Annotated in this window: 49 protein-coding genes (1 of these 49 running past the window's edge); 22 read left to right on the top strand and 27 right to left on the bottom strand. The window is 63.6% G+C overall.

The window, feature by feature from the left end:
- From ACRECS_RS08515 to ACRECS_RS08495, 5 genes are all read left to right on the top strand, one after another.
- On the top strand, positions 1-2,128 hold the 3' portion of the coding sequence (locus ACRECS_RS08515; protein WP_431582528.1) for an Rne/Rng family ribonuclease. It extends 599 nt beyond the left edge of the window; only the last 2,128 of its 2,727 coding nucleotides appear in the window; its start codon lies off the left edge, out of view; it ends in the stop codon at positions 2,126-2,128.
- Positions 2,129-2,303: 175 nt separating this feature from the next.
- Complete coding sequence (locus ACRECS_RS08510; RefSeq protein WP_431582626.1) at positions 2,304-3,656, top strand: M48 family metalloprotease; 1,353 nt, start codon at positions 2,304-2,306, stop codon at positions 3,654-3,656.
- Between the two features lie 31 nt (positions 3,657-3,687).
- Positions 3,688-4,434 carry a DsbA family protein gene (locus ACRECS_RS08505; protein WP_431582527.1) on the top strand — a complete coding sequence of 249 codons (747 nt, stop codon included), beginning with the start codon at positions 3,688-3,690 and terminating at the stop codon, positions 4,432-4,434.
- A 116-nt stretch (positions 4,435-4,550) separates the two neighbouring features.
- Positions 4,551-5,495: an ABC transporter ATP-binding protein gene (locus tag ACRECS_RS08500; RefSeq protein ID WP_431582526.1), complete on the top strand. Its 945-nt coding sequence runs from the start codon at positions 4,551-4,553 to the stop codon at positions 5,493-5,495.
- Positions 5,492-6,268: an ABC transporter permease gene (locus ACRECS_RS08495; protein WP_431582525.1), complete on the top strand. Its 777-nt coding sequence runs from the start codon at positions 5,492-5,494 to the stop codon at positions 6,266-6,268. The genes ACRECS_RS08500 and ACRECS_RS08495 overlap by 4 nt, the downstream gene beginning before the upstream one ends.
- A gap of 27 nt (positions 6,269-6,295) precedes the next feature.
- On the opposite strand, the gene ACRECS_RS08490 is transcribed toward ACRECS_RS08495, so the two are convergent.
- A complete protein-coding gene (locus ACRECS_RS08490; protein WP_431582524.1) occupies positions 6,296-8,164 on the bottom strand; it encodes a CocE/NonD family hydrolase in 1,869 nt (622 codons plus the stop codon).
- A 430-nt stretch (positions 8,165-8,594) separates the two neighbouring features.
- Here ACRECS_RS08490 and ACRECS_RS08485 point away from each other — a divergent pair, with 430 nt between their 5' ends.
- Positions 8,595-10,901: a beta strand repeat-containing protein gene (locus ACRECS_RS08485; RefSeq protein ID WP_431582523.1), complete on the top strand. Its 2,307-nt coding sequence runs from the start codon at positions 8,595-8,597 to the stop codon at positions 10,899-10,901.
- 8 nt (positions 10,902-10,909) lie between these two features.
- On the opposite strand, the gene glpX is transcribed toward ACRECS_RS08485, so the two are convergent.
- The 5 genes from glpX to ACRECS_RS08460 form a co-directional block, all read right to left on the bottom strand.
- Positions 10,910-11,881: a class II fructose-bisphosphatase gene (glpX, locus tag ACRECS_RS08480; RefSeq protein WP_431582522.1), complete on the bottom strand. Its 972-nt coding sequence runs from the start codon at positions 11,879-11,881 to the stop codon at positions 10,910-10,912.
- 83 nt (positions 11,882-11,964) lie between these two features.
- Positions 11,965-12,747 carry a glutaminyl-peptide cyclotransferase gene (locus ACRECS_RS08475; protein ID WP_431582625.1) on the bottom strand — a complete coding sequence of 261 codons (783 nt, stop codon included), beginning with the start codon at positions 12,745-12,747 and terminating at the stop codon, positions 11,965-11,967.
- Positions 12,747-13,211, bottom strand: a complete 465-nt coding sequence (locus ACRECS_RS08470) for a nuclear transport factor 2 family protein (RefSeq protein ID WP_431582521.1) — start codon at positions 13,209-13,211, stop codon at positions 12,747-12,749. Before ACRECS_RS08470 ends, ACRECS_RS08475 begins: the two co-directional genes overlap by 1 nt.
- A 10-nt stretch (positions 13,212-13,221) precedes the next feature.
- Entirely contained in the window at positions 13,222-14,049 is an 828-nt protein-coding gene (dapD, locus tag ACRECS_RS08465; RefSeq protein ID WP_431582520.1) for a 2,3,4,5-tetrahydropyridine-2,6-dicarboxylate N-succinyltransferase, read from the bottom strand.
- Positions 14,046-14,711: a pyrimidine 5'-nucleotidase gene (locus tag ACRECS_RS08460; protein WP_431582519.1), complete on the bottom strand. Its 666-nt coding sequence runs from the start codon at positions 14,709-14,711 to the stop codon at positions 14,046-14,048. Before ACRECS_RS08460 ends, dapD begins: the two co-directional genes overlap by 4 nt.
- A gap of 344 nt (positions 14,712-15,055) precedes the next feature.
- Between ACRECS_RS08460 and ACRECS_RS08455 the strand changes: the two genes are divergently transcribed.
- The 3 genes from ACRECS_RS08455 to ACRECS_RS08445 all read left to right on the top strand — a co-directional run bounded on the left by ACRECS_RS08455 (position 15,056) and on the right by ACRECS_RS08445 (position 17,103).
- Positions 15,056-16,054: an LLM class flavin-dependent oxidoreductase gene (locus ACRECS_RS08455; protein WP_431582518.1), complete on the top strand. Its 999-nt coding sequence runs from the start codon at positions 15,056-15,058 to the stop codon at positions 16,052-16,054.
- A 26-nt stretch (positions 16,055-16,080) separates the two neighbouring features.
- A complete protein-coding gene (locus tag ACRECS_RS08450; RefSeq protein WP_431582517.1) occupies positions 16,081-16,230 on the top strand; it encodes a hypothetical protein in 150 nt (49 codons plus the stop codon).
- Positions 16,231-16,461: 231 nt separating this feature from the next.
- Positions 16,462-17,103, top strand: coding sequence for a DUF5701 family protein (locus tag ACRECS_RS08445; protein ID WP_431582516.1), 642 nt, complete (start codon positions 16,462-16,464; stop codon positions 17,101-17,103).
- On the opposite strand, the gene ACRECS_RS08440 is transcribed toward ACRECS_RS08445, so the two are convergent.
- The 3 genes from ACRECS_RS08440 to ACRECS_RS08430 all read right to left on the bottom strand — a co-directional run bounded on the left by ACRECS_RS08440 (position 17,100) and on the right by ACRECS_RS08430 (position 19,647).
- Positions 17,100-18,407 (bottom strand): ATP-binding protein, encoded by a 1,308-nt coding sequence (locus ACRECS_RS08440; protein WP_431582624.1) that lies wholly within the window; start codon positions 18,405-18,407, stop codon positions 17,100-17,102. The genes ACRECS_RS08445 and ACRECS_RS08440 overlap by 4 nt on opposite strands.
- A 234-nt stretch (positions 18,408-18,641) precedes the next feature.
- A complete protein-coding gene (locus tag ACRECS_RS08435; protein WP_034157370.1) occupies positions 18,642-19,307 on the bottom strand; it encodes a response regulator transcription factor in 666 nt (221 codons plus the stop codon).
- A gap of 31 nt (positions 19,308-19,338) precedes the next feature.
- Entirely contained in the window at positions 19,339-19,647 is a 309-nt protein-coding gene (locus ACRECS_RS08430) for a PepSY domain-containing protein (RefSeq protein ID WP_431582515.1), read from the bottom strand.
- 97 nt (positions 19,648-19,744) lie between these two features.
- Here ACRECS_RS08430 and ACRECS_RS08425 point away from each other — a divergent pair, with 97 nt between their 5' ends.
- Positions 19,745-21,526, top strand: a complete 1,782-nt coding sequence (locus tag ACRECS_RS08425) for an ABC-F family ATP-binding cassette domain-containing protein (protein ID WP_431582514.1) — start codon at positions 19,745-19,747, stop codon at positions 21,524-21,526.
- 119 nt (positions 21,527-21,645) lie between these two features.
- On the opposite strand, the gene ACRECS_RS08420 is transcribed toward ACRECS_RS08425, so the two are convergent.
- The 6 genes from ACRECS_RS08420 to ACRECS_RS08395 form a co-directional block, all read right to left on the bottom strand.
- The gene (locus ACRECS_RS08420; RefSeq protein WP_431582513.1) at positions 21,646-22,662 is read right to left on the bottom strand and encodes a sensor histidine kinase; all 1,017 of its coding nucleotides are present in this window, start codon (positions 22,660-22,662) and stop codon (positions 21,646-21,648) included.
- 66 nt (positions 22,663-22,728) lie between these two features.
- Positions 22,729-23,556 (bottom strand): ATP-binding protein, encoded by an 828-nt coding sequence (locus ACRECS_RS08415; protein WP_431582512.1) that lies wholly within the window; start codon positions 23,554-23,556, stop codon positions 22,729-22,731.
- 103 nt (positions 23,557-23,659) lie between these two features.
- On the bottom strand, positions 23,660-25,723 hold the full coding sequence (locus ACRECS_RS08410; RefSeq protein ID WP_431582511.1) for a tetratricopeptide repeat protein: 2,064 nt from the start codon (positions 25,721-25,723) through the stop codon (positions 23,660-23,662).
- Positions 25,716-27,077: a PEP-CTERM-box response regulator transcription factor gene (prsR, locus tag ACRECS_RS08405; RefSeq protein WP_431582510.1), complete on the bottom strand. Its 1,362-nt coding sequence runs from the start codon at positions 27,075-27,077 to the stop codon at positions 25,716-25,718. Before prsR ends, ACRECS_RS08410 begins: the two co-directional genes overlap by 8 nt.
- Positions 27,074-29,134 (bottom strand): XrtA/PEP-CTERM system histidine kinase PrsK, encoded by a 2,061-nt coding sequence (gene prsK, locus ACRECS_RS08400; protein WP_431582509.1) that lies wholly within the window; start codon positions 29,132-29,134, stop codon positions 27,074-27,076. The genes prsR and prsK overlap by 4 nt, the downstream gene beginning before the upstream one ends.
- A 13-nt stretch (positions 29,135-29,147) precedes the next feature.
- Entirely contained in the window at positions 29,148-30,536 is a 1,389-nt protein-coding gene (locus tag ACRECS_RS08395) for a TIGR03013 family XrtA/PEP-CTERM system glycosyltransferase (protein ID WP_431582508.1), read from the bottom strand.
- Between the two features lie 252 nt (positions 30,537-30,788).
- Here ACRECS_RS08395 and ACRECS_RS08390 point away from each other — a divergent pair, with 252 nt between their 5' ends.
- Both ACRECS_RS08390 and ACRECS_RS08385 read left to right on the top strand, forming a co-directional pair.
- Positions 30,789-31,787 carry a mannose-1-phosphate guanylyltransferase gene (locus tag ACRECS_RS08390; RefSeq protein ID WP_431582623.1) on the top strand — a complete coding sequence of 333 codons (999 nt, stop codon included), beginning with the start codon at positions 30,789-30,791 and terminating at the stop codon, positions 31,785-31,787.
- 66 nt (positions 31,788-31,853) lie between these two features.
- Positions 31,854-32,810, top strand: a complete 957-nt coding sequence (locus tag ACRECS_RS08385) for a bifunctional helix-turn-helix transcriptional regulator/GNAT family N-acetyltransferase (protein ID WP_431582507.1) — start codon at positions 31,854-31,856, stop codon at positions 32,808-32,810.
- Here ACRECS_RS08385 and ACRECS_RS08380 read toward each other — a convergent pair.
- Entirely contained in the window at positions 32,807-32,935 is a 129-nt protein-coding gene (locus ACRECS_RS08380) for a hypothetical protein (RefSeq protein ID WP_431582506.1), read from the bottom strand. The two genes, ACRECS_RS08385 and ACRECS_RS08380, sit on opposite strands and share 4 nt — an antisense overlap.
- 148 nt (positions 32,936-33,083) lie before the next feature.
- Here ACRECS_RS08380 and ACRECS_RS08375 point away from each other — a divergent pair, with 148 nt between their 5' ends.
- The 6 genes from ACRECS_RS08375 (at position 33,084) to ACRECS_RS08350 (ending at position 37,671) form a co-directional block, all read left to right on the top strand.
- A complete protein-coding gene (locus ACRECS_RS08375) occupies positions 33,084-33,449 on the top strand; it encodes a hypothetical protein (protein ID WP_431582505.1) in 366 nt (121 codons plus the stop codon).
- A gap of 35 nt (positions 33,450-33,484) precedes the next feature.
- Positions 33,485-33,853: a hypothetical protein gene (locus tag ACRECS_RS08370; protein WP_431582504.1), complete on the top strand. Its 369-nt coding sequence runs from the start codon at positions 33,485-33,487 to the stop codon at positions 33,851-33,853.
- Positions 33,854-33,932: 79 nt separating this feature from the next.
- Complete coding sequence (locus ACRECS_RS08365) at positions 33,933-34,298, top strand: cupin domain-containing protein (RefSeq protein WP_431582503.1); 366 nt, start codon at positions 33,933-33,935, stop codon at positions 34,296-34,298.
- The gene (locus ACRECS_RS08360; RefSeq protein ID WP_431582502.1) at positions 34,298-34,798 is read left to right on the top strand and encodes a hypothetical protein; all 501 of its coding nucleotides are present in this window, start codon (positions 34,298-34,300) and stop codon (positions 34,796-34,798) included. The genes ACRECS_RS08365 and ACRECS_RS08360 overlap by 1 nt, the downstream gene beginning before the upstream one ends.
- Before the next feature lie 622 nt (positions 34,799-35,420).
- Entirely contained in the window at positions 35,421-37,070 is a 1,650-nt protein-coding gene (locus tag ACRECS_RS08355; protein WP_431582501.1) for a SulP family inorganic anion transporter, read from the top strand.
- Entirely contained in the window at positions 37,054-37,671 is a 618-nt protein-coding gene (locus ACRECS_RS08350) for a ParB-like protein (RefSeq protein ID WP_431582500.1), read from the top strand. Before ACRECS_RS08355 ends, ACRECS_RS08350 begins: the two co-directional genes overlap by 17 nt.
- A 6-nt stretch (positions 37,672-37,677) precedes the next feature.
- Here the strand turns inward: ACRECS_RS08350 and ACRECS_RS08345 are convergent, their stop codons facing one another.
- The 6 genes from ACRECS_RS08345 to groES all read right to left on the bottom strand — a co-directional run bounded on the left by ACRECS_RS08345 (position 37,678) and on the right by groES (position 49,552).
- Entirely contained in the window at positions 37,678-38,211 is a 534-nt protein-coding gene (locus tag ACRECS_RS08345; RefSeq protein ID WP_431582499.1) for a hypothetical protein, read from the bottom strand.
- 11 nt (positions 38,212-38,222) lie between these two features.
- Complete coding sequence (pepF, locus tag ACRECS_RS08340; RefSeq protein WP_431582498.1) at positions 38,223-40,115, bottom strand: oligoendopeptidase F; 1,893 nt, start codon at positions 40,113-40,115, stop codon at positions 38,223-38,225.
- 243 nt (positions 40,116-40,358) lie between these two features.
- Complete coding sequence (locus tag ACRECS_RS08335; RefSeq protein WP_431582497.1) at positions 40,359-41,996, bottom strand: DUF6311 domain-containing protein; 1,638 nt, start codon at positions 41,994-41,996, stop codon at positions 40,359-40,361.
- Between the two features lie 84 nt (positions 41,997-42,080).
- The gene (locus ACRECS_RS08330; RefSeq protein ID WP_431582496.1) at positions 42,081-47,129 is read right to left on the bottom strand and encodes a hypothetical protein; all 5,049 of its coding nucleotides are present in this window, start codon (positions 47,127-47,129) and stop codon (positions 42,081-42,083) included.
- A gap of 436 nt (positions 47,130-47,565) precedes the next feature.
- Positions 47,566-49,212: a chaperonin GroEL gene (gene groL / locus ACRECS_RS08325; protein ID WP_187762375.1), complete on the bottom strand. Its 1,647-nt coding sequence runs from the start codon at positions 49,210-49,212 to the stop codon at positions 47,566-47,568.
- Between the two features lie 52 nt (positions 49,213-49,264).
- Positions 49,265-49,552, bottom strand: coding sequence for a co-chaperone GroES (gene groES, locus ACRECS_RS08320; protein WP_183109307.1), 288 nt, complete (start codon positions 49,550-49,552; stop codon positions 49,265-49,267).
- A 185-nt stretch (positions 49,553-49,737) separates the two neighbouring features.
- Between groES and ACRECS_RS08315 the strand changes: the two genes are divergently transcribed.
- A complete protein-coding gene (locus tag ACRECS_RS08315) occupies positions 49,738-50,067 on the top strand; it encodes a hypothetical protein (protein WP_431582495.1) in 330 nt (109 codons plus the stop codon).
- A 60-nt stretch (positions 50,068-50,127) separates the two neighbouring features.
- Positions 50,128-50,562, top strand: coding sequence for a nuclear transport factor 2 family protein (locus ACRECS_RS08310; protein ID WP_431582494.1), 435 nt, complete (start codon positions 50,128-50,130; stop codon positions 50,560-50,562).
- Between the two features lie 9 nt (positions 50,563-50,571).
- On the opposite strand, the gene ACRECS_RS08305 is transcribed toward ACRECS_RS08310, so the two are convergent.
- Positions 50,572-51,981: an MATE family efflux transporter gene (locus tag ACRECS_RS08305; protein WP_431582493.1), complete on the bottom strand. Its 1,410-nt coding sequence runs from the start codon at positions 51,979-51,981 to the stop codon at positions 50,572-50,574.
- Positions 51,982-52,014: 33 nt separating this feature from the next.
- Entirely contained in the window at positions 52,015-52,593 is a 579-nt protein-coding gene (locus ACRECS_RS08300) for a hypothetical protein (RefSeq protein ID WP_431582492.1), read from the bottom strand.
- Positions 52,594-52,789: 196 nt separating this feature from the next.
- Here ACRECS_RS08300 and sppA point away from each other — a divergent pair, with 196 nt between their 5' ends.
- Both sppA and ACRECS_RS08290 read left to right on the top strand, forming a co-directional pair.
- The gene (gene sppA, locus ACRECS_RS08295) at positions 52,790-54,667 is read left to right on the top strand and encodes a signal peptide peptidase SppA (RefSeq protein ID WP_431582491.1); all 1,878 of its coding nucleotides are present in this window, start codon (positions 52,790-52,792) and stop codon (positions 54,665-54,667) included.
- Positions 54,664-55,224 (top strand): N-acetyltransferase family protein, encoded by a 561-nt coding sequence (locus tag ACRECS_RS08290; RefSeq protein ID WP_431582490.1) that lies wholly within the window; start codon positions 54,664-54,666, stop codon positions 55,222-55,224. Before sppA ends, ACRECS_RS08290 begins: the two co-directional genes overlap by 4 nt.
- Before the next feature lie 48 nt (positions 55,225-55,272).
- Here the strand turns inward: ACRECS_RS08290 and ACRECS_RS08285 are convergent, their stop codons facing one another.
- The 3 genes from ACRECS_RS08285 to ACRECS_RS08275 all read right to left on the bottom strand — a co-directional run bounded on the left by ACRECS_RS08285 (position 55,273) and on the right by ACRECS_RS08275 (position 57,336).
- On the bottom strand, positions 55,273-55,773 hold the full coding sequence (locus ACRECS_RS08285) for a DUF2314 domain-containing protein (RefSeq protein WP_431582489.1): 501 nt from the start codon (positions 55,771-55,773) through the stop codon (positions 55,273-55,275).
- 287 nt (positions 55,774-56,060) lie between these two features.
- Positions 56,061-56,690 (bottom strand): acetyltransferase, encoded by a 630-nt coding sequence (locus ACRECS_RS08280; protein WP_431582488.1) that lies wholly within the window; start codon positions 56,688-56,690, stop codon positions 56,061-56,063.
- A gap of 13 nt (positions 56,691-56,703) precedes the next feature.
- Complete coding sequence (locus ACRECS_RS08275; protein WP_431582622.1) at positions 56,704-57,336, bottom strand: trimeric intracellular cation channel family protein; 633 nt, start codon at positions 57,334-57,336, stop codon at positions 56,704-56,706.
- Between the last annotated feature and the right edge of the window lie 335 nt (positions 57,337-57,671).

The following is a 57,671-nucleotide window of genomic DNA, read 5'->3' as shown; positions in this document are numbered from 1 at the left end:
CCAGGTCGTCAAGGAAGAGCGCGGCAACAAGGGTGCGGCGCTGACCACCTATTTGTCGCTGGCCGGCCGCTACTGCGTGCTGATGCCCAACACGTCGCACGGCGGCGGGATCAGCCGCAAGATTTCGAATGCGGGCGACCGCAAGCGTTTGAAGTCGATCATGGCCGACATGAAGCTGCCGCCGTCGATGGGCTGCATCGTCCGCACCGCCGGGCTGCAGCGCACCAAGGTCGAGATCAAGCGCGACTTCGATTATCTCGCCCGGCTGTGGGACGGCATTCGCGAAACCACTTTATCCTCGTCGGCTCCCGCGCTGGTCTATGGCGACAGCGACCTGATCAAGCGCGCGATCCGCGACATCTATAATCGCGAGATCGATGAGGTGATCGTCGAGGGCGAGGATGGGTATCGCCACGCCAAGGACTTCATGAAGCTGCTGATGCCGAGCCATGCGCGCAAGGTGAAGCATTATTCCGACCCGGTGCCGCTGTTCCAGCGCGCGCATGTCGAGGATCAGCTCGGCGCGATGTACCATCCGGTGGTGCAGCTGAAGTCGGGCGGCTATCTGGTGATCAATCCGACCGAAGCCTTGGTCTCGATCGACATCAACTCCGGCCGGTCGACGCGCGAGCATTCGATCGAACAGACCGCAACCGCGACCAATCTCGAAGCGACGCAGGAAATCGCCCGCCAGCTGCGTCTGCGCGACATGGCCGGACTGGTCGTGATCGACTTTATCGACATGGACAATGGCTCGAACGTCCGCAAGGTCGAGAAGGCGATGAAGGAGGCGCTGAAGAACGATCGCGCCCGCATCCAGGTCGGCCGCATCTCCAGCTTCGGCCTGATGGAAATGAGCCGTCAGCGCTTGCGCACCGGCGTGCTCGAAGCGTCCACCCGTCAGTGCCCGCATTGCGAGGGCACCGGCCTGGTCCGCACCGCCTCGTCGGCCGGCCTGTCGGCGCTGCGCCTGATCGAGGACGAGGCGGCACGCGGCCGCGGGTCCGAAGTCACGCTGCGCGCCAGCATGGAAGCGGCCTTCTACCTGCTTAACCGCAAGCGCGCGGAACTGGCCGAGATCGAGGATCGCTACGGCGTGAAGATCGAAGTCGCGCCCGATGGCGAGCAGGAAGGCGCGCGCATGTCGGTCGAGGTCTCCGGACCGCCGCCGGCGCATGCGCCGCGCTTCGACGCGCCGATCGAAGAGTTCGACGAGGACATCCCCGAGGATATCGAGGACGAGATCGACGAGGTCGAGGAAGACGAAGTCGAAGAGCCGCGCAAAGCGCGCGAACCGCGTGACCGCGGCGAACGTCCTGAACGGTCGGGCGATGATGAAGGTGGCTCACGCCGTCGCCGTCGCCGTCGCGGACGCCGCGGCCGCAACCGTGTCGAGGGCGATGGCACGCCCGAGGGCGATGCCGCCGCAGCACAGGCCAATGCACAGGCTGACGCCGAAGACGCGCTCGATGATGCGGAAGCCGGCGAAGGCGAAGCAACCGTCGATGCAGGCGGCGAGCAGGCAGCCGGTGACGGCGAAGGCCGTCGTCGTCGCGGCCGCCGCGGCCGTCGGGGCGGTCGCCGCAACGAAGGCGAGCGGACCAACGAGGCCGGCGAAGCGATCGCCGCTGACGAGGCCGTGGCCGAAGCACCGGCAGAAGAGCCGGTGATCGAGGCCGAGCCCGTGGCGGAGGCGCCCAAAAAGGGTCGCCGCCGTCCCAAGGCACGCGATGCGGCCGAAGCTCCCGTCGTGGTTGCCGAGGCACCCGTGGAGGCGCCGGTGGTCGAGGCTGAAGCCGAAGCACCGGCCAAGCCCAAGCGGGCGCGCAAGGCCAAAGCCAAGGCTAACGAGGCCCAGGTCGAAACCCCTGCACCAGCTCCCGAACCGGTGATCGAGGAGGCTGCACCCAAGGCAAAGCGCCGCGCACCGCGCAAGAAAGCGGGCGCTGCAGCCGAGGCGGCCCAGCCCGATGAATCCGACATGCGGGCCGTCACCGCTGGCAACGGACTCGATGGTACCGCCCCTGCCGATGCAGCGGCGGGTCCGGGTGATGCGGCCAATGACGCCGATCCGGGCGAGGCCGGCTCGCCGCGCCGCGGCTGGTGGCAGCGCACCTTCGGGGCATAAGCCGGGATAGCTCTTCCCTGTCGAGGGACGAGCAAAGGTTAGCGGCGGCGAGGGTTGAATGCCTTCGCCGCCATTGCCTTTTCCGGCGCGTGTTTCACCCGCTATTCGCCGGCCCCGCGCCACAGCCGGCCCTTCCCCCGTTGCCAGAGCGGGAAGAAGTGTCGATATGTCGGGCATGAAGCGGATTCTCGCTGGTCTGACGGCCGCTCTACTCCTCTGGGCACAGCCCGCCGCCGCGCAGTCGATCCTGCGCGATGCGGAAACCGAGACGATGTTCAACGACATGTCGCGGCCGCTGATCCTTGCCGCCGGGCTCAGCCCGCGCAATGTGCGCATCGTCCTGATCAACGATGATTCGATCAACGCGTTCGTCGCCGGCGGGCAGACCGTCTATGTTCATTCGGGCCTGCTTCAGGCGGCCGACAATGCCAATCAGGTTCAGGGCGTCATCGCGCACGAACTCGGCCATATCGCCGATGGCCATGTCGTGCTGCAGGATGCCGGGACCAAGCCCGCCATGGGCATCTCGATCGTCAGCATGGTGCTGGGCCTCGCCGCGATCGCCGCCGGTGCGGGCGATGCCGGGATCGGCATCCTGCAGGCCGGCCAGCAGGCGGCGATGGGCAAGTTCCTGGCCTTTACCCGCATCCAGGAATCGAGCGCGGACGCTGCGGGCGCGCGCTATCTCAATGCCTCGGGGATCACCGGCAAGGGCATGATCAGCTTCTTCAAGAAGCTGCAGAATCAGGAATATGCCTATGGGGTCAAGAATATCGATCCCTATGCGCAGAGCCATCCGCTGAGCGGCGCGCGTATCGCCAACCTGACGCACGACCTGCAATCGGCGCCGTCCTGGAATACCAAGCTGGATCCGGTGCTCGAAGAGCGGTTCAAGCGCGTCAGGGCCAAGCTTCTCGGCTTCGTCGCCGATCCCAAGACGACCCTGAACACCTTCCCCGAAACGGATCAGAGCGTCTATGCCCATTATGCCCGCGCCTATGCCTGGCATAAGTCCGGCTATCCCGAAAAGGCGGATGCCGAGGCTGCGGCGCTGATCAAGGCCGATCCGCACGACCCCTATTTTCTCGAAATCAAGGGCCAGATTTTGCTCGAGGCGGGCAAGCCGGTCGACTCGCTCGCACCGCTCCGTGAAGCGACTCAGCGGTCGGACAATTCGCCGCTGATCGCGACGACGTTCGGCCATGCGCTGATCGCGACCGAGAACAAGGCGAATTATCCCGAAGCGGTGACGGTGTTGCGCGGCGCGATCGCGCGCGACGACCAGAATCCGTTCGCCTGGTTCCAGCTCGGCACGGTTTACGAATTGACCGGCGACCAGCCTCGCGCGCTGCTGGCCAATGCCGAGACCGCGAGCATGCGCGGCGATTCGCCGACCGCGGCCTATAGTGCGCGCGGCGCGATGGCGGGGTTGCCCGCCAACAGTATCGACTGGATCCGCGCGCAGGACATTGCGATGACCGCGCAGAACGACATCGAAGAGAATCCGAAGAAATTCAAGCGCCGATGACCGGCAGCGGACCAGAGAAGTACCAGCATCAATGATCGATCGACTGTCCAGGAATCCATTGGCACTGGCCGGCGCCGTGCTGCTCGCCGCCCTGGTCGGCGCGGCCGCGATGTGGGGCCTGCAACGCGCCGCACCGGGGACGCTCGACGCCCTCGATACGGCTCGCGTCGAAGCCGTGGTACGCGACTATGTGCTCGACCATCCCGAGCTCATTCCCGAGGCAATGGACCGGCTGCGTGACCGCCAGATGTCCAAACTGATCGAGGCGAACCACAAGGCGATCCTCGAACCGTTCGGCGGGGCCTGGATCGGCAATCCCAAGGGCGATGTCACGCTGGTCGAATATTACGACTATAATTGCGGCTATTGCCGCGCCAGCCTGCCGGCGATCGCCGAGCTGGTCGCGCGCGATCCCAAGGTGAAAATCGTGTTCCGCGAATTTCCCATCCTGAGCGAAGAGAGCATCGTTGCTGCGAAACTGAGCCTCGCCGCCGCCGAACAGGGCAAGTTCAAAGCGTTTCACGACGCGCTCTATGCCGGCGGACAGCTCACCGCGCAGAGCATGGCCGCGGCGGCCAAACAGGCCGGCCTGGACATGACCAAGGCCGCAGCGATGACCTCGCGCGCCGAAGCCGAGATCGCGGCGAACCGCAGCACCGCGCAGCAATTGGGACTGACCGGCACGCCAAGCTGGGTGATCGGCGACAAGGTCGTCTCGACCGCCCTGACGCTCGAAGAACTGCAAAAAGCTGTGCAGGAAGCACGCGAAAAAAGCTGACGGAGAACACCCGGCATAGCGGATTTTTCCGGCACGGCGCTCGAAACAAAAAGACCCGCGCGATTGAAGCGTGGCCATGGCGGCCCTACCTAAGGCCGATCCTTAAAGGGGGCCAAGTGGACACCATTCTCTCCGTCAGCGGCGTATCTAAGACCTATGGGTCGGGTACCACCGCACTGCATTCGGTCGACCTCGACATTGCCAAGGGCGAAATCTTCGCGTTGCTCGGGCCTAACGGCGCGGGCAAGACCACCCTGATCAGTATTATCTGCGGCATCGTCACGCCCTCGACCGGCACCGTCACGGTGATGGGGCATGACGCGATCAACGAGTTCCGCGCCGCACGCCGGCTGGTCGGGCTGGTGCCGCAGGAATTGTCGGTCGACATGTTCGAAACCGTGCTGGCGACGGTCAAGTTCAGCCGCCGCCTGTTCGGCCGGTCAGGCCATGACGCCTATATCGAAGAGGTGCTGCGCGACCTGTCGTTATGGGACAAGCGCAACGCCAGGATCATGGAATTGTCCGGCGGCATGAAGCGCCGCGTGTTGATCGCCAAGGCACTGAGCCACGAACCCGATATCCTGTTCCTCGACGAACCGACCGCCGGCGTCGACGTGTCGCTGCGCCGCGACATGTGGAAACTGATCCACCGGCTGCGCGACAAGGGCACGACGATCATTCTCACCACCCATTACATCGAAGAGGCCGAGGAAATGGCCGACCGGGTCGGGGTGATCGACAAGGGCAAGTTGATCCTGGTCGAGCGCAAGACCGAGTTGATGAAGCGGCTGGGCAAGCGCCAGATGCTGATCTCGCTGCAGGAACCGATGACGACTGTCCCGCCCGAGCTGGAGGAATGGCATCTCGAGCTGGAGGATGACGGCAAGAAGCTGCTCTATATATTCGACGCGACCAGCGAGCGGACCGGCATTCCGTCGCTGCTGCGCAAGCTTGCCGAGCTCGGCATCGGCTTCAAGGATCTGGAGACGAGCAAATCGTCGCTTGAGGATATTTTCGTCGATCTGGTGGCTCAGGGCAAAGCTGAGAGGGTCGCGGCATGAACGGGCATAGTTTCAACGCGCATGGCGTGTGGGCGATCTATCGCTTCGAAATGGCGCGCGCGCTGCGCACCCTGTGGCAGAGCCTGGTCACGCCGGTCATCACAACCTCGCTTTACTTCGTCGTGTTCGGCGGCGCGATCGGCAGTCGCATGCAGACGGTCGATGGCGTGGGCTATGGCAGCTTCATCGTACCCGGCCTGATCATGATGTCGCTGCTGACGCAGAGCATCTCCAATGCCTCGATCGGCATCTACTTCCCGAAATTTACCGGCACGATCTACGAACTGCTCTCGGCGCCGGTATCGGCGATGGAGATGGTGCTCGGCTATGTCGGCGCGGCGACCACCAAGTCGGTGATCCTCGGGTTGATCATTCTGATCACCGCGATGCTGTTCGTACCACTGCCGATCGCGCATCCGTTTGCGATGCTGGCGTTCCTGGTGCTGACCAGCGTGACGTTCAGCCTGTTCGGCTTCATCATCGGTGTGTGGGCCAAGGGCTTCGAGCAGCTGAACTTCGTTCCCGCACTGCTGATCACGCCGCTGACCTTCCTGGGCGGCGCATTCTATTCGATCAGCATGCTGCCGCAGCCCTGGCAGACGGTCAGCCTGTTCAACCCGGTCGTCTATCTGGTCAGCGGATTCCGCTGGAGTTTCTTCGACAAGGGCGATGTCAGCGTCGGCATCAGTCTCGGCGTGACCGCGCTGTTCATGGTTCTGTGCCTCAGCGTGATCGGGTGGATCTTCAAGACCGGCTACCGGCTGAAGTCGTAGCGCACTCCTCCCCGGCACGGGGAGGAACTATTTCACGACCGGCAACACCACCTTCGACCCCGTACAAACGCTTTGCGTTGCCTTGACGAAATCGCCCGGTTTGGCCCGCGCGATATTGGGCACGAAGCTCTGCGGGTTGCGGTCGATCACCGGGAACCAGCTTGACTGAATTTGCACCATCAACCGGTGTCCTTTCAGGAAGACATGGTCATGGTCGCGTAGCGGCACGTCCCAGGCAATGACCTTGCCCGGCACCAGCGGCTTCGGATCGGCACCACTGGCGAGGAACCGGCCACGCCGGACCTCCATTGCGATCGGCAATTGATAGCCGCCCAGTTGTTGCGTGTAGGCGCCGAGCGGGGCGCTGTTGTCGAACGGCGCATAATCGTCGGGCAGCACGTCGATCAGCTTGACCACGAAATCGCTGTCGGTGCCGGTGGTCGCGGCCATCAGCTGCGCCACGATGTTGCCGGTGACGGTAAGGTTCTCGGTCAACGGCGCGCTGACATAACTCAGCACATCGGGGCGATGATCGACGAACCGCTGATCCTCCGCTTCCCACCAGCGCCATTCGGGGCGCGGATAGGTTTTCGAGATCGGACGCGGACGGAAGGGCACAGGGTTGGCCGGATCGGAGAGGTAATCGCGGCATGCTTCCCCGGCAGCAGGCGCGGTGAAGGACAGCGAGCCGTCGGCGTGGAGATAAAGGTCGGTCGCCTTGGCTTCGGCCGGCGGCCAGCTCTTATACTCTTTCCAGGCGTTCGATCCCGACTGGAAGCTCTTCATCTCGAAGTTCGGCCGCGGCCCCTTGCCGTGCAGCCAATAGGCGAAGAACGGTGCCTGGATCGTGTCGCGGAAATCCTTGCCGCTGTCGCCGCCAAGCGGCACGCGGCCGATCATCGACGTGTTGCCCTGCCACCCGCCATGCGCCCAGGGCCCGGCAACCATCTGGCTCAAATGGTTGGGGTCATTCTGTTTCTGCCGTGCATAGATCTGCCATGATCCCCAGGGGTCCTCCTGGTCCCAATAGCCCGCGACATTGAGTGTCGGCACGACCGTCTTGCCGAGCGTATCGGTCCAGCGCTGGCTGGTGTAAAAGCTGTCGTGATTGGGATGGTCGAGCAACGCCGTGAACATCGGCGAGCGGCCCTTGAACTGCGCCGTGTCGATACCCTCGGCAGTGCCCATGCGCAGGAACCAGTCATAGGTATCGAGCGTGTCATAGTCCGGCCCGACATCATTGGTCTTGCTCAGTTGCAGCGAGCCGACCCAGTCGGTCGCATAGCTCAGCCGCAGCGCGCCATTGCGGTGCAGGTCGTCATTCTGCCAGTAATCGATCCAGGCCGCTTGCGGCGAAACCGCCTTCAGCGCGGGATGCGGCTTGGCCAGCGCGACGGCGGCGGCGAAGCCGGGATAGGATACGCCCCACATCCCGACCTTGCCGTTATTGCCTTCCACCCTCTTCACCAACCATTCGATCGAATCGTACGCGTCAGTCGCCTCGTCGACCGCCTTATAGTCCTTCGGATGCACGGCGGTGGAGAGGGTGAAGACGCCGCCGGATTTGAAGCGGCCGCGCATCGACTGGAAAACGAAGATATAGCCGTCCTGTGACAGCGTCTTGAAGTTGCCTGGAATGGTCGGGGGCGCGGCATCCGGAACGCCGTAAGGCGTGCGCTGGAACAGGATCGGCAGGGGGCCTTTGGCATCGCGCGGGCGCAGGATCACGGTCTGCAGCTTCACGCCGTCGCGCATCACGATCATCACCTCTTCGAAGATGAAGGGTGACTGGGTGGCGGCAGCAGCCGGCGCGGCCTGGGGCCGGGCGATGGAAAGCGGCGCGGCGATCGCGGCCAATGCCGCAGCGGGGAAAAGAAAGCCGCGAATTCGCATCATCGTCACCCTTGATATGAGAGCGTCATTATAAGGACAGAGCAGCAAACTGGCGATTTTTCAATGATCCAGGCTCAGGTCCTGCGCGAGGCCGTTGCGCTGCTGGGCTGTAGCAATGCCGTTGCGGAAATATAAAAGACGAGCCGGGACTAGTCGGCACAGGATGAGTATCCGATCCCGTGTCTTGGTTGAATCGCCGCCGGCGACAGGGTGGGGCACGAGCCGAATAAGATATGTTACACCGAAATGTCGCATATCTTTCCACCACCGCCTCGGCGAGGCGAGGAATGAAGTGCATTCTGTAACAAATACTTAATCTTGTCATAACCATCCACAGGCCGGCCTCCTCATCATGGCATAGGCTGCACAATGGAGATTGCCTTGACGGTGATCTCTTCTATGCTCGCCAGCGACATTTCAGGGGGAGTCGGACATGGTGACTTTTGTGGGCGGTGCTGGCCGCGATGTTTATTATGGTGGCAATGACGACGACATCATCACCGGCAATGGTGGCAGCGACTACCTTTTAGGCGGCGCGGGGTCGGATAGTCTCGACGGCGGTGACGGCAGCGACATTCTTTACGGCGGCAATGGCGACGACGTCATATTGGGCGGCGCAGGCATCGACACACTCGACGGCGGAATCGGAGCCGACAACATGGCGGGCGGCGCCGACGGCGATTTCTATTACGTCGATAATGCCGGTGATAGCGTATCCGAAGACGCCAATGCCGGTCGAGATCTCGTCTACTCAAGCATCAGTTACATGCTAACCGCCAATGTCGAGGACCTGACGCTCACCGGTATCGCGAACCTGAGCGGTGCAGGCAATGACGCGGACAATGTCATCACGGGCAATGGCGGCGCCAATAGTCTCACCGGCGGTCTCGGCAACGACCAGATTTTGGGCGGAGCCGGTTCGGACATTCTCGACGGCGGCGACGGCAATGACAGCCTGTTTTCGAATCTCGTCGACCAAGCGTTTTATGGGTTATCGGATACTGGAAACGAGGTCGATACGCTGAGCGGTGGCGACGGATCGGACAGAATCTCCGCCGGCTATGGCGACAATATCGATGGCGGCGGCGGAGAAGATATTCTCTCGATCAGCTTCGCGGGCGCGACGGTGGGTGTGACGTTCGATTTCAGCACGCTGGCAAGCGGCGGTTCGTTGGTCATCGGCGGTGGACTTATCACCGGGATCGAGCAGGTCATCGACATCAATGGATCGAACTTCGCCGATAACATCACGATCAGTACTGGCGCCAATAGTGCTAATCCAGGCGGCTTCATCGATGCTTCGGGTGGCGGCGGCAACGATGTCATCACTGGCGGGATCGGTAACCAATATCTTTCCGGTGATGCGGGATCGGACACCCTCTATGGCGGTGACGGCAATGATATTCTTTTTGGAAACCTTAAAGCCCGCATCGATAATGGCAGCGACGTCGACACGCTGAACGGCGGCGCGGGATCGGACCGTTTCTATGCAGGCTATGGCGACAATATCGATGGCGGTACCGGCAATGATTTCCTGAATCTCAACTTCAAGGGCGCGACGGCCGGCGTTACGGTCGATTTCAGTCCGCTGGGCAGTGGCAGTTCGGTGGTCGTCGGCGGTGGTATCATAACTGGAATCGAGACGATTGACACCGTCGAAGGAACGAATTTCGCCGATAACATCACAACCGGCAATTCATACGCGTTTTCAGAGATATGGGTCTCGGGTGAAGGCGGCGACGATATAGTCACACTCGGGTTCTACGCCGGACGCGCCTTTGGCGGTGTCGGCAATGACACGCTTTCGGGTAGCACTGTAGGAGCGGACAGTCTTTACGGCGATGCCGGCGACGACATTATTTTCGGCAAGGGCGGCAATGACAGTATTTCTGGCGGCGACGGCAACGATACGATCGATGGCGGAACCGGAGCGGATACCATGGCAGGCGGCGCTGGTGACGATATCTATATCGTCGATTTTTTCGACGACATCGTAACCGAAGTCGCCAATGAGGGCCGGGATCTCGTCCTGTCGAGCTACAACTACATGCTGACCGCCAATGTCGAGAACCTGACGCTCACTGGTACGGCGACGGTCGGCGTCGGTAATGACGCAAACAACGTCATCACCGGCAATAGCGGCGCCAATACACTCAATGGCGGGCTGGGCGCGGATATCCTTATCGGCGGGCTGGGCGCCGACCGGCTCGATGGCGGCGGCGGCATCGACACGGTGAGTTACGCGGACAGTCTGGGCGCGATATCGATCAATCTGCAGACCGGTGTGGGCACCGGCAATGCAGCGCAGGGCGATATCGTCACGACCGTCGAGAACATGATCGGATCGGCGTTCGACGACACCCTGATCGGCGATGGCAACGCAAACCGGTTGAATGGGACGCGTGGCGCCGACACGATGAGCGGTGCGGCCGGCGCCGATGTTTTCGTGTTCGACACGATCCTCGACAGTGCGGACACCATTACCGACTTCGTCCAGGGCACCGACCGGATCGAGCTCGATCAATCGATCTTCATGGCACTCGGGCTCGGCACGCTCGACACCAGCGCATTCACCACCGGTGCCGCAACCACCGCCGACCAGCATATCCTGTACGATGCGGCGACCGGAAATCTGTCCTATGATGCCGACGGGTCAGGCGCCGGTTCCGCGATCCTGTTCGCCACGTTGCAGAACCTGCCGACCACCATCACCGCCGCGGACTTCGTCGTCGTGCCGTAAGGCCGGTATCAGCCGAGGCGGTGCTCGCCCTTTACCCAGCGCACCGTGCCGGAGCTGGCGCGCATCACCACGCTTTCAGTGGTCATCTTGCCGGCCTTGCGCTTGACCCCGGCGAGCAGGGATCCGTCGGTCACGCCGGTCGCGGCGAAGATGCAGTCGCCCCTGGCCAGCTCGGTCAGGTCATATTGCTTGTCGAGATCGGTCACGCCCCATTTATGGGCACGTGCGCGCTCATCGTCGTTGCGGAAGAGCAGCCGGCCCTTGAATTGCCCGCCGACGCAGCGCAGCGCGGCCGCCGCGAGCACACCCTCCGGCGCGCCGCCCGATCCCATATAGATGTCGATCGTCGTGTCGGGATTGGTCGTCGCGATCACGCCGGCGACATCGCCGTCACCGATCAGCATGATGCCGACGCCAAGAGCGCGCAATTCGGCGATCAGCTTCTCATGGCGCGGCCGGTCAAGCACACAAGCGATGATCTGCGACGGCGCGACGCCCTTGGCGGCGGCGAGCGCAGTGACATTCTCGGTCGGCGACTTGTCTAGGTCGATCAGGCGCTCGGGATAGCCCGGGCCAATCGCGATCTTTTCCATATAGACGTCGGGCGCATTGAGCAGCCCGCCCTGCTCGGCGATCGCCAGCACAGCGAGCGAGTTCGGACCAGCGGTGGCGCAGATCGTGGTGCCTTCGAGCGGATCGAGCGCAATGTCGATCTTCGGCCCCTTGCCGATCGCCGAGCCAACCTTTTCGCCGATGAACAGCATCGGCGCCTCATCGCGCTCGCCCTCACCGATCACCACCGTGCCGTCCATGTACAGTTCGTTCAGCGCTTCGCGCATCGCCTCGACCGCCGCGGCATCGGCGGCCTTCTCGTCGCCGCGGCCGACCAGGGTCGAGGCAGCGATGGCGGCGGCCTCGGTCACGCGGACCATTTCGAGCACGAGGACGCGGTCAAGGACCTTGCTGGCAGTAGTGGTCATGGAAACCCTCTCAAAGATCTTGACGGCGCGGATAGGCGGCGTGTGTTGCAATGTCGAGACTGGCCCGGTCTCGAACGTCGACCCTAGCGTCGGCGAACAGGCTTTGGGCGTGCGCCCTTGGGTGGCGCGATCTCGAACAGATAGGGCCATTCCTTGCCGGTCACGAACAGGCGACGGCGGGCAGCATCCCAGGCAATGCCGTTGGCGACCTGGTTATCGCCCCAGACATTGGCGCGGGCATGCAGTGCGGACAGGTCGACCCAGCCGATCACATGGCCGCTCTTCGGATCGATCCGGGCGATGCGGTCAGTGAGCCAGACATTGGCGAGGATCTCGCCATCGACATATTCCAACTCGTTGAGCCGCTCGATCGGCAAGCCGTTCGCGGTAACGCGGAGCGTGCGGCGCGGTTGGAAAGTCCGCGGGTCGAGGAAGCGCAAGGTCGCGGTGCCGTCGGACATGATCAGGCTCGTGCCATCGGCGGTCAGCGCCCAGCCCTCGCCCGGATAGCGGAAGCTGCCAAGCTTCTTGAAGCCGTTGATCGACCAGCGGAAACCAATGCCGTTTTTCCAGGTCAGGCTGACAATCTGGCCACGCCACGGCGCAATCCCTTCGCCGAACAAGGGCGGATCCACCGCGACGCTTGCCCGTACCTTGCCGCTGTCGAGATCGACCTTGCGGATACCCGATCGCCCGACCTCACCGGTGCTCTCGTAGAGCGCGCCGTCGAGATAGAAGAGTCCCTCGGTATAGGCGCGCGGATCATGCGGATAGGCGCGTATCAGTGCTGCCGGATCGACCGGCACCTGCTGCGCCATGACAGGGCCGGACACGAGCAGCGCCGCGGCGAGAAGCAGCCGGCGCATCATGCGGCAGGCACCGTATCGCGAACCCAGACATTGCCGCGCTGATGCGTGACGATCAATGTCATGGCATCGACCTTCCACCCTTCGGGCGTGCAGACGAGATGGTGACGATATGTGCCCCAGACCTCCCATAACGGCTCGCCATTGCCCTCCATCCGGTTCCACGCATAGTCAGCCGACTCCACATCCGCGGTATCGCCGGTGAGTAGCACCTGATGATTGGTGCGCATATGGAAGCTGGCCTTGGCCGTGGTCAGGTTGGTCGCCCAAGCCTGGATCAGCGCGTCGCTGGCGATTTCAGCGGCGGGCTGGCCCGACAGCGAGCTGAAATCGGCGGCCAGCCGGTCGGCAAAATGGGATCGCGCCGCGGCCCAGTCCTTTCCATCCACCGCCCGGTCGATCGCATCGACGACGCGGATGATCTCGGCGATGGTCTGATTATCGGGAGCCTGACTGTCGGGCATGATCTTTTCCTCAGTCGCGCAGCAACTCGTTGATGCTGGTCTTGGACCGGGTCTGCGCATCGACACGCTTGACGATCACGGCGCAATACAGGCCGGGCTTGCCGTCGCCACCCCCAGTCGAGCCCGGCACGACGACCGAATAGGGCGGCACTTCGCCGCGAAACACTTCGCCGGTCGCGCGGTCGATGATCTTGGTCGACGCGCCGAGATAGACGCCCATCGACAGTACCGCGCCCTCGCCCACCCGCACGCCCTCGGCGACTTCGGCGCGCGCGCCGACGAATGCGCCGTCGCCGATGATCACTGGATCGGCCTGAAGCGGCTCGAGCACGCCGCCGATGCCGGCGCCGCCCGACAGATGCACGCCCTTGCCGATCTGCGCACAGCTGCCGACCGTCGCCCAGGCATCGATCATCGACCCTTCGCCGACATAGGCACCGATATTGACGAAACTCGGCATCAGGATCGCGCCCTTGGCGATGAACGCACCGCGCCGGGCAACCGCGCCGGGCACCACGCGAATGCCGGCGGCGCGGAACTCTGCCTCACCCCAGCCGGCGAATTTCGAGGGCACCTTGTCGAACGCAGGCGCGCCGGCCGATCCGCCGTCGATCAGCACATTGTCGTTGAGCCGGAACGAGAGCAGCACGGCTTTCTTGAGCCATTGATTGACGCGCCAGCCGCCCGCGCCGTCGGGCTCGGCAACGCGCGCCGCGCCGGAATCGAGCAGCGCCAGCGCATCATCGACGCTCTTGCGCACCGCACCGACCGTGGTGAAGCCGAGGGTGTCGCGGTCGTCCCAGGCGGATTCGATCACGGATTGCAGATGGTCGGTCATTGCGCCTCCAGAACGGCTTGCAGCCAGTGCGTGATGTCATGGGTGGTGAAGTCGATATAGCTGCGATCGCTGTCGACCGCCTGTTCCGAGCCGTTATCGACCCACACCGTGGTCATGCCGATCGCCTTGGCCGGGGCAAGGTTGCGCGCCATATCCTCGACGAACAACGCGGTATGCGGATCGAGATCGAACGCTGCGCAGAGCCCGGCATAGGCCGATTCCTGCGGCTTGGGGGCGAGGTTCATGGCATGGATATCGTGGATCGCCTCGAACGTCTCGCCCAGCCCGAGCCGACCCAGCACCCTCGCCGCATAAGGCGTGTCGGCATTGGTGAAGACCAGCTTGCGCCCGGGCAGTTTCGCGATCGCGGCAGCGAGCGGCGCATTCTCCTCCAGCACATCCATCTCGATATCATGGACGAAATCGAGAAATTCGTGCGGATCGACGCCGTGCTCGGCCATCATCCCGGCCAGCGTGGTGCCGTGCCCAAGGAAATAGCCCTTCTGGATACGGTGCGCCTCTTGCCTGTCGACGCCGAGCCGCTGCGCGATATAGGCGCCCATCTTCACATCGATCTGGTCGAACAGCTTCGCGCTCGCCGGATAGAGCGTGTTGTCGAGATCGAAGATCCAGGTGCGGATATGGGAAAGGCGTGGGTCCATAGGGGCGAGGCTCTAGGCCGGGGGTGCGGATCGGGCAAGGCGGTGTGCCCTTAAGTCCGGCAAGCGATGACATGCCCGGTTCCGTGTCCCGGTTGAATAACCGCAACGCCGTCGGGAGATATCGGACACCAGAAGTGTCCCATATCTCCTGTCGCTCACTCTCAGCCGGAAGAGAATAATATCATTATATATCAATATGATAATGCACATTCATTGCTTCCCCGGCCTTCGCCGGGGACGCAATGAAGAAATACACGCCTGAAGGAGACAATCGCCAAACAAGTTCGGCACGACGAAGATTTTCTAATCTGGCGAACCCTCGCCCCCCTCCCCATCTCCTGAGCATGACAGCCTATTCCCTGCTCGATCTCGTTCCCGTCGTCGAAGGCGGCAGCGTGTCCCAGTCGCTCGCCAATGCCGCCGATCTGGCCAGGCATGTCGAGGCGCTGGGGTTCAGCCGCTACTGGACCGCGGAGCATCACGGCATGACCGGCATCGCCAGCGCCGCGACCTCGATCGTCATCGCGCATGTCGCCGCCGCGACCAGCACGATCCGGGTCGGTGCGGGCGGCATCATGCTGCCCAACCACGCACCGCTGGTCATTGCCGAGCAATTCGGGACGCTCGACGCCCTGTTCCCGGGCCGGATCGACCTGGGGCTGGGGCGCGCGCCCGGATCGGACCAGAAAGTGGCACGCGCGATGCGTCGCACGCTGGAAAGCGACGCCAACGCCTTTCCGCAGGACGTGCTCGAACTGCAAAGCTATTTCGCGGATGACGGGCAGACCGGAATCAGCGCCACACCCGGCGCCGGCGCCGATATCAGGCTGTGGATCCTGGGATCGAGCCTGTTCGGCGCGCAACTGGCCGCCGCACTTGGCCTGCCCTATGCCTTCGCCTCGCATTTCGCGCCGGACGCGCTCGATGGGGCGCTGGCGATCTATCGCCGCGATTTCCGCCCCTCGGCGGTGCTGGCAAAGCCCTATGTGATGGCCGGGTTCAACGTCTTCGCCGCCGATACCGATGACGAGGCCGAACTGCTCGCCAGTTCGCAGCAACAGGCGTTCGTCGCATTGCGCACCGGCAACCCCGGCAGAATGAAGCCGCCGGTCGCGAATTATCGCCAGTCGCTGGGCGCGCAGGGTGCGGCGATCCTCGATCATGCACTGCGCTGCTCAGCGGTCGGCGCGCCGGCCAAGGTCGCCCGCGACATCGCCGCGTTCGTCGCGCACACCGGCGTGGACGAGATCATGGTGGCAAGCTCAATCTATGATCATGACGCCCGCAAGCACAGTCTTGAGATCACCGCGTACGTCATGCGAGAGTTGGCCGTGGCGGCGTAACGGCCGTCAGCCAACGGGGGAAACGCATGCCCGACTTCACCTTACTGATGCACGACGACAGCGTACGCGAACCGTCCGCCGGCATATGGGATCGCTATTTCGCCAGCCTGCGGCAGCGCGGCGGCTTTTCCGGCGGGCGCGGTCGCCAGCCATCTCGTCGGCTATATCCGTATTGAAGCCACCGACCTTGCCGATGCGAAAAGCCGGGTTGCCGGCAATCCGGTCTATGAATGCGGCGGCACGGTCGAGATCAGATCGCTGCCGCGCGGCGAGGATTAGCCGGCGGCGCCCGGAACTGGCCCCGGAACAGACTGGCCCGGAACAGACTGGCCCGGAACAGACTGGCAACGTGAAACTGGAAGCCCGCGACGCCATATCGCGCTTCCATGATGACGGAGCGCCGCCCTATGACACCAGCAGACCTGATGCAGGAATTCGATCGCCAGACCGCTGTGCTGATCGACAGGGGCTATCCGCAGCATAGTGGTCTGGACGATGCGGCTTTCCGCGCACTGCTGACGCCGCTGGCTGAAAAGGTCGTGACGTTTCAAGTGAGCGCCGGCGACATGGAGATCGGGACGCTGCCGTTCGCCATTGCCGTCAAGAGCGACCTGGTCGCGACCGATGTGCAGATGGCGGCCGTCAGCAAGGATGGCCGACAGGGGATTTCAAAGCTTTATCCGCGCTCGGCAAGTGATTTCCATGTCACCGCTGACACCGTTCTGCCGCATGGCCTCGCCTATCTGATCGTCGATATCGATCGCGGGCAGCAGAACAGGAACCTGCCGCCGAACGAAGCGCTCATCCTGATCAAGCGCGAAGCCAGGCTGGCGCTGACGATCGAAGAAGGCATCGCGATCGCCACGCAATGTCCCGACTTTCTCAGGAAGAATAATTGCTACTCGCTGCTGGTGTCGCGCCATGCGGGCGACCAGCGCGTACCGGCGATATGGATCAATGCCGCCAAACAGCCGAACCTTGGCTGGTGCTGGGACGGCAATCCTCACACCTGGCTGGGTTCGGCCTCTTGCGCGAGTCGGACCGACTAGTTCGCGGCGGGCAACCGCAACCGCACCAGCAGTCCGCCCAGATCCTCGCTTTCTTCAAGGCTGACGGTACCTTCGTAAATCTCCGCCACGTCGCGCACGATCGCCATGCCGAGGCCAGTGCCGGGCTTGCCCGAATCGAGCCGCACGCCGCGATCGAAGATGCGCGTGCGCTGTTCTTCGGGAATGCCCATGCCGTCATCCTCGATCAGGAATTCGACGAAGCCCGAATGCTGGCCGACCGTCACGAACACGCTGCCGCCGCCATATTTCGCGGCATTCTCGATCAGATTGCCGAGCATCTCATCGAGATCCTGCCGCTCGACATGGACCTGCAACGTCTTCGGCCCGGCGATGTCGATACGGACATGACGATAGAGCCGCGCGACGGCGCGCTCGACCGATTCCAGGCTCGGCCAGACATCGGCGCGGCTGTGCGCCGATCCGCGACGGCCGACGGCGCGGGCGCGGGCGAGGTGATGATCGACCTGGCGCCGCATCGTCCGCGCCTCACGCACCACAGTCTCGCCGAGATCGTCGGCCTGGGCGGTGGCGGCGTTCATGATCACGGTCAGCGGGGTTTTCAGCGCGTGCGCCAGATTGCCGGCATGGCGGCGCGCTTCCTCGGCCTGGCGTTCGTTATGCGCGATCAGGCCGTTTAATTCCTCGACCATCGGCGCGACCTCGATCGGCATCGCACGTTCGACCTGGCGCGACTTGCCGGCGCGCATACGGGCGATTTCCTCGCGCACCTTGCGCAGCGGCCACAGGCCGTAAAACGTCTGCAACGCGGCCATGATGATCAGGCCGAGCCCAAGCAACACGAAACTGCGCACCAGGGTCCGCCGCAGTGCATTGATCTGCGCATCGAGCCCTTCGCGGGTCTGCGCGACCTGGAAGCGCCAGCGCAGCGGCGACCCCGGCAGTTTCACATCGCGTTCGAGGATGCGCAGCTTTTCCGCGTTGAACTGGACGCTGTCATAGCTGTGGATGCCGAGATCGGTGTGCTGCGATCCGAACGACAGGCGCCGGTCCCACAGCGAGCGCGACGGAAAATCCTCACGCCCCTTGGTGCTGACCTGCCAGTACAGGCCCGAATAGGGCTCCAGGAAGCGCTGGTCGGCGGGTTCGCGGTTGAACACGACCTCACCGTCCGGGCCGATCTCGGCCGAGACGATCAGCGCGGTCAGGACATATTCGAGCTGATCGTCGAAATTGCGCGTGATCGCCGATGACAGCACCCGGTCGAGCGCAAAGCCGCCGCCGGTCAGCAGCAGCAGGATCCATGCCGCAGCGATCAGGATCATCCGCCGGCTGAGCGACCCCGTCGTGCGGACATAACCCCGGCCGATCGGCGCATCCGGGTCGGCCGGGTCGCGGGCCGTATCGGGAGCCGTACCGGGTACCGCGACCTCATCTCCGTTCGCCCTGAGCTTATCGAAGGGCTGCTCTTCCTGTTCCACGGTCAGAAGGGAGAAGAACGGTGCTTCGACAGCCCCGGACCTGATCCGGGGACGAACGGTACAGAGGCGGCGTCAGAATCAAGCATCGGGGTCTTCAAGGCTGTAGCCCAGGCCGCGGATCGTGGTGATCACATCCTGGCCAAGCTTCTTGCGGATGCGCGTCACGAACACTTCGATGGTGTTCGAATCGCGGTCGAAATCCTGATCATAGATATGCTCGATCAGTTCGGTGCGGCTGACCACCTTGCCCTTGTGATGGAGCAGATAGCTGAGCAGCTTATACTCCTGGGCGGTCAGCTTGACCGGTTCGCCGGCCAGCGTAACCTTGCCCGAGCGCGTGTCGAGCCGGACATCGCCCGCGGTCAGTTCCGACGAAGCATTGCCCGAAGCGCGGCGAATCAGCGCGCGCAGCCGGGCGATCAGCTCTTCCGACTGGAACGGCTTGGCGACATAATCATCGGCGCCAGCGTCGAGCCCGGCGACCTTGTCCGACCAGCTGTCGCGCGCGGTGAGCACCAGCACCGGTGCGGTGCGGCCTTCCTTGCGCCAGCGGTCGAGCACGGTCAGCCCGTCAATCTCGGGCAGGCCGAGATCGAGCACGATCGCATCGTAATTCTCGGTCGAGCCCATGAAATGACCCTCTTCGCCATCGGTGGCGAGGTCGATCGCATAGCCAGCACCTTCCAGCGTGTTCTTCAATTGCTGGCCGAGATTGGGTTCGTCTTCGACGATCAGGACGCGCATTCTTGTTCCCTTCCAGCCACGATCGGGCGGCTCAATTGCCGGTACGGCCGATGATCTGGCCAGAACGGCCATCGACCTCGACCCAGATGACATTTCCATCGCGCAGGAATTTGAGCGTGTAAATGCCACTGATCGAATCGAGTTCGACACCGAGATACTGCGCACCCCGCATTTGCGGCACGACGCGGCGCTCAATCTCGTGAAGCGGCAGCAATCGGCCCTTTTTGAGCTGATCGAACGCTTCGACCTGATCGCCCCGGCGCTGGTCGGGCGCAGGGTCGGCAACGGCCGGTCCGGCCACGGCGAGGAGGCAGACTAAAGAGGATAACAACATCTTCATGTGCGTCGCATAGCGGGGCGGGCTTGAACAGCCTGTGAATGCTTCGGTCAGACAAGCGCAACTTGCCGTCTCGCGATCCGCCTCGTAACGGACCGCCATGGCAGCCCCAATCCTCGCATTTGAAAATCTCGGCATCATCCAGGGATCGGGGTGGCTGTTCCGCGGCCTCGACATCCATATCCAGCCGCGCGACCGGCTTGCGCTGATCGGGCGCAACGGTGCGGGCAAGACGACTCTGCTCAAGCTGATCGCCGATGCGGTCGATGCGGATGAGGGCCGGCGGACGATTCAACCAGGCACGCGCGTCGTGCTGCTTGAGCAGGAACCCGACCTGCGCCAGCATGCGACGCTGCTCGACTATGTGCTGCACGGCGACGATGCGCCGCTGCCATATGAGGCCGACGCGATCGCCGATCAGCTCGGCATCGACCTGTCGCGCGAGGCGGCCAGCGCATCGGGCGGCGAGCGGCGCCGCGCGGCGATCGTGCGCGCACTGGCGATGGACCCGGACGTGCTGCTGCTCGACGAGCCGACCAACCATCTCGATATCGCGGCGATCGACTGGCTCGAGGACTGGCTCGGCCGGTTCCGCGGCGCGTTCATCGCGATCAGCCATGATCGCACCTTCCTGACCCGATTGACCAAGCAAACATTGTGGCTCGACCGCGGATCGATCCGCCGCGCCGAAATCGGCTTTGGCGGGTTCGAGGCATGGACCGAGCAAGTCTATGCCGACGAGGCGCGCAATGCCGAACGGCTCGACGCGAAGCTGAAGCTGGAGGAGCATTGGCTGCTGCGCGGCGTCACCGGGCGGCGCAAGCGCAACCAGGGCCGACTGACCAAGCTGCTCGAAATGCGCGAGACGCGCGCGGCGATGATGGGGCCGCCGGGCACCGCCAACCTGTCGATCGGCAGCGACGATGCGCGCACCAAGATGGTGATCGACGTCAAGGGCGTGTCGAAATCGTTCGGAGACCGGCCGATCATCAAGGACCTGACGCTGCGCATCATGCGTGGCGACCGGATCGGCATCGTCGGTGCAAACGGCGCGGGCAAGACCACGCTGCTTAAGCTGCTGACCGGCGAGCTCGCACCCGATTCCGGTCATATTCGCCTCGCCAAGACGCTCGACCGCATTGTCATCGACCAGCAGCGCAGCCTGATGGCACCGGAGAAGACGGTGCGCGAAGTGCTCGCCGACGGCGGCGACTGGATCGAGGTGCAGGGCATCAAGAAGCATATCATCGGCTATCTGAAGGAGTTCCTGTTCGAGCCCGGGCTGGTCGATGCGCAGGTCGGCACGCTGTCGGGCGGCGAACGATCGCGCTTGTTGCTGGCACGCGAATTCGCCCGGCCGTCCAATCTGCTGGTGCTCGACGAACCGACCAACGATCTCGATCTCGAAACGCTCGACCTGCTGCAGGAAGTGATCGGCGATTATGACGGCACCGTCCTGATCGTCAGCCATGACCGCGATTTTCTAGACCGTACCGTGACGATCACGCTCGGCCTCGACGGATCGGGCACGGTCGATGTCGTCGCCGGCGGTTATGAGGATTGGGAAAAGCGCCGCCGGCTGAAGGTCAGCGGCGGCAAGCGGCCCAATCCGCGCAAGGTGGAGCCGACGGCGCCAGCAGCACCGAAGGTGAAGCTGAGCTACAAGGATCAGCGCGATTATGACCTGCTGCCCAAGCGGATCGAAGAAATCGAAGCCGCGATCAAACGCGACGAGGCGCTGCTCGCCGACCCGGCGCTCTATTCCCGCGATTTCGCCAAATTCGAGCGGCTGACCAAGGCGATCGAGGCAGCGCGCGATGAAAAGGACGCGGCCGAAATGCGCTGGCTGGAGCTCGCCGAACAGATCGAGGCGCTAAGCTAGAGTCTTTTCGGTTAGACGGTGCCAGCCCGCTCCCCCTCCCGGCCACCCATTCAGGATATGCTGTGGGTGGCCGGGAGGGGGAGCGGGCTGGCACCGTATCGACGTAAGTCGGAAAGACACTAAGCCGTCAGCTCCAGCGTCACGCGGGTACCCGTGCGATCACTGTCGGTCGTGATCGTCCCGCCCGCCTGACGCGCGAAGGCTTCGATCAGCCGGCTGCCCAGGCCATGATCCGGACCGGGAGCAACGGGCTTTTTGGGCAGGCCGACGCCATCGTCGGTCACCGTGACGGTCCATCCGCCGCCGGTGCGGTTGTAGAACAGGACGCTGATGCTGCCGATATCACGGCCGGGAAAGGCATGCTTAGCGGCGTTGGTAACCAGTTCATTGATGACCAGCCCGATCGACACGGCGCGGTCCCGCGGCACCGATGCCTGGTCGGTGTCGCAAGCGAGGGTGATGCCACCGCGCAGGAACAAGGCCTCGGACAATGCCGCGCACAGATCGGGCAGATATTCCTGCATCTCGACCATGCCGGGCTGTTCGCTGCCGCGATAGAGATGGCGGTGGGCGCGGGCGATGCTGTCGATGCGCATCTGCGCGACGCCCAGCGCCTCCGCCGTCGCCGGATCGACCGCACGACGCTTCTGCATGTCGAGCAGTCCGGCGACGATCGCGAAATTATTCTTCATACGGTGGTCGAATTCGGCGAGGAACAGGTCGCGATCGGCGATCTCCCGGTCACGTTCGCGCGTCGCACGGTAAGCGGAGCGGCGGAACAGCTCGGCCAGGGCGATGGTGATGAGCGCGGTGACCACCACGACGCCGATCTGGAGCGCCCCGGCCGAATCGGCGAAGCGGAACGAGTCGTGAATCGGGAAGAGATAATACCAGATATAGAGGATCATCACCGTCGCGGCGACAATGCCGGCCAGCGCGCGTGCGAACAATGTCGCGAGCATGATCGCGGGATAGATCAGTGCGAATGGCGCCGCCCCGCCCGCGACGATGTCGAAACCGATGCGCAGCAGCCGCGCCGCACCCGAGGTGACCAGCCCGACAACGACCTGAGTCACCCAGATCGGAATGGTGGGCGAGAGTCGATCGCACAGGTCGAGTTCGCCGATACGGGCCATTCGGTGAGACAGCCGTGGTACGACGATCAAGTCAAGCCGCGTTTGGCGAAACCTGATCCACTTCTGCTATAATCGCAGCGACCTGCCGTGCCGCCCGGCGAGATCGACGATGTAGTGCCACGCCACGCGGCCCGACCGACTGCCGCGCCGCGTCGCCCAGCCGACCGCCTCGACCGGGTCGAAGGGCAGGCCGTGCGTATCGGCATAGCCCTTGACGATGGCGAGATAGCCTTCCTGATCGACGACATGGAAGCCGAGGCTCAAACCGAAACGATCGGCCAGCGCGAGATTGTCGTCGACTGCGTCGCGCGGGTTGATCGCGCTCTCCTGCTCGGCGATGTCGCGCGGCACGAGGTGGCGGCGGTTTGACGTTACCAGCAGCCGCGCATTGGCGGGACGCGCCTCCGCACCACCCTCGAGCATCGAGCGTAGCGCACGCGCATCGCTGGCCGCGTTGAAGCCGAGATCGTCGATGAACAGGACGAACGCGCGGGGCACAGCGGCGATCACCGCGAACAGCGTTGCCAGCGTGTCGAGCTGCGTGGTGACGACCTCGATCAGCGCGAGCGCCCTGCCCTCGGCCTGCAATGCGGCGACGCTGCTCTTGACCAGCGCCGACTTGCCAGTGCCGCGCGCACCCCAGAGCAGCACGTCATGCGCCGCATGACCCTGAGCAAGGCGATCGAGATTGGCGACCAGCGTCGCCTTTTGCGCGTCGATGCCGTGAAGATCGCCGAGCGGCAGTGCCGCGAAATCACGCGCGGCGGCGAGCGCGGCGCCGCGCCACAGATAGGCCGGGTGCGCCAGCGGATCGGCGGGCACCGGTGCCGGCGGTGCAATGCGGTCAAGGGCAGCGGCGATAAGGTCGAGGGGCGTTTGCTGATCGTCGGCCATATCATCTTCCGTTCGGGCTGAGCCTGTCGAAGCCCCGCTCTTCCTGCACACCGCGTTAGAAGAAAGAACGGCCCTTCGACAAGCTCAGGGCGAACGGCTGAGATTAAACCAGCGTTTTCAGCAGCGCGGCCGCGGCCTCGCGATCCGTGAAGGTCGGGTCGCTCAGCGCAGCGTCGATCTGCACCCGGGCATCGGCACCGCGCCCGAGATCGGCATAGGCCTGGCCGAGGTGCCAGCGCAGCATTGCATGTTCGGGGGCGATCGAAACCGCCTTTTCGAGCAATTGCACCGCCCCCTTGTTGTCGCCACTCTGATACAGCGCCCAGCCATAGGCATCCGTCGTCGCCGGGTTGAGCGGCGAGAGGCTATAGGCCGCCTTGGCATAGGCCATGCCCGTCGCGTCATCGCCGTCACCGATATAGGCATAAGCGAGTTCGGCCAGCAGCGCGGCGTCGCCATTACCGACGCGCTGGCGCAGGCTTTCCAGCGTCTCGATCGCGGCGTCGAACTCGCCCGCGGCGATCTGCCAATGCGCGGCGAGCCGCTGGCCGGCGATATTCTGCGGATTCTGCGACAGGAACAGCGCAAGGGCATTGGACGCCTCGCCGCGGTGGCCGGCATGGTCAAGCGCGTCGACCATGCGCAGCATGGTCGGCTCATCGAACCGGATATCGGCGGCACGACGATACGCAGCGATCGCCTCGTCATAGCGCTTCATCACCATCAGCATGTCGCCGGTCGCGAGCCAGGCAGCAGGCGCGCCAGGCGCCGTGCGTGTCAATGCCTGTGCCTGAGTGAGCGCGGCGCCATAATCGCCGGCATCGGCCAGCCCGCGCAGAAAGACCACGCGCCGCACCGGATCGTCGGGATTGTCGTTGGCGAGGCTGCCGAGCACCGCGACGCTGTCATCGGCGCCGAACGGCATCGATGCGTCGCGCGCCGGAAAGGCTGCGCGGTCAAGGAATTTGGCCGCCCAGTCGCGCTCCCCGGTGCGTTCGAACGCACGCGCGACAAGGGTCAGCGTATAACTGTCGGCGTCGCTGCGTGCCGCGACCGGGCGCAATATATCGAGCGCGCCCTGCGCATCGCCCGAACGCAACAGCGCCGCGCCGAGCAGGCGGCGCGCAGTGATGTTCATGGGCTGGCGGCCGACCAGTTCGCGCCATTTGTTGATCGCCTGCTCATAGCCGCCGGCCTCATAGTCGAGCGTGCCGCCGAGCAGCAGCGCGCCGGGCAGATCATTCACGTCGTCGCCGATACGCTGAATCAGCGTGCGGGCGAGATCGTAATTGCCTGCCCGCGCAGCCAGCACGGCCTGGAGATAATAGGCCTGGGCACTGCCCGGGCGCGCGGCGAGCGCGCGGCGGGTGGCGTCAAGCATGTCATTGTAACGCCCCACATCGCCGAGCGTGGAGGCATATTCGATCAGCGCGGGATGATAATAGGCATCGCGGGCCAGCGCGGCCTCGAACCAAGGCAGTGCAGCGACCAGGCCATATTGGCCGCGGACCAGCTCGCCGCGCAGGGTCAGCGCCTCGATATTGGCCGGGTCGAGTTCGGTCGCCTTGACCGCCGCCTCGATCGCGCCGCCGACATCGCCGCTGTCGAACCGCACCCGGCCGAGATCGGACCAGGCCGCGCTATTCGCCGGATCGATAGCGAGGAGACTGGCAAGCGCCCGTTGCGCGCCCGGCATGTCGCCCTGCGCGGCAAGCGCGCGCGCGCCGACGCGCAGCGCATAGCCGGAGAAACGCGGCGGCACCGTCGCGATGGCACTCAGCGCGCGCTTGGGGTCGTCCTGCAGCAGATAGGCATGGGCATAGAGTTGCTGCGCACGTTTGGGATCGAAGCCCGCCGCCCTGGCGCGATCAAGCTCCCCCTCGGCACCGAGGCCATCGCCGAGCGCCAGGAAGACGCGCCCAAGCACCGCATGGGCAAGGCCCCAATTGGGATCTTCCTTGATTGCCGCCTGAGCATGATTGCGCGCCGCGCTGATGTTGCCGGTCTTGAGCATCGCCAGGCTCTTGGCGAGCGACAGGCGCGCGGCATCGGCATCGGCCCGTGCCGGGGTCGTGACGGCAAAGGCGAGCAGCACGGCTGCGCCAAGCGACGCGGCAATGGCGGTAGCCAGGCGCCAGAGCGTTTTGGGAGCGGGCATGTCACGCATGGAGATCATAGCTCTTCAACAGGTCGTACAAGGTCGGCCGGCTCACCCCTAGCAGCTTGGCGGTATTGGAAATGTTACCGTCGGCGCGGGCCAGCGCATGGCGGATCGCCTTGCGGTCGGCGACCTCGCGCACGCTGCGCAGGTTAAGCGGGACATCCTCGGCATCACCGGCCAGGTCGAGATCGGCGGCGGTAAGCAGCTTGCCCTCGGCCATGATCACCGCACGCTTCATGCGGTTCTCCAGCTCGCGGACATTGCCCGGCCAGCCCCAGGCGTCGATCGCGGCGCGCGCATCGGGCGACAGGCCAGTGACCGACGAGTGCATGGTCTTGGCGTATTTCTTCAGGAAATGTTGCGCGAGCAGCCCGGCATCGCCGCTGCGCTCCGCCAGCGACGGAATGCGCACGACGATCTCGGCCAGGCGGTAATAAAGATCCTCGCGGAAGCGGCCGTCAGCGATCATTGCGTCGATGTCCTGATGCGTCGCACAGACGATCCGCGTATCGACCGCGATTGGTTTGCGCCCGCCGATCCGCTCGATCACGCGCTCCTGCAGGAAGCGCAGCAGCTTGACCTGCAGCGGCAGCGGAATGTCGCCGACCTCATCGAGGAACAGGGTGCCGCCCTGGGCCAGTTCGATCTTGCCCTCGGTGGTCTTGACCGCGCCGGTGAAGGCGCCCTTTTCATGCCCGAATAATTCGCTTTCAAGCAGGGTTTCGGGAATCGCCGCGCAGTTGATCGCGACGAACGCACCGTTCCGGCGCGGGCTCGAATCATGCACCCCGCGGGCAAGCAATTCCTTGCCGGTGCCGCTCGCGCCGAGCAGCATGACCGAGACGTCCGCCCCCGCGACTCGCTCGATCGTGCGGGTGACCTTGAGCATTTCAGGCGCGGCGGTGATCATCCCGCCCAGCACGGTCGTCCCGGCACGCTCGGCGAGCCGGCGATTTTCCGCCTCCAGCGCATGAACATGGAACGCGCGCGCGACGATCAGGCCGAGCGCATCGATGTCGATCGGCTTGGCGTAGAAATCCCAGGCCCCTTCGGCAATCGCCCGCAACGCGCTTTCGCGCGCGCCGTGCCCCGACGCGACGATGACCTTGGTATCGGGCTTGAGGCTGAGGATCGCCTGCAAGGTCGCAAAGCCCTCGCTCGTGCCGTCGGGATCGGGCGGCAGGCCGAGATCGAGTGTGACGACATCGGGTTCCTCAGCGCGCACCGCGTCGAGCGCGGTGGCGCGGTCGGAAGCGACGACCACGTCATACCCTTCATAGGCCCAGCGCAGCTGGCGCTGCAGCCCGGCATCGTCCTCGACGATCAGGAGCTTGGGGAGCAGTTTCGGTTTCGCGGTCATGCGGCGTGTTCCATTGGTAGCGCGCGGGCGGATGACAGGATGACGCGGAAGCGGGTGCCCTCACCCTCCCGGCTGGTCACTTCGACGCTGCCGCCCATCGCCTGGGCGAGCTGCCGTGCCTCGAACGCGCCGATGCCGAAGCCGCCGGGCTTGGACGAGGCGAAGGGCTTGAACAATTTGTCGCGCAAGAATGCGGGCGACATGCCGCAGCCCTGGTCGATCACGTCGATCACGACATTGGCCGCATCGACCGAGACGGCGATCGTCACCGGCTCGACCGCGGGGCTGGCCTCGATCGCATTCTGCAGCAGATGGCCGAGCAGCTGTTCGAGCCGCGTCGGATCGGCCTGCGCCAGTGCCTTCACCCCGATGACCGCCACCGGATGCTGAGCGCGGCGCCGCGCCGCAACGCGTTCGACCAGTGGCATCAGTTCGACCGGGCGCAGCTCTTCCGCGCGAGCACTGTGATGCTGCGACAGCCGTGCGAGCAAGTCGTTCATGCGCCCGGCCGAATCCTGCAATGTCGCGACCATATCGGCGCGGAAGTCGGGATTGTCGGCATGGCGTTCGGCGTTGCGCGCGACCAGGGTCAGCTGGCTCACCAAATTCTTGATATCGTGCAGGATGAAAGCGAAGCGGCGATTGAATTCGTCGAAGCGCTCGGCATCGGCCAATGCTTCCTGCGCACGCGCTTCGGCGAGATAGCTTGCGGCCTGGCGGCCGGCGATGCGCAGCAGATCGAAATCCTCCCAGTCCAGCGCCCGGTCGATCGGCGGCCGCGCCAGCAGGATCGCGCCCTGCAGCCGGTCGAGATGGACGAGCGGAATCAGCGCCCAGGTGGCGCCATCGTCGAGCATCCATTGCGGCACGCTCGCCGCTTCGGCGCTGGCCTCGGCATCGAGCCCGACATCGCTGCGAATCCGGTCCAGTTCGATAATCCGTCCGCTGGCGACGAGATGGCGGGCGAGGATTTCATCCCCGCCGGACGCGGGTAGCCCGTCCCGAGCCCAGTTCCAGGCAGCACCAATGCCCAGCCCCGCGCCGTCCGGTACGAGCAGCAGGCCGGCGGGAGAATCGGTCAGGTCAGCGACCGCTTTCACGATCCGCTCGTCGAGCGGCGCGGCGCCTTCGGGCTTGCCAAGCGTGTCGGTGAAGCGGGCCCATTCGGCACGGTAATCATAGCGATGATTGAACAGATGCTTGGCCAGCTTCACTTTCGCCCAGGCCTTGAGCCAGGGTGACGAGACCAGGGTCAGTGTCGCCGCCGCCGACCCGAACACGAAAGCGGTCTGGGCAATGCGGACATAAGTGCCGCCGAACGCGGCAATCCCGCTGGTGATCAGCACCATCGTCACCAGCCACAGGATCGTTGCAGCGAGCGACAGCGATTGCCAGGCGACGGTGCGCGACAATTTCAGCGTCCAGTCGCCATTGCGCAGCACCGCCAATGCGAACAACGGCGCAAGCAGCGCCATCACCGCACCACGCAGCGCGACCAGTTCGACACCCCAGCTTTGCGTCAAATAAGCGGTGGCATAGAGGGCGAGATCGAGACTCCACATCACCGCCAGCGCGATGACGACCAGCAGAATGCCGCCACGCGCACGCGGCGCGACCGCAGCATAGAGGTGATGGACCAGCACCAGCGCGCTGACCGCGACCATCATGCGCAGCAGCAACCGGGAAGAGCTCATCGACACGGCGTCGGCCGGGGCCAGGGTGGTTTCCGCGATGGCCAGCACGATCCCGGCCAGCACGATCAGCACGACGACACCGTAGACCGTCGCCACCGCCTTGCCATGCGGCGCGCTCGGGTCGCGCCGGACCAGCGCGAACATGAAGGCGAGCCAGGCGAGATTGCGCCCGCTCTCGGCAATCCGGGCCATGATATCGCGCGGGTCGATCCCCGCCACCGCCAGCGCCCACAAGGCGGTGGCGATCAGGGCGACGACGAAGGTCAGGCGCGGCAAGGCGGTCGCCGCGTCGCGCAATTGCGACACGGCGATCATGCCGAACAGCAGGGCGGCAAATGCGTGGCCCCACAGGATGAGCGTCATCGCCACGGAGCCGTTACCGCGCGCCTTCCGGCCACAGCACGACGCGGATCGTCTGCAGCAGGATCAATATGTCGAGAAAGGGCGAATAATTCTTGGCGTAATAGAGGTCGTATTCGAGCTTTTGCCGCGAATCCTCGATTGACGCGCCGTAGGGATAATTGATCTGTGCCCAGCCGGTGATGCCCGGTTTCACCATATGGCGCTCGGCATAATAAGGCAGCTGCTGTTCGAGATCGTCGACGAATTGCGGCCGTTCGGGACGTGGGCCGACAAAGCTCATCTCGCCCTTCAGCACCGACCAGGTCTGCGGCAATTCGTCGATCCGCACCTTGCGGATGAAACGGCCGATGCGCGTGATGCGCGGATCGTCCTTTTCCGCCCAGACCGCCTGCCCGCCAATTTCGGCATCCTGGCGCATCGAGCGCAATTTGATGCAATCGAAGCCGACGCTGTACAGCCCCACGCGGCGCTGGCGGTAGAAGGCCGGGCCCTTGCTCTCAAGCTTGATCGCGATCGCGGTGAGCAGGATGACTGGTGCGGTCAATGTGAGCAGCAGCGCGCTCGCGACGATGTCGAACAGCCGCTTGAACACGCTCGACAGCATCCGTCCGGACGAGAAACCATCGGAGAAGATCAGCCAACTCGGATTGACGCTCTGCAGGTCGACTCGGCCCGTTTCGCGTTCGAGAAAGGTCGAGATCTCGTTGACGTGCACGCCCGTGGTCTTGATCCGCAGCAAATCCTTCAGCGGGAGCGCGTTGCGACGCTCCTCCAGCGCGAGCACGACTTCGCTGGCGTTGAGCAGCACGACGTGGTCGGCGAGATTATAGATCGCATCGCGCGCGATCGCCTCGGGAATGACCCGCGCGGCTTCGCTCATCGAGACATAGCCGACCACGACGAACCCCGCACCCGGGGTCGCGGCGAGCGCCTTGAGCCGCGCGGCGCGAGCGCCCGCGCCGAGCACCACGACGCGGCGTTTGAACGCCTGTCCGCCGATCATCTTGCCAAGCAGGATGCGCAGGCCGACCAGCAGGACCATCGCCGCGCCCATCGAATAGAGCAGGTTGGAGCGCCAGAAGGTGATCGCCGGCATGACGAAGAAGATCACGCTGAGGAAGATCACGCCGAGCGAAATGGCCACCACCAGCCGCGCCGCGGCATAGCGCAGCGATTGCAGCGAGCTCGCGCCGTAGACCCCGACCGCGATCATTGCGAGTTCGAGCGAGCCGGCAAAGGTCAGCAATTGCGGGATGCGGGTATGAATCGGCTCGACCAGCATCTCGATCTGGTTGGCGCGATAGATCCAGCCGAACTCGGCCGCGGCCAGCAACAGCACGACATCGAACAGGCCGAGCAGCAGCACGGCATGCGGTATATAATGCTTGAACAGCCTGATCATTACGTCGAGTCCCAGTCGGTCCGTGTAAATTTTCCCGACACGTGCGACCGGCTGTCGCAGAAATTGACAAATAAAGGTTGAACGCCGGGATCGGGCTTGATCGAGGACCGTTTGTCTGACGCGTGCGCTGCCCTAAGGAAGATGCGCATGCTGCCCCAAGCAACGGGCGCCGCCAGGAGGATTCGAATGCCGCTTTCCAGACCGATCGTCCCCGTCATCCTTTCGGGCGGATCGGGTACGCGGCTCTGGCCGATGTCACGGCCCGAATGCCCGAAACAGATGCTCGCGCTGACCGCCGAGGAGACGATGCTGCAGCTAACCGCGCGACGCGCGACCGGCGAGCGCTTCGCCGCGCCGATCGTGGTCGCCAATGCGCGCCATGCCGACATGATCGACGAACAGCTCAACGCGGTCGAGGCCGGCGCGCAAGCCGTGATCCTCGAGCCGATGGGCCGCAACACCGCGCCCGCCATCGCGCTCGCCGCGATCGCGGCAGGCGGCGGACCGGCGCCATTGCTGATCATGCCGTCTGATCATGTCATTGCCGATGTCGATGCCTTCCACCGCGCAATCCATGCCGCCATGCCGCTGGTCGCGGAAGGATGGCTGGTGACGTTCGGCATCGCGCCCGACGCGCCCGAAACCGGCTATGGCTGGATCCAGGTCGGGGACGAGATCGCCAAAGGCGTGCACAAGGTGGCGCGCTTCGTCGAGAAGCCGCCTCTGGACAAGGCCGAGGCGATGCTCGCGGCCGGCGACCATGCCTGGAATGGCGGCATCTTCCTGTTCCGCGCCGATATGTATCTCGGCGCCCTCGCCACCTATGCGCCCGATATACTGGTCGCGGCCCAGCACTCGATGGAAAAGGCCGGGCATGAGGGGAACCGAGTCTACCCCGACGCCGACGCCTTTGCCGACTCCCCTGCCGATTCGATCGACTATGCGGTGATGGAAAAGGCCGAGCGGGTCGCTGTGGTGCCGGTCGCGATGGGCTGGAGCGACCTCGGCAGCTGGGACGCGCTCTACACGCTCAGCGCGGATGCCGATGGCCATGCCCATGCCGGCCATGACGGCGGCGAAGTCGTCGCGATCGACACCACCAACTGCCTGGTACGCAGCGATGGCGTGCGTATCGCGATCGTCGGCGTGCAAGACCTGATCGTCGTCGCCAGCGGCAACGACGTGCTGATCCTGCCGCGCGGCCGCAGCCAGGAGGTCAAGAAGCTGATCGAGGCGATGAAAGACACCTGACCGGCAGCTTATTGCAATTACATAACCAGGTATATAACATGCTATCGACTCACTGGAGCGACCGGCATGGCGAACGATATCATGAAGGAAATGGGTTATTTGTTCCTCGGCAGCCGGCTGAAGCGGCTGGCGGAGCGGATGCAGGGCGATGTCGCGAGCATCGCCGAGCGCGCGGGGCTGGCGATCCAGCCGAGCCAATATCCGATCCTGGTGGCGCTTGACCGTTTCGGCACGCTGACCGTCGGCGCGCTGGCCGAGAAGCTGGGCCTGAGCCAGCCGGCGATCACCCGTAACCTCGCCAAGCTGGTCGAACTCGGCCTGATCGAAACAATCACCACGCCGGGCGACCAGCGGCGCAGATCGCTGTCACTGACCGGGGCCGGCCATGACGCGATGGCGCGATCGAAACGCGACGTCTGGCCGCACATCGACGCAGCGGTGGTCGAGTTATGCGCCGGGCTGGATGGTCCGCTGCTCGACCAGATCACGACGATCGAGGATGCGCTCGAAGGCAATTCGATCGAGCAGCGCGTGCTGGCCGGGCCGGCATCCGGCCTTACGATCCGCGAATTCTCCGACGAACTGGCGCGCGATTTCCACGACATCAACGCCGAATGGATTTCGTCGATGTTCCGCATCGAACAGACCGACCGCGAGGTACTGGAGAATCCGCGCGCGCGGATCATCGATCCGGGCGGGGTGATCCTGTTCGTCGAAGCCAGGGATCTCGGCATCGTCGGCGCCTGTGCACTGCAGAAGACCGGGGAGAGCCGGTTCGAGCTGACCAAGATGGGCGTGCTGGAATCAGCGCGCGGCCGCAAGGCAGGCGAATATCTGCTCGAGGCGATCCTGCGCCGCGCTCGCCAGATGGAGATCGAGACGCTCTATTTGCTCACCAATTCGATCTGCGCCGCCGCGATCCATCTCTACGAAAAGCTCGGCTTCGAGCATGATGCGGAGATCATGCGCGATTTCGGCGCACGCTATGAACGCTGCGATGTGGCGATGCGCTATCGGGGTTAGGCCGTAGCGCCCTTCGCAGCCTTGACCGTTTTCGCCTTGGCCGACGCGGCGGCGACCGCAGGCTTGGCGGCGGGGCGTGCGAGCGCGCGATTGCGCCGTTTGTTGGCGGTGCGTAGCTGTCCCATCGGGAAGTCCAATCATGTCGGAGGCAATTGCGATTTCCGGCCAATCGCCGGCCATCGCAATGATGGCCTCATCCATGGTCATGATACGCAATCCGTTACAAGCCTTATCGGTGCCGATAATCTTTGTGAACCGGCGCGATTCCGATAGATGAAAACCATGGATCACGCTTTTGCAGCTCCGAAATATTCCTGGTGGCAACAGACACCCGCCATTCTCGCGCTCATTTTCATTATCCCGCTCGCGATCGTCGTTAAATTGATCACGACGCCGTTCGAGCGGCCCGCCAATCTTTCGGCCGATGAGGTTGCAGACCATTTGCGGGATTTTCTCGACGGAGCAGGTGATGATTATGATTGGGATGATTTCATCTCCATCCCGACCGCCGACCCTGCGCTGGAATCGATCAGGAGTCGGGCGGCGCAATTAACGATGGCGGACGGCGATCTGGCAAAGCTGAAGTCATTGCTTGCAGAGGCCGAGGCGCTTCGCGTGGGCCACCCGAACCAGCGATAGGGCTCACTTAGAAACCGCAATCGGAGGCGAGCTTCATGGGCCAGATACTTTGGACGATCTTTTCAAATCCCCGGACGATCGCCGGACCGGACGATGCGCCCTTCATCATCGTCGCCGCGCTGCTGGTCGCGCTGTTAACCCTCGGCTTCATGGCCATAATCGGCAAACGCATCAGCCGGCTGAGCGGTATACTGGCTGCGCTCATCGGTACGGCCTTCGTACCGGCCCTGATCGTGCTCATCGCAATCGTCTTGCTGGAGCTCGCGCCGAACGGCCCGCCGCCAAATGACGGTCCGGCCATGCTGTTCATGAGCCTGATCGTCCTCGCCATCTGCGCCCTGCCGGTCAGCCTCGCGGCAAGCGCACTATATGTTGTCAGACGTCGACGTGCGAACCTCCGCTAGCGGGAATGGGGTCAATTGCAGACATCGACAGGTGCCCGGTGTATCCTGAATGCCGATAACGATACCGGAGCAGAGAACGATGTTATCCCCCACCACCCTGACCGCCGCTTTCGACCGCGTGACCGATTACTGGTCGCCCAAGGTGGTCGGCCGGGTCAATGATCAGCTGCTCAAGGTCGCCAAGCTGAAGGGCGCGTTCGTCTGGCATGCGCATGACGGCGAGGACGAGCTGTTCTACATCGTCAAGGGCGCGCTGCGGATCGAGTTCGAGGATGGCCCGGTCGAGCTGTCACAAGGCGACTTCCTGACCGTGCCGAGCGGCGTCCGACATAACCCGGTGGCGGACGAGGAATGCTGGGTGCTGCTGATCGAGCCGGCATCGACCAAACATACCGGCGACGAAGTCACCTCACGCACCCGCAGCCTGGCAGAGCAGCTCGGTTAGTGCGCCGTCATCGCGCGAGGACCATCCGCTCATCGGCGGCATTGGCCTGCCTCCTGTTGCTGGGCAGTTGTTCCTATACCTATGAGCTGCTCGCAACGGTGATCAACGGTCGGCTGGCCTTTGTTGTTGATCCGACATCCCGAAAAACGCCGACATGCATCAACGCCATCGACGTGGTCGCGCACGACGAAGCGCGGGCACGGGAGGCGCCGGGCGATGATCCATCACTGATCGGGTCGGGTACGTTCTGGAGCGAGCGGGTCGGATTTGACTGCGTCGACCAGTTCCCGATCTTGTATGGCGCCCTCCTTAAAGGGCGACCGCGTCTCACCGATCAGCAGAGAGGGTCGGTTGCCGCCAAGCCGCTGCGCATTGGCGTCATATACGATGTAATCGTGGTGACCGGCGCGACCGGATATGGCGGCGGCGCATTCAGGATCCTGCCGGACCGGCGCGTGGTGAACGTCCGACCGCCACGGACCTCCGATTCCGATACCTAGACCATCAAGCGCACGATCGACGGCTGCACAGTAATTCTGTCATGCGGGAAGGCTTTGCGCCGACGGCGCAATGGACTGTTGTTTTCGACGCTGAGAAAGAGCGCGCCGGTGCACGTCCGGCACGGGATGACATGCCAGGCCCCGTGCAATGGTTGAATCGCAGCCGGCAACAATGCTGAGGGGCAACGCTGAAGGCGACGGGAGCGACCATCTGATTGGTCAAGCGGCTAGAGATATGGGACACCGGTTGTGTCGTATCTCCTCCACCGCAGCCTCAACGAGGCAACGCATAATATCACTATATATCAAACACTTAATTTAATAATGCCTGAGACAGCCTTCCGCTGTCCTCCTCGCAAGAAAGCACCGGCGCAGGCCGTTCCATCAGGCAACCCCTGAACACGCAGCGCATGCTCAGCCCGGTCCCGATCCCGCTGCTTCCAAATGCAAGGCAGGGCCGCGGTTCGCGCCTTCGCGGGAATGACGGCAGTGGTTCAGCAGATGGTGTCGTGCGACGCCAATCGTGTCAGTTGCTCTCCGGCCAAAAGCGGCGCAGATTTGACCTGCGGATCAGGAGAGACTCGATGAAGCGCACGCTGCGCCCCTCCCTGAACGGCGTCACATGAACCAGCAGCGCGCGGTGCGCAGAGCCGATCTCATCGCCGGCCTGTCAGTTGCCGGCCTGATGCTACCAGAGGCCGTCGCCTATGCCGGGATCGCCGGGCTTGCGCCGCAACATGCCATCCTGGCGGCGATCGTCGGCGCATTGGTCTATGCGGCGATCGGGCGCAGCCGTTTCGCGATCGTCTCGCCGACCTCATCTTCGGCGGCGATCCTGGCCGCATCGCTCGGCACGCTCACCGCCGACCCGGCCGTGAAGGTCGCGCTAGCAACGATCACGGTCGCATTGGTCGGCATTGCCTTTCTTGCGGCCTCGGCGGCGCGGCTCGGCGGGCTGACCGGGTTCGTATCGCGGCCGGTGCTGCGCGGCTTCGCCTTTGGCCTGGCGATCACCATCATCCTCAAACAGATGCCGCTGGTCGTCGGCGTCGCGCCGCAGGCGGGCAATGTCTTCGAGCTGGTTGCCGGCCTGTGGTCCGATTTCGGCGCATGGAACTGGGTGAGCATCGCCACCGGAACTGCGGCGCTGCTCCTGCTCCTCGCACTGCGGCGGCTGCCTTCGGTTCCGGGGGCGTTTCTCGTACTGGTGGCCGGCATTGCCGCGTCGATGCTGTTCGACCTGCCGGGGCACGGCGTGGCGACAGTGGGGCTGATCGACCTGAGCATCGCGATGCCATCGCTGCCGCATATTCCCTATCCGATGCTCACCGGACTGGCCGAGCTGGTCATACCGCTGGTGCTGATTCTGCTCGCGGAAAGCTGGGGGACGATGCGCGCGCTGGCGCTGAGCCATGGCGACCGGATCGAGCCCAATCGCGAACTGGCCGCGCTCGGCACGGCCAACCTTGCCTCGGCGCTGGTGCAGGGGCTCCCGGTCGGCGCGGGGTTTTCCGCCGGCTCGGCCAACGAGGCGGCGGGAGCCAGGACCCGCGCGGCCGGCGCGATCGCCGCGATCGGGCTCGCGCTGCTGATGCTGGCCGGGGTCAGGCTGGTCGCGCATCTGCCGCAGCCGGTGCTGGCGGCGGTGGTGATCGCGGCCTTGTCTCATGCACTCAACCCGCAGCCCATCGTCCGGCTGTGGCGTCTTGCGCGCGACCAATATGTCGCGATCGGTGCGGCAATCGGCGTGCTGGCGCTCGGCGTCCTTAACGGCATGCTGTTCGCGATATTGCTGTCGATCGCGGCACTGGTGCGCCGGCTCGCCTCGCCGCAACTGGTCAGGCTGGGGCGGCTGGGCAGCTCGCATAATTTCGTCGATCTCGCGCGCCATCCCGATGCGATCTCCCTTCCCGGCGTGGCGATCTGGCGGCCGGCCGAGCCGCTGTTCTTCGCCAATGCCGAAGCAGTGCTTGCCCTGATCGCCGACCATCAGGCCGCGGACTCCACCATCACCAATGTGGTGGTCAGCCTGGAGGAGAGCTTCGATATCGACAGCAGCGCGGCCGATGCGCTGATCGAATTCGATGCGCGGCTGCGGATGAACGGCGCGCGCCTGTTGCTCGCCCGCGTGCGTGACAGGGTGCGCGACCTGCTGGCCGCAGCCGGGGCGCATGACCTGGTCGCGCGATCCAGCTATAGCGTGGACGACGCCGTCGCCAGCCTGCCGCAATCACAAGTGCCAACGGGAGCCGCCGATGATCCAGGATCCTGAGCCGCTCCTGCATCCCAGGGAGATCGCCGGCCTGCGCCCGACCCAGATCACGGTCGGCCTGCGCGAGGTCGAGCGCAAGCGCCAGGAATGGCGCCACCGCGCCGACCGCGAGGGCTCCGATTATCTTGGGCGCCACATGCTGCCGGTGGTGATCGGGCCGAAGGATCGCGCCTACCTGATCGACAATCACCATCTTGCGCTTGCGCTGCATCTGGAAGGGGTGAAGCACGTCCTGGTCCATATCATCGCCGATCTGAGCGCGCTCGCCCGGCCCGCCTTCATCACCTTCATGGACAATCGCAACTGGCTGCATCCGTTCGATGCGAAGGGCATCCGCCAGGAGTATGACGACATCCCGAAGCACGTCGCCAATCTGGCCGACGATCCGTACCGGTCGCTTGCCGGAGCGCTAAGGCGCGCGGGCGGCTATGCCAAGGTCGACACCCCCTATGCCGAATTTCTGTGGGCCGACTTCCTCAGGCGGCGGATCAAACCGGGCCGTGTCGATGACCATTTCGACAAGGCGCTGTCCGAGGCGCTGGCATTCGCCAATGGCCATGACACGGCGCATCTGCCCGGTTGGGCGGGGACAAGCGACTAGCGGGGATCAGAGCGCGGTCAGCGTCATGCTGTGGCTGCACCCGCCCGACACGACGATGCGGATCGCGGTCAGGTCATGCGTCTTCGGCGCCGTCGATGCCAGGTCGTCACCGATCGCATTCCGGTCCGCCTCGGAGAGCGGCGTGGCGGGCGCAAGCGTGGCGACCAGGTTCGGCAGCGCGGCCTTGAGCGGCGCGGATTCGCTGCACCCCGTCTTCGGCCGGCTGATCAGGCGGACCTGCCATGCCTTGCCGTCGGGCAGCGCGAAGACCTGAGCGAGGCCACCGGTCGCGGTGATCGTGCGGATCGTCCCGCCGGTGGTCGAATCACGGATGCCGTCCTTGACCGTGCCGCCCTTCCACGGCGCCCCGGCTTCCTCGATCGCCGCCGATGCTCCAGCCAAGTCCGCCGCAAAGGCAGGACGTGCCGTCTCTGGTTCGGTTGTGACATTGTCATAGGTCACATGGGGCAGCGATGCCGGACCGCAAGCCGCCAGCGCAAGGAGCAAGGTCGCTGCAGGCAGGAAGGTAATCGTTCGCATCGTCTCTTTTCCTACGCCATCAACGCTTCGCACTGGTCGAGCGTATCCCTGAAAGTCGCGATAATCGCCTGATACGGCGCCGGCGACGCCATATCGAGCCCCGCGCGCTTGAGCAATGCGACCGGATGATCCGATCCGCCGGCCTTCAGCACGCCGAGATAATTATCCCGCTCCTTCACCCCGCCCTTCAGGATCGAACGCGCAAAATAGGACGCGGCCGAGATCGAGGTGGCATATTGATAGACGTAAAAGCTCGAATAGAAGTGACCAATATACTCCCATTCGGATGCATAAACCGGGTCGATCGCGACCTTCGGACCATGATAGCGCTTGAGCAGGTCGAGATAGATCGCGCTGAACGCTTCGCCCGACAAGCCCTCGCCCGCCTCCGCCTTGTCGTGGCAGGCGAGCTCGAACTCGGCGAACATGGTCTGGCGGAAAAAAGTGCCGCGAATTCCCTCAAGCTGCTGGCCGAGATAGAAGAGCTTTTCTTCCTTCGTTTTCACCCGGCCGACCATATACGCGGCAAGCAATTGCTCATTGCAGGTCGAGGCGATCTCCGCGGTGAACAGCGGATAGTCGGCCTTGTCATAGACCTGCGCCTTGGCGGCGAGCAGCGAATGCATCGCATGGCCCCATTCATGCGCGAACGTGGTCATGCCCTCATAATTCTCGCCGAGATTGAGCAGCAGATAGGGATGCACGTCATAGGCGCCGGGATTCATATAGGCCCCCGAACGCTTGCCCGGACGCGGCAGCGGATCCATCCATTTGCCCGCGGTCGCCTTGCCGAGCAGGGCGACATAATCGGGGCCGAGCGGCTTGACTGCCTCAAGCACGACGGTGCGCATTTCCGGGATGGTGACCTTGCGCTCGAGCGACACGAGCGGCGGGTAGATATCGTAATAGGCCATGTCGGGCAGCTTGAGCAGCCGCCGGCGCAGTTCGAAATAACGGTGCAGTTCGGGCAAGCCCTTGTTGGTTTCGGCGACCAGGGTGCGGTACACCGCCTCCGGCACGTCATTGCCCGAGAGCGAGGCGGCCAGCGACGTCTTGTACTTTCGCGTCTTCATGCCGAACACATCGGCCTTGAGCTTCGACAGATAGGCCGCGCCGAGCGAGTTGCGGAACTGGCCATAGGTCGCCCAGAAGGTGTCGAACACTTTCTTGCGGTCGGCGCGGTTCGGCGCGTCGCGCACCAAAGTATGGCCCTGATCGTCGAGCCGGATCGACTTGCCGGTCGACAAAGTGATGGTCGGCCAGGGGATGTCGGAAGCGACCAGCTGGCCGCGAATATCCTCCGGCCCCTGAAGCGGCGCGCTGGTGCTGGCGAGCAGCGCCTCCTCATTCGCGCTCAGCGTGTGCGGCGCCTGGCGCAAGATGTTGCGCAGCGAGAAATCGAAGCGCGACTTGAGCACCGCATTGGCGGCGATGAAGCCCTCGATCTTCTCCGCACCAATCGCCAATATCTCGGGTGAGAACCAGGAAACCGCCTCGCCATAAGCGGTGTAGAGATCGATCGCCTGCGCCTGACGCTGCTGATTGGCGGCGACGCGGACATCCTCATCGGCCTTGAGGCTGACATAGACATAGATGCGCGCGATCGTCTTGCCCATATCGGACGTGGCGACCATCGCGCTGGCGAGCGTCTCCGCACTGTCGCCGAGCTTGCCGCGCCAGGCGGTGAGCGACGGCACCGCCGCCAGCGCCGCCTTGCGTGCAGCCTCCCAGGCGGCGTCGCTGGGATAGATTTCCGAGAGGTCCCACGCCGCGCCGTTTGCCGGCGGTGCCGTTGCCGCCGTCGCGGCGTCCTGCGCCCAGGCCGGGGTCGCCGCGGCGATCGTGGCGGCAAGAGTGGTGGCAGTCGAGGCGGCAAGTGCCTCGCGGCGAGTCATACTGGTCATGGGTTCCCCCGGATAGCGATGCGATTGCCCGCACTGTGTCGCGACGGGCGGGCAATTGGAAGGGGGTGTATCAATTCTCTAAGGCACCTGGGATCGGGGCGCGGATTTCCCGGCGCTATGGGAAATTCTGGGCGGCCGTCATGAACTGCTCGATTCCGCGTCGGCTCGATTCAAATGATCCGTTGAATGGGCTTTACCTGTGACGCGCACCGCGGAGGGCGCAGAGATCATGTCGCACCTTGCCTAGGCGCAGTGCGCCGCCGCCGGCAAGGGACGCGTCGGTGCGATGACCGCGATACCGTCGATCATTTGTGCGCGCGCCGCGACTGCGGGCGGCGGTGCATCCTTTAAAAAGACGTATAGCCGGCTCGGGTCGATCTCACCGGCGCTGAGCCGCACGGCATCCCGCTCCATCCGCTCGCGGATCGATCGCGGCTCTCGCGAGGCATAGAAATAGCGCAGTGGGACCGGACGACATGCGGTGATCGCACGCCACGAAACTTCCTCCAGCACGGCGAGGTCGCGATAGGCTTCATAGGGATGGATCTCGATCGCCGACGCGCCTGCGACCAGTCCCGCCCAGCGTGGATCGGTGGTGCGATAATAGACGGCAGGCTGATCGGCGCGCGCGCTGAGCCCGCGAATGACCACCAGCATCGGGGCGATATCGATTAGCTGAAGTATCAGCGCGACGGACAATGCCAGCCGCGCCGTCTGCATCCGGCAAACGATCGCAAGGCTTGCAAATGCGATGGCATAATAGACCGGCCAGAACATTCGCCCACTGGCGCGAACCGGATCGAGCACGTCGATCCAGCGTGGCGGCAGCGGGATGGTGGCGATCATCTGTCCTCGCCAAATGAGCGCCGGGCCGATCGCAACCAGAGTCAGCACCGCAAAGGCAGGCAGCAACCAAAGCAAGGAGCGAAGCGCCGGCGCTTCCTCATCGGGTCGGGGCGCGATCCCCCTCGCGCGGGCGTAACAGGCCAGCACCGTCAGCAACAGCAGACCCGCGCCGAGATAATTCATCCCTTCAAAGCCTTGCGCCCCGCGCCATGCGGCCGCCGGCAGCAGCGCGGAATAACCGTCATTGCCGGGATTCCACAGCGCATCCAGCGCCAGCCCGAATCCACCATAGGTGCCGGTCGAGGCCAGCGGTTCGGCGAGATAGCCCAGCCACCATGCCACCGCGACCATCGTGCCGGTACCCAATGCCGCCGTGCCCGCAACCAGGCGCCGCGCCTGTGGTTCGGTCACCGCCAGACGCAGCAACGCGCTGGCCCAGATCGCGGCGACCATGATGAGCAGATAGGGATGGATCAGGCCCGATACCCCAAGCGCCGCCGCCCAGGCAAAGGGCAGGCGAGACCGCCGCCGGTCGATAAACAGCCACAGCGCCCACAGAATCAGCCACTGCGCGCACAGATTGAGATGGCCGTATCGCGCGAACAGCACTGGCGTGCCCGCCAGCAATGCGGTCGCCACAAAGGCGGCCATCCGGTCGCGTGTGAAAGGCCGTATCAGTGCCCAGGCAAAGCTGACTTGCAGCATCAGACAGGCAAACAGCCATAGACCGGCATATTGCCAACCATCCGGCAGCAGCCATCCGGCGAAAGGGCGAAGAACCAGCGCCAGCAGTGGATTGCTGTCGGTCAACGCGACGTTCAGTCCCTCCGGCGCCATCAGCAACGGATCATGCAGCGATGGCCAAAACGCGCGCGCGCGCAGATAGGCGATCAGACCGATGCTGTTCTGGCCATGGTCGTTGCCGTCGAGCAGCCAGCCGACCTGGCGCGGATCGAGCGCGCCGAGATGCATCCACGATGCGAACATCACCGACGCGAGTGCGATAAGGGCAAGCGGAACGTATAAGCGGCGCATCGACCCTGCCTAAGCGGCTGCGGGTAAAAATTGGTTAATGAATATTCACCAGGGGACGGGTGCGGATGACCTTGATCGGGTCGATCACGGCACGACGAGGAAGTCCGCGCTGGTGATATTGGCAGGATGGTTAGAGAGCGTCGCGAAGACGATCGCCGCACCCGCGCCCGACCCGTCGGCATCATAGGACAAATTGCCGGTCGCTGCATCGTACAGGATATGCTGGCCGGCAGTATTGGCAGGTCCGTTGCTGAATGCGCTGGCGCCCAGCGTCCCCAGTCCAAGCCCCGTGAAGATCGACTGGTCGAGCTCGATCCGGTCAGTGCCATGGACGAAGTCAGTGATCGTATCGACATTGGTCGCACCGAGCGCTGTGCCGAACACGAAGGTGTCGGCGCCGCCAAGGCCGGTCAGCGTGTCGGCACCGAGCCCGCCGTCGAGCCGGTTACCGCCGACATTGCCGCGCAGCATGTTGGCGAATTCATTGCCGGTCAGGTTGATGAAGCCGGTCCCGGCGTCGTTGACCGTCGCCAGCGTTTCGATCTCCTGCCCGGCCCGCAGTGTATAGGCCCTGGCGGCGAGCACGGTGTCGTTGCCGCCATTGATCAATTCAAAAACCTGGTCGCCCATCACATCGACATAATAAGTGTCGTCGCCAGCCCAGCCCTGCATCACATCGACACCCACGCCGCCATCAAGAATGTTCGCTGCCTCATTGCCGCCGAGAATATTATTCCCTGCGTTGCCAGTCGCATTGATCGCGGCAGTGCCGACCAACGTAAGGTTTTCCACCGAGGTCAAAGCACTCAAGGAAAAGCTCACTGAGCTCTGGACGCTGTCTATTCCCTCGCCATCGAGCTCGATCACGCGGTCCAGGCTGTTATCGATCATGTAAAGATCATCGCCTGCGCCACCATACATTCGGTCACCGCCAAGGCCCCCGATGAGCGTATCCTGTCCGGCGCCACCATAGAGCGTGTCGGCCCCCGCATCGCCCCGCAACGTGTCATTACCGCCGAGACCACTGAGGATATTGTTCCCGGCATTACCCCAGATGATTTGCGTAAAATCATTGCCGGTCAGATCGATGGCGAGTTGATTCGAGGGGAACTGATCCAGGGCGAAGAGCTCTTCGATCTCCTGGCCTGCCGCCAAGGTGTAGGATGCGGTCGTATAAACGCGATCATTGCCTTGTCCTGCCGCTTCGAAGACCATGTCGCCCGCGTTATCGACGTAATAAAGGTCGCCGTCAGCGCCACCGTACATCTGGTCGCTGCCTGCACCTCCGATCAAACGGTCGCTGCCGGCGCCGCCATACAGGACATCATTGCCGCCGGCACCGTCGAGCAAGTTCGCTGCGGCATTGCCGTTCAAGACATTGGCGAGAGCATTGCCCGTGGCATTAATCTCCGCAACGCCGGTCAAAGTGAGGTTTTCGAGCGCGGTCGTCAGCGAGAAGCTGACCGAACTTTCAACCGTATCGATGCCCTGGCCATCGAGTTCGATGACCTGATCGCCGATATTGTCGACGACATAGCTGTCATTGCCCAGACCGCCCGACATCCGGTCAATCCCGGCACCGCCGTCGAGCCGGTTGCCGCCGGCATTGCCGCGCAGCATGTTGGCGAATTCATTGCCGGTCAGGTTGATAAAGCCGGAACCGGCGTCATTGACCGTCGCCAGCGTCTCGATCTCCTGCCCGGCCGCCAGCGCGTAGCTTCGCGCCGCGAGCACGGTGTCGTTGCCGGCGCCGACTGCTTCCAGCACAACATCCTCGGCGAGATCGACATAATAGGTGTCATCACCCCCACGCCCCTCCATCCTGTCGATACCCACGCCGCCATCGAGCACATTTGCCGCGGCATTGCCGACGAGCAGATTGCTCAATGCATTGCCGGTGCCGTTAATCGCCGCAGTGCCATTCAAATAAAGTTCTTCGACCGCACCGCCCAGTGTGAAACTCACCGATGCCAGAACGCCATCCCGACCCTCACCATCGAGCTCGATCACGCGGTCCAGGCTGTCATCGACGAAATAAAAGTCATTGCCCACGCCGCCGTAAAGGCGATCACCGCCGAGTCCCCCCTCCAGCAGATCGTCACCTTCGCCACCAATGAGCGTGTCGGCACCGCCATAGCCATATAGCTGATCATCGCCACCAAGGCCGGTCAGAATATTGCTCAATCCATTACCGATGATGGTTTGTTTATATTCATTACCAGTCAGGTTGAGCGGCAGAATCGATTCAGTTGATACTATTAGCTCTTCGATCTCCTGCCCCGCTGCCAAAATATATGACGCGGTTGTTTGAATGGAATCATAGCCCTCGCCAGCGGCTTCGAAAGCCAGATCGCGCGTATCATCCAAAACATAAAGGTCGTTTCCACGCCCCCCATATAATTGATCGATGCCCGCGCCACCGATCATGCCATCATTGCCATCGCCACCGGACAACCGATCGTCCCCCGCACCGCCGTCAATTCCATCATTACCGCCGCCGCCTTCGAGTATGTTGCTACCCGCGTTGCCAGCCAGATAATTACCGAATTCATTGCCGGTCAGATTGATTGAGGTGACTGCCGCCCGATCAGTCGTTACCAGATCCTCGATTTCCTGGCCGGCCGCCAACGCAAATGATGTACTTGAATATACAGTATCATAACCTGCGCCCACGCCCTCCAGGACGCTATCCGCAGCATTGTCGACATAATAAAGATCACCACCCTGGCCGCCCTCCATCCGGTCGGCACCGATGCCGCCATCGAGGATATTCGCTGCCGCATTGCCGATCAGGATATTGTTCAGCGCGTTGCCGGTGCCGTTGATCATTGCGATTCCGGTTAGCGTGAGGTTTTCCACCTCGGGGGCGCTTGCGAGCGAGAAACTGATCGAGCTTTCGATCATATCCGTCCCGCCGCCGCTCAGTTCGGTGACCTGATCCCCGACATTGTCGACGACATAGGTATCGTTGCCGAGCCCACCGGCCATTTGATCCGCACCAAGCCCGCCATCGAGCCGGTTGCCACCGGCATTGCCGCGCAGGATATTGTTGAACTCATTGCCGGTCAGATTGATGAAGCCGGACCCGGCATCATTGACCGTCGCCAGTGTCTCGATTTCCTGCCCGGCAGCCAGTGCATAGCTTCTTGCGGCAAGCACCGTGTCGTTGCCGCCACCGGCCGCCTCCAGAACAACATCCTCGGCAGCATCGACATAATAAGTGTCGTTGCCCGCGCCGCCCTCCATCCGGTCGATACCGGTACCACCGTCGAGGATATTGGCGGCGGCATTGCCGATCAGGATATTGGCCAGCGCGTTGCCGGTGCCGTTGATTGCGCCGATGCCGGTGAGCGTCAGATTCTCCAGCGCGCTCAAGCTGACAAAGGAAAAGCTCACTGAGCTTTCGACCGTATCAATGCCTTCATTGGCATTTTCGATCACCCGGTCCAGGCTGTTGTCGAGGATATAGCGGTCATCGCCCGCGCCACCGTAAAGCCGGTCGCCGCCCGCGCCGCCGTCGAGCACATCATTGCCGTCGCCGCCGTACAGCGTGTTTGCCGCGACGTTGCCCCGCATGTTGTTGTTCAGCGCATTGCCCGTGCCGTTGATCGCCGCAGCGCCGGTCAGCGTCAGATTCTCGACCGCGCCCAGGGTGGCGAGTGAAAAGTCGATTGAGCTTTCGACTGTATCAGCACCTTCGCCATCCTGCTCGACGATCTGGTCGCCGGAATTGTCGACGATATAGCGGTCGTCGCCCGCGCCGCCGGAAAGCTGATCGGCACCGCCGCCGCCGTTCAGCATATCGTTGCCGATCGATCCCATGAGGACATCCGCCACCGAACTGCCCGTGAGCTGGTCATCGCCTGCGCCGCCATTGACGGTAACCGAGCTTTGGCCGGCGCTCACCATATCGTTGCCGTCTCCGGCATCGATCGTCAGCATGGTGGCCTGCGTTGCGATATTCAGGCGATCCCCGAAGCTGGTGCCGCGAAGATAGGTAAAGTCCTCAAAGTTGACGATCCTCCCACCGGCGTACACGAATGGTGTTGCCCCGGTGATGCCCTGGCTGGAAAAATCCACGCCAGTGCTTGCGCCGGCCAGCGACAAGCGCAGCGTGTCGAAGCCCGTGCCACCATCGGCATCATCCCCGATGCCGATCCCAATCAGGTCATTGCCTTCACCGCCGTCGATGACGTCGTGTTCAGTGCCTAAATCATCGTCGGGGGTCAGGGAGTTGAGAAGGCTGCCGGCCGAGCCAATCGTGTCGGTACCCGAGCCTCCGGTCAGGCGGTCGGCGCCCTCGCCCCCATAGATCGCATTACTGTCCCGGTTGTCGACCGAAGCGCGGATTTCGTCATCGCCGCTCTCGCCGGAGACCAAGCCATGATAATCGCTCGACTGGAGGATGATCAGATCGTTTCCGCTGCCGCCGTAAGCGCTGCTGCGTGCATAGATCGTATCGTTCCCGGCGCCACCATAGGCGGTCGAGAAGGTATTGCCGGTATAAAGCGTGTCATTGCCATCATCGCCCCACACCCCAACGAGATACTGGCTGCCACGACCATCAACGATATCGTCCCCGTCACCACCGAACATGCTTCCGGTAAAATAGCCGGCGGTCATGGTATCGTTCCCGCCCATGCCCATCAGCGCGCCAAACTGGCTATAGCCTCCCCCAAGCGATCGGCCGTCGATCGTATCGGCGAAATTGCTGCCTTGAACCAGGCTGATATTCTCTATGCCGGTGATCGTGGCGCCGCCGATGACTTGCGTTGCCAGGCCCCCGTCAAAGGTGATGCCAGTCGGCGCAGCCAGAAAGCTGATATGGAGATAATCGCCATAGACGCCGTCCGCCCCGCCATCGACGCTGTCGCCATAGCCGGCAAAGATCCAATCAGATCCATCACCACCGCGCAACGTGTCGCGCTCGCTTCCCGAATCGATGATCGGCGGAACGAAGGTTACGGTGCCGTAATAGGGAAGGTTGAAGGCCGGAACCACATCCGCCGAATAAAGATAATCGTCGCCATTGCCGCCATCCAGAATATCTGCTCCGGCGCCCCCCGACATGACATCATGGAATCCATCGCCGATAAACACGTCATCACCAGCGCCGCCAACGTAATCAACCATGTCGACTTCCCACCCAGAATGCCAAACGTTGGCCGTCTGCGATTGATTCTGCAAGAATTAACGCAGTCTCTTTTCAAGATCGGATGACAAGCGATCGCGATCGGCATCTCAGATCTTCAACGCGCGCCGGATCACGGTACGGCAAGAAAATCCGCGCTGATGAGGTTGGCGGGATGACGGGCGAACATGGCGAAGACAATTGCCGCACTCGCTCCCGAGCCATCGGTAGCCAGGACAGCATACCAATCGCGGCATCGTACAGAATATGCTGCCCCGTGATGGCAGCAGCCGGGTCTTTGCCGGACGTTCCTCGGTTCCGGACACAGATAAGGCCGGAGGATTGCTCCCCCGGCTCTTCTTTTGCGTTAGTCGGTGTTTGGCATGAGCCTTGGGCGAGACCTGATTGAGCTTTCACTCAATCAGGCCGCCTTTTGGCTTAGAAGTCCATGCCGCCCATGCCGCCCATGCCGCCACCGCCGCCCATGGGCATGGCGGGCTTGTCTTCCGGCAGCTCGGACACGGCGGCTTCCGTCGTGATGAGCAGGCCAGAGACCGAGGCTGCGTCCTGCAGCGCGGTGCGAACGACCTTGGTCGGGTCGATCACGCCGGCTTCGACGAGGTTCTCGTACACGTCGGTCTGAGCGTTGAAGCCCTGGTTCGGATCATTGCCCTCAAGCAGCTTGCCCGAGATCACCGCACCGTCATGACCGGCATTCTGCGCGATCTGGCGGACCGGCGCGTAGAGCGCCTTGCGGACGATATCGATACCGCGGGTCTGGTCGTCATTCGCACCCTTCAGGCCTTCGAGCGCCTTGGTTGCGTAAAGGAGAGCCGTACCACCACCGGGGACGATGCCTTCTTCGACCGCTGCGCGGGTTGCATGGAGAGCGTCATCGACGCGATCCTTGCGCTCCTTCACTTCGACTTCGGTCGAACCGCCAACCTTGATCACGGCAACGCCGCCGGCGAGCTTGGCAAGGCGCTCCTGGAGCTTTTCCTTGTCGTAATCGCTGGTGGTGTTCTCGATCTGCTGACGGATCGCATCGGTGCGGCCCTTGATCGCTTCATGGTCGCCAGCACCATCGACGATGGTGGTGTTGTCCTTGTCGATCGTGACGCGCTTGGCGGTGCCAAGCATGCCGACGGTAACGCTCTCGAGCTTGATGCCCAGGTCTTCCGAGATCATCTCGCCCTTGGTCAGGATCGCGATGTCCTCGAGCATCGCCTTGCGGCGATCGCCAAAGCCAGGCGCCTTGACCGCAGCGACCTTCAGGCCGCCACGCAGCTTGTTGACGACGAGCGTGGCCAGAGCCTCACCCTCAATGTCTTCCGCGATGATCAGCAGCGGGCGACCCGACTGAACGACGGCTTCCAGGATCGGGAGCATCGCCTGCAGGTTCGACAGCTTCTTCTCATGGATCAGGATGTATGGGTCGTTCAGTTCGACCGACATCTTTTCCGGGTTGGTGATGAAGTAAGGCGACAGATAGCCGCGGTCGAACTGCATGCCTTCGACGACATCGAGTTCGAATTCGAGGCCCTTGGCTTCCTCAACGGTGATCACGCCTTCCTTGCCGACGCGCTCCATCGCTTCAGCGATCTTCTCGCCGACGACGGTGTCGCCGTTTGCCGAGATGATGCCGACCTGAGCGATTTCCTTGGTGCCCGAGACGGGCTTCGAGCGAGCCTTGATGTCCTTGACGACTTCGATGACCGCAAGGTCGATGCCGCGCTTCAGGTCCATCGGGTTCATGCCGGCCGCAACCGACTTCATGCCCTCGCGAACGATCGCCTGAGCGAGAACGGTCGCGGTGGTGGTGCCGTCGCCGGCCACATCGTTGGTCTTCGAGGCTACTTCGCGCAGCATCTGCGCACCCATGTTCTCGAACTTGTCCTTGAGCTCGATTTCCTTGGCGACGGTGACGCCGTCCTTGGTGATGCGCGGTGCGCCATACGACTTGTCGATGACCACGTTGCGGCCCTTCGGCCCAAGCGTGACCTTCACCGCATCGGCGAGGATGTCGACGCCGCGCAGAATGCGTTCGCGCGCGTCACGCGAAAATTTTACGTCCTTGGCTGCCATGTGAGGCTACCCTTTCAATGTAAAAGTTGGAAAATCTGAAGAGGCGAAAAAGTTAGCCGACGATCCCCAGGATATCGGATTCCTTCATGATCAGCAGGTCTTCACCGTCAACCTTGACCTCAGTGCCCGACCATTTGCCGAACAGGATCTTGTCGCCGGCCTTGACGTCGAGCGGCGTGATCTTGCCGTCATCGGCGCGGGTGCCGGTGCCGACGGAGACGACTTCGCCTTCCTGCGGCTTTTCCTTGGCGGTTTCCGGGATGATGATCCCGCCTGCCGTCTTCTCTTCCGCTTCTACCCGGCGGACGAGGACGCGGTCGTGCAACGGACGAAAGTTCATGCGCGATAGCCCTTCTAGTGGTGATGATCTGAATCGTTGTTAGCACTCTTACGAGTCGAGTGCCAGCACGGCGCATATGTGGAGCCGGCACGCGATCGTCAACCACCCTGCGACGAAAAGCCCGATCGACAGGGGGAGCATCGTTCAATAGCGTCACTCGAGCTGTTCAGCCCGGGAGATTGGCCATGTTGTCGTTGTATCTTCTTGCGTCAGCCATGGCCGCGACAAGCCCCGCAGCACCTGCCGACACGGGCACCCTCGCGGCGATCGAAGCAAGGGCTGAAGCTCTTCCAACCTATAATTTCGATATGTTTTGCCGGAAACTTTCTGGCGGTGACTTTGAAAAAGATGTGAAATGCGGCGAGCAGGAAGGCGCTGCCTATGCGACGCTTGAGAAAATATGGGCGTCCGTCCCGGAGGAGCGCAAGATCGAGTGTCACAATGCCGCTTATGATGCCGACACCGGCGCAGGCTCTTATGCCCTTCATTTGCGCTGCATAGAAAAGAGGGAATAGTGCGCAGATAGCGTCACCCAGCCCTTAGGAACTTCCACTATATAGCCCGGGAGATTGGCCATGATGTCGATATACCTTCTTGCGTCGGCCATGGCCGCGACAAGCCCTGCCGCGCCAGCGGATGCGGCCACCATCGCGGCGATAGAGGCAACCTGTTTCGACTATATCGATGGCCAGCTGGAAGGCGCGCCCGACCGGGTCGCGCGGTCGCTCCACCCCGATCTCGCCAAGCGCGCGGTGATTGGCGACACGCCTTATGAACGGCTGGGTCTGCGCCGCATGACCAAGGAAGAATTGGTCAACCTGACGAAGAATGGCGTGCTCAAGACACCGCGCGAGACATGGAACCGGTCATGCCGGGTACTCGACGTCACCGACAGCGCGGCATCGGTGCGCCTGGAAACGCCCTGGTTCGTCGATTACTTCCATATGGGTCGCTTCGACGGCAAATGGATCATCGTCAACGCGCTCTGGTACAGCAAGCCGAAGAAATAGCGCGCGGTGCTAGCCCGGCAATAGCCCCAGCCGCCCTCGCGCCGACCACCGCCACAGCAGCATCACCGACACCGCGAGCAACCCGGCCCCAAGCCCGAGCCAGATTCCGACGCCCTGCAGATGGAAGGTGAAGCCGAGCAGGATCGCGGTGCCGAACCCGATCACCCAATAACCGAATGCGGCGATCAGCATCGGAATGCGCGTGTCCTGCACCCCGCGTAAAATGCCCGCCGCGACCGCCTGTGCGCCGTCGACCAGCTGGAACAGCGCGGCGACGGCAAGATACTGAAGCGCCAGCGCCACGACCACCGCATTGGCGGGCGCTTCGGCATCGATATAAGCGCTGATGAACAGCCGCGGCAGCGTCCAGATCGAGGTCGCGGTCACCGCCATGAAGCCGATCCCGACGATCAGCGCGACACGGCCGGCGCGCGAGATCCACAAATGGTCGCGCGCGCCATACGCCATGCCGACCCGGATCGTCGCCGCCTGTGCGACGCCGAACGGCACCTGGAAAGCGACCGCGGCGATATTGAGCGCGATCGCATGCGCGGCGACTTCGGCAACGCCGATCAACCCCATCAGGATCGCCGCGCCGCCGAACAGCGCGCCCTCGAACGTCCAGGTCAGCGCAATCGGCACACCGAGCCGGACGATCTCGAAGAAGCGCGACCATTCAGTGCGCCACCACCGCCCGAACAGCCGGTAGCGGCGCAGCGTCCGATCGCTGATCAGGATCACCATATAGGACAGCATCATCACAGTCATGGTCACGACCGTGGCGATTCCCGATCCTTCCAGGCCAAGCGCGGGGAAGCCGGCATTGCCGAACACCAGGCACCAATTGCCGATGATCGCGGTCAGCAGCGCCAGCGCGGTGACCAGAAAGGCCCAGCCGGGCCGCCCCAGCGCCGCCGCGGTGGTGCGCATCACGGCAGCCGCGATGCCCGGAATCAGCGCGAACAGCGTGATATCGAGGAACGCCCCTGCGCGCCGCGCGACGGCAGGGTCCTGTCCCGCCGCGAGCAGCAATGTCTCGCCATGCGCCAGCACGAGCAGGAACGGCAGCGTACCGAGGATCGCCAGCCACAGCGCCATGCGGAACGACCGCCGGACTTCGCGCACGGCATGCGACCGCCGGCCAAGTTCTGCGGCGATGATCGGCGCAGCGGCGCTGGTCAGGCCGATCAGCGCGAACATGGTGACGTTGAACATGAACACGCCGAGCGTCGCGGCGGCGAACTCGACCGTGCCGAGCCGCGCGACAAAGATCACGTCGACTCCCGCAACGCCCATCTGCAGCAGATTCGCGCCGACCAGCGGCCCGGCGAGCCACAACAGCGCGCGCAGTTCGCTCCGCATTGAGTCAGGTGCGCCGAAGCTCCCGGTTGGGGAGGGATCGGCGGAGGAGAATGTCATGTCGTCGCCTAAAGGAGTGAAGCTGAGCCCTTGCTAGGCAATTTGCTCGATACGGCATTGCTGGCAGAGCGGATATGCCTCCAGGAAAGGGGTCAGCCGGCCGCGCATAGCCTGAAACCCGGTGCCATACATGTACAGCGCGGTCTCCTCCGGCCCCTGCCAGTGACTGCTGACCTCGCCAATGCCCTCCAGCAAGCGCTGGCACTCCGCATAGACATGGTTGGAGTCGTAATTCTCATAGACATCGTCAGGCAGATCGGTGCCGTTGAGATACAGCGCCAGCCCCTCCTGCACGCCGAAATCGATCTGCCGCCCCTGATCCGGCACGAAAATGCGCGACCCCTTTGGCGCGAGCATTGCCTCGAGCGTCCTGGCGACGGTGTCGATCAGCGCGTCGGACAGAGTATCCAGCTCAATCTCGATATCGCACTCGCTCACTTCCCCATTGTCGGCCATCAACGTCCCGCCGCCGACCACCCGGACACCATAGCCGTGCTTGGCCATGGCATCGTCCAGTGCATCCTCGATATCGGCGCGGTGAATTGGCTGCAGGCGCGCATTCAACGTCGCCACGATGATGGACGGCTTCTTCTTCTTGAAGATGTTGAACATGGAGTGCCTGCCGGATCAATGGATGTCGGGCCGGCTTATATGATCCTGCCTCGCCAAGTCCATCGATCGGGACTGCGCGATGACTGCGTCCGGCAACGGGACCCTTATGACACGGTCCGTATTGCTGAAACCACACACGCCGGGCTAGATGGCCCGCGATGGCGGGTGATCCGCGCCGGCAACGGAGACTGCAGACGTGAAATTGGTTCGAGGCGCCTGGAAGATCCTGGTCGGCATCAAGGACGCGCTGGTGCTTGCCGCCATGCTGTTGTTCTTCGGCATATTGTTCGCCGCGCTTGCCGCCAAACCCAGCCCGGCAACGATCCGCAACGGTGCGCTGGTGCTCGACCTGAACGGCTCGATCGTGGAACAGCCGGCCGAGGTCGATCCGGTAACCGCGTTCGCCGGCGGCAGTGCGCCCGTCAATGAATTCCGCCTGCGCGACCTGGTGCGCGCGCTCGACACGGCAAAGGACGACGACCGGGTGAAGGTCGTGGTACTCGACCTCGACAGCTTTACCGGCGGCTATCCGGCGGCGCTGAACGAAGTCGCCGAAGCGGTCCGCCGCGTCCGCGACGCCAAGAAGCCGGTGCTCGCCTATGCCACCGGCTATACCGATGCCGGCTATCGCCTCGCCGCCAATGCGAGCGAGATCTGGATGAACCCGATGGGCGGCACGCTGTTCACTGGCCCGGGCGGCAGCCAGCTTTACTACAAGGGGCTGATCGACCGGCTCGGCGTCAATGCGCACATTTACCGCGTCGGCAAGTACAAGTCGTTCGTCGAACCCTATACGCGCAGCGACCAGTCGCCCGAGGCGAAGGAAGCCAGCAAGGCGCTGTACGGCGTGATCTTCGACCAATGGAAACAGGCAATCGCCAAGGCCCGACCCAAGGCGAAGTTCGACCCCTTGCTGATGACCCCCGATGCCGTGGTCGGCGCGGCGCAGGGCGATATCGCCAAGTCGAACCTCGACGCCGGAATCGTCGACAAGCTTGCCCCGCGGATCGATTTCGACAAGCGCGTGGCCGAGATCGCCGGCAGCGACGCCAACAAGCCGGCGGGCAATTTCAACACGATCAAATATGCCAATTACCTCGCCGCCAATCCATTGCCGACCAGCGGCGACGCGATCGGCGTGCTGACCGTCGCGGGCGAGATCATCGACGGCAAGGCCAATGCCGGGACCGCCGGCGGCGACACCATCGCCAAGGCGGTACTCGACGGGCTGGCCAAGAAGAAGCTCAAGGCTTTGGTCGTGCGGGTCGATTCGCCGGGCGGGTCGGCGCTGGCGTCGGAAACGATCCGCCGCGCAATCCTCGAGGCCAAGGCGCAGAAGCTGCCGGTGGTCGTCTCGATGGGCTCGGTCGCGGCGAGCGGCGGCTATTGGGTCGCGACGGCGGGCGATGTGATCTTTGCCGAACCGACCACCATCACTGGTTCGATCGGCATTTTCGGGATCATCCCGACCTTCGAGAACACGCTGGCCAAGATCGGCGTGACGTCGGATGGGGTGCGCACCACGCCGATGTCGGGTCAGCCCGACGTGGTCGGCGGCACCACGCCGGAGGTCGACCGGGTGCTGCAGGCCGGGATCGAGCATGGCTATCGCCAGTTCCTGACCCGCGTCGCCGGCGCACGCAAGCTGACGGTCGAACGCGTCGACGAAATCGCGCAGGGCCGCGTCTGGGATGGCGGAACCGCGCGCCAGCTCGGCCTGGTCGACCGGTTCGGCACGCTGAAGGACGCGATCGACGAAGCGGCCAAGCGCGCCAAGCTCGACCCGGCCAAGGTCCATGCCGTCTATCTCGAAAAGGAACCCGGATGGCTGGCAAAGCTCGCCGCGCAATGGGGCGGCGATGAGGATGAAGAGGAAGCGGGCGGCGATGTGTTCGCGCGCATCAGCGGCGACCGCAAGGCGGTCTTCGCCCGTGCGGTCGGCGACATGCAGCGACTGACCCGGACATCGTCGATCCAGGCGCGCTGCCTGGAATGCGTCGGCATGGGCCCCGCCCTGCCGAGCCGCGACGATCTGCGCGTGATGGACCTCCTGCTCGCGCGGTTCACCAAGTGATCGGGATCAGAGCCGCACGGCCGGAAGACGCCGCCGCCATTGCCGCGATCTATGCCCCGCACGTGCTGACCGGCACTGCGTCGTTCGAGATCGAGGCGCCCGACACGCGCGCGATGCGCAATCGGATGGCGGCGTCGGACGGGCTGTATCCGTGGATCGTCGCGACCAATGGCGATGAGGAGGGCGGCGTGATCGCCTATGCCTTTGCCTCGCGCTTCCGCGACCGCCCGGCCTATCGTTATGTCGTCGAAACCTCGATCTATGTCGCCGGCACGGTGCAGCGCCACGGCGCCGGACGGCTGCTCTACGAAGCGCTGATCGACACGCTGCGCGCGCAGGGCTTCACTCAGGCGATCGGCGTGATCACGCTGCCCAATGAAGGGTCGATTTCGCTGCACGAGGCAATCGGCTTCCGCCGCGCGGGCGTGTACCGCGAGGTCGGCTACAAGAACGGCCAGTGGATCGATGTCGGCTTCTGGCAGCGCGAGTTGAACGACGCGACGGTGCCACCGGTCGAGCCGAAGCTGTTCAGCGACGTGGGCGTGGTGCGGATCTGAGGCCGCCACCCGGCAGCCTCACCGACCGAGCCCTTACCAACCGGGCCCTTACCAACCGAGCGCGGCGCGATATTCCTTCGCTTCGGCGGGCGGCATACGATCGATCAGGACGCGTGTGGTGTAATGCCCCTGCATCTGCTCGCCCTTGCGATATTGCCAATCGATGATGTCGGCCTCGTTGATCTTGACCGACTGACCAAGCGCATAGCCAGGGGCCTCCGGCGTATTGCCGAGCACTCCGACAATGCCGTTCGCATCGCGTTTCGATACCGATGCCCAGATATATTCGGCGGCCGGCCCCGGCAGGAGATCGAATTTCACTGAGAACATCGTCTCATCGGCGGCGGGTTTTGCCTGATGCTGCCAGAATTCCGGCAATGTCCGCTGTCCTTCCCGCTTGGCGGCTTCCATCGCGGCATCGTCGGTCGCGACCTTGACCACCTCGTCCTTGACTGCCGGCTTCTCATCCTGCCGAACCGGATTGGAACAGGCTGCAACCAGACCAGTGGCCAGCATCGCCATCAGCATATTGAGTCTCGGATTTCGCATCATCAGGCCATGGTGAGGCAATGACCGTTCCGGCGCAAGAGCGTCAGCGCCGCCCGCGACACACCGGCAAGGGATGACATGCCAGATCCTGCATCATTGCTGAATCGTCGCCGGCGACAGAGCCATGGAGACGAGCGGCGGGAGATATGGGACACCGGTAGTGTCATATCTTCCGCTGGGGTCTCGGCGGGTAATTTATATAATATAACTATATATCATATACTTATGATGAAGGCGACCTCGGGTGACCCCGAGCGCCATCGGGGCAGGCGTCGCGCCGGCCGAGCCTACCGCCTCAGCTCTCGCGCCGGATTGCCCGCAACAACGGCGCGTGCGCCGACATCGGCAATGACAACGGCGCCGGCGCCAATCACCGCGTCTCGCCCGACGTGCAGTCCCTGCAGGATCGACGCATTGAGCCCGATGAATACGCCCTCGTCGATCTGCACGGCGCCGCCAAGTCGAGCCCCCGGGCTGATATTGACATGGTCTGCGACACTACAATGGTGATCCACACTGGCGGCGTGATTCACGATGCAGGATCGACCCAGCCGGGCCAAAGGTCCGACAATCGCTCCCGCCAATACAACGCTTCCCCACCCGATCGCAGCGGAAGGGGATATGATTGCGCCCGGATGGATGATCGTCTGGAGGCTCGCTCCCTTTCGGTCGAGAGCGTCCGTCACAGATTTGCGTCTGGCATTTGACCCGGAGGCAACGACGAAAGATGCGTCGTGCGACAGCACCCCATTTTCCAGCATTTCAGGCCCGCCAAGATATTTACAATCCAGGACACTTGGCGGGGCGCCATCGTCGATCGTGACAAACCCCGCCACGACAATCCCGGAGAGCCTCGCCGCCTCATACACCACGGCAGCGTGCTGTCCGCTCGATCCAGCGACTATGACGACCTGCATTGCTGCTCCATTCCTAGCGCCGCCCGCGATACGCCGGCAGGGCAAGGCGGAAATGGATGGCGGCAGCCCGGAGCGCGAACCCTGCCGTCGCGGCGATCGTCGCGGCGACAGCGACCGGCGCACCGATCAGCACCAGGCCGATATAGAGCGTCGAGGCGAGTGCCGCCGCCGTCACATAGAGCTCGGGCCGCATCAGGATCGACGGCTCGCCCGCCAGCACATCGCGGATGATGCCGCCGACGCAGGCGGTGACGACGCCCATCAGCACCGCGGGAACCGGGGGCGCACCATAGCCCAGCGCCTTGGCCGCGCCGAACACGGCATAGGCGGCGAGCCCGACCGCGTCGAACCAGTCGAGCGCCGCGCCCTTCCACCAGCGTTCGGGCGTCGCCCAGATCACGAAAGCGACGAGCAGGCACACCGCGGCATAGCGGCTATCCTGCATCCAGAAGACCGGCGCGCCGATCAGCAGGTCGCGCACCGTGCCGCCCCCGACCCCGGTGATCAGCGCGAAGAAGGCGAGCGTGACCATCGTCTGCCCCCGCTTCGCCGCGGCAAGCGCGCCGGACGCGGCGAACACGGCGAGGCCGGCGATATCGAACCAGGGGGCGAAGTCGGGCAGGACATGCGTAGCGACGGGGAGCATTTGGAGGGGTGTAGCGAAATTGATGGCTTTCGCGAAGATGGCGATGACGATCGCTCTCCCCTTCGTCACCCCGGACTTGTTCCGGGGTCCACCGTGCCGCAAATCCGGAAAGCTATCGTTTTGCGGCTCCGTGGACCCCGGAACAAGTCCGGGGTGACGGTGATACTGCAGGGACAGCCGCGCAACCCAACGTGCCGGACCGGATGGGGCCCAAACGCAAATAGGGGCCGGCATTGCTGCCGACCCCCTGTCGCCGGACTTCGATCCGCTTGGCAGTCCCGAAAGAATGCCCGCGCCTTCTGGTTTCGGCGGCACGCTCCCCCTGCGCCGCGAAC

The organism is Sphingomonas sp., from assembly GCF_050725575.1.
Lineage (GTDB): Bacteria > Pseudomonadota > Alphaproteobacteria > Sphingomonadales > Sphingomonadaceae > Sphingomonas.
Note: the sequence above shows the minus strand (reverse complement) of the source record. Positions and strands in the feature narration are given on the sequence as shown.

Excerpts from the sequence above, each read along its gene's own strand:
- ACRECS_RS08510 (WP_431582626.1), top strand. The coding sequence starts at position 2,304 with ATGAAGCGGATTCTCGCTGGTCTGACGGCCGCTCTACTCCTCTGGGCA.
- ACRECS_RS08505 (WP_431582527.1), top strand. The coding sequence starts at position 3,688 with ATGATCGATCGACTGTCCAGGAATCCATTGGCACTGGCCGGCGCCGTG.
- ACRECS_RS08495 (WP_431582525.1), top strand. The coding sequence starts at position 5,492 with ATGAACGGGCATAGTTTCAACGCGCATGGCGTGTGGGCGATCTATCGC.
- ACRECS_RS08490 (WP_431582524.1), bottom strand. The coding sequence starts at position 8,164 with ATGATGCGAATTCGCGGCTTTCTTTTCCCCGCTGCGGCATTGGCCGCG.
- ACRECS_RS08485 (WP_431582523.1), top strand. The coding sequence starts at position 8,595 with ATGGTGACTTTTGTGGGCGGTGCTGGCCGCGATGTTTATTATGGTGGC.
- glpX (WP_431582522.1), bottom strand. The coding sequence starts at position 11,881 with ATGACCACTACTGCCAGCAAGGTCCTTGACCGCGTCCTCGTGCTCGAA.
- ACRECS_RS08475 (WP_431582625.1), bottom strand. The coding sequence starts at position 12,747 with ATGCGCCGGCTGCTTCTCGCCGCGGCGCTGCTCGTGTCCGGCCCTGTC.
- ACRECS_RS08470 (WP_431582521.1), bottom strand. The coding sequence starts at position 13,211 with ATGCCCGACAGTCAGGCTCCCGATAATCAGACCATCGCCGAGATCATC.
- dapD (WP_431582520.1), bottom strand. The coding sequence starts at position 14,049 with ATGACCGACCATCTGCAATCCGTGATCGAATCCGCCTGGGACGACCGC.
- ACRECS_RS08460 (WP_431582519.1), bottom strand. The coding sequence starts at position 14,711 with ATGGACCCACGCCTTTCCCATATCCGCACCTGGATCTTCGATCTCGAC.
- ACRECS_RS08455 (WP_431582518.1), top strand. The coding sequence starts at position 15,056 with ATGACAGCCTATTCCCTGCTCGATCTCGTTCCCGTCGTCGAAGGCGGC.
- ACRECS_RS08450 (WP_431582517.1), top strand. The coding sequence starts at position 16,081 with ATGCCCGACTTCACCTTACTGATGCACGACGACAGCGTACGCGAACCG.
- ACRECS_RS08445 (WP_431582516.1), top strand. The coding sequence starts at position 16,462 with ATGACACCAGCAGACCTGATGCAGGAATTCGATCGCCAGACCGCTGTG.
- ACRECS_RS08440 (WP_431582624.1), bottom strand. The coding sequence starts at position 18,407 with ATGATCCTGATCGCTGCGGCATGGATCCTGCTGCTGCTGACCGGCGGC.
- ACRECS_RS08435 (WP_034157370.1), bottom strand. The coding sequence starts at position 19,307 with ATGCGCGTCCTGATCGTCGAAGACGAACCCAATCTCGGCCAGCAATTG.
- ACRECS_RS08430 (WP_431582515.1), bottom strand. The coding sequence starts at position 19,647 with ATGAAGATGTTGTTATCCTCTTTAGTCTGCCTCCTCGCCGTGGCCGGA.
- ACRECS_RS08425 (WP_431582514.1), top strand. The coding sequence starts at position 19,745 with ATGGCAGCCCCAATCCTCGCATTTGAAAATCTCGGCATCATCCAGGGA.
- ACRECS_RS08420 (WP_431582513.1), bottom strand. The coding sequence starts at position 22,662 with ATGGCCCGTATCGGCGAACTCGACCTGTGCGATCGACTCTCGCCCACC.
- ACRECS_RS08415 (WP_431582512.1), bottom strand. The coding sequence starts at position 23,556 with ATGGCCGACGATCAGCAAACGCCCCTCGACCTTATCGCCGCTGCCCTT.
- ACRECS_RS08410 (WP_431582511.1), bottom strand. The coding sequence starts at position 25,723 with ATGCGTGACATGCCCGCTCCCAAAACGCTCTGGCGCCTGGCTACCGCC.
- prsR (WP_431582510.1), bottom strand. The coding sequence starts at position 27,077 with ATGACCGCGAAACCGAAACTGCTCCCCAAGCTCCTGATCGTCGAGGAC.
- prsK (WP_431582509.1), bottom strand. The coding sequence starts at position 29,134 with ATGACGCTCATCCTGTGGGGCCACGCATTTGCCGCCCTGCTGTTCGGC.
- ACRECS_RS08395 (WP_431582508.1), bottom strand. The coding sequence starts at position 30,536 with ATGATCAGGCTGTTCAAGCATTATATACCGCATGCCGTGCTGCTGCTC.
- ACRECS_RS08390 (WP_431582623.1), top strand. The coding sequence starts at position 30,789 with ATGTCACGGCCCGAATGCCCGAAACAGATGCTCGCGCTGACCGCCGAG.
- ACRECS_RS08385 (WP_431582507.1), top strand. The coding sequence starts at position 31,854 with ATGGCGAACGATATCATGAAGGAAATGGGTTATTTGTTCCTCGGCAGC.
- ACRECS_RS08380 (WP_431582506.1), bottom strand. The coding sequence starts at position 32,935 with ATGGGACAGCTACGCACCGCCAACAAACGGCGCAATCGCGCGCTCGCA.
- ACRECS_RS08375 (WP_431582505.1), top strand. The coding sequence starts at position 33,084 with ATGAAAACCATGGATCACGCTTTTGCAGCTCCGAAATATTCCTGGTGG.
- ACRECS_RS08370 (WP_431582504.1), top strand. The coding sequence starts at position 33,485 with ATGGGCCAGATACTTTGGACGATCTTTTCAAATCCCCGGACGATCGCC.
- ACRECS_RS08365 (WP_431582503.1), top strand. The coding sequence starts at position 33,933 with ATGTTATCCCCCACCACCCTGACCGCCGCTTTCGACCGCGTGACCGAT.
- ACRECS_RS08355 (WP_431582501.1), top strand. The coding sequence starts at position 35,421 with ATGAACCAGCAGCGCGCGGTGCGCAGAGCCGATCTCATCGCCGGCCTG.
- ACRECS_RS08350 (WP_431582500.1), top strand. The coding sequence starts at position 37,054 with ATGATCCAGGATCCTGAGCCGCTCCTGCATCCCAGGGAGATCGCCGGC.
- ACRECS_RS08345 (WP_431582499.1), bottom strand. The coding sequence starts at position 38,211 with ATGCGAACGATTACCTTCCTGCCTGCAGCGACCTTGCTCCTTGCGCTG.
- pepF (WP_431582498.1), bottom strand. The coding sequence starts at position 40,115 with ATGACCAGTATGACTCGCCGCGAGGCACTTGCCGCCTCGACTGCCACC.
- ACRECS_RS08335 (WP_431582497.1), bottom strand. The coding sequence starts at position 41,996 with ATGCGCCGCTTATACGTTCCGCTTGCCCTTATCGCACTCGCGTCGGTG.
- ACRECS_RS08330 (WP_431582496.1), bottom strand. The coding sequence starts at position 47,129 with ATGGTTGATTACGTTGGCGGCGCTGGTGATGACGTGTTTATCGGCGAT.
- groL (WP_187762375.1), bottom strand. The coding sequence starts at position 49,212 with ATGGCAGCCAAGGACGTAAAATTTTCGCGTGACGCGCGCGAACGCATT.
- groES (WP_183109307.1), bottom strand. The coding sequence starts at position 49,552 with ATGAACTTTCGTCCGTTGCACGACCGCGTCCTCGTCCGCCGGGTAGAA.
- ACRECS_RS08315 (WP_431582495.1), top strand. The coding sequence starts at position 49,738 with ATGTTGTCGTTGTATCTTCTTGCGTCAGCCATGGCCGCGACAAGCCCC.
- ACRECS_RS08310 (WP_431582494.1), top strand. The coding sequence starts at position 50,128 with ATGATGTCGATATACCTTCTTGCGTCGGCCATGGCCGCGACAAGCCCT.
- ACRECS_RS08305 (WP_431582493.1), bottom strand. The coding sequence starts at position 51,981 with ATGACATTCTCCTCCGCCGATCCCTCCCCAACCGGGAGCTTCGGCGCA.
- ACRECS_RS08300 (WP_431582492.1), bottom strand. The coding sequence starts at position 52,593 with ATGTTCAACATCTTCAAGAAGAAGAAGCCGTCCATCATCGTGGCGACG.
- ACRECS_RS08285 (WP_431582489.1), bottom strand. The coding sequence starts at position 55,773 with ATGCGAAATCCGAGACTCAATATGCTGATGGCGATGCTGGCCACTGGT.
- ACRECS_RS08280 (WP_431582488.1), bottom strand. The coding sequence starts at position 56,690 with ATGCAGGTCGTCATAGTCGCTGGATCGAGCGGACAGCACGCTGCCGTG.
- ACRECS_RS08275 (WP_431582622.1), bottom strand. The coding sequence starts at position 57,336 with ATGCTCCCCGTCGCTACGCATGTCCTGCCCGACTTCGCCCCCTGGTTC.